The sequence below is a fragment of the Corynebacterium kalinowskii genome (assembly GCF_009734385.1).
Classification (GTDB): domain Bacteria; phylum Actinomycetota; class Actinomycetes; order Mycobacteriales; family Mycobacteriaceae; genus Corynebacterium; species Corynebacterium kalinowskii.
In genome coordinates this window covers 920,607-977,902 of the sequence record NZ_CP046452.1, presented here as the reverse complement: position 1 = coordinate 977,902, position 57,296 = coordinate 920,607, and the positions used below count along the sequence as shown (strand labels likewise).

The following is a 57,296-nucleotide window of genomic DNA, read 5'->3' as shown; positions in this document are numbered from 1 at the left end:
CAGCGACACATCACGCAGCACCCAGTCCTCGTGCTTGAAAGACACATTGGTTAGCTTCATGCCAGCCTCCAGATCACGATGAACAGCACCACACTAAAAACAACAAACCCCCAGCGAACCGGACGCTTGACCTTCGCCACGGCCAGCGACGACGGATCTCCCCGCAACTCCAGTCCTTCTTGCAACGCCCGCGCACGAATGAAGGTCAACACAAATAACGAAGAGGCCTGCATTCCCACGGAACCAATAGTCAGCCGTCCCAGGCGAGCCGCCTGTGCTTCTCGCATCGCCAGCGCAGTGTGTAACAAGGTACCGACGAAGCGGTACATCAGGGAAATCACTTCGGACAGTGCAGCGGGTAGGCGCAGGAATCCGAGGAGTTCGGGAAGGGGCGTCGTTAAGGCCAGCAACATCGTGGCCGTCATGGCGACGATGGAACGCGCTACCACATACGCGGCGTTTGACCAGCCCAAATACACCATTCCACTGGGGCTGAAGTTGAACACGAGCGGGCCCACCCCGACCGCGATAAACGCAGCCGGGGCAGCAACGAGCACCGCGAGCAGACGCAGCGGAACCCGAATCCACACTGCGCTCGCCACCAGCACCACAAAAATGGGTGCGAGTGCGGCGGGCGGCAGCGTGATGGTGAGGAGCAGCAGTCCGACAAAGAACAGCAGCTTCTCCCCTACGTTGACCTGGGCCCAGCGGCTAGCTGCCGCTGCTTGCTCGATCGGATTCACGGTTCCTTCCGCGATAGAACCCCAAGGCGTAGCCAAGCACACCGCCACCGAGCGCAGCTTGAAGTGCAAACAGGCCGGACTCGACTTCGCCAGGCAGCTCGCCGACTAGTGGCGCGGCCCAAGGTTCATAGTCTGGGGCTTGCTCGGAGACGACGGCTTCGGCGCCAGCATCAGAGCCTTCGAAATCGGAGTCCAGAAACCACAGTGGCAACGCAGCAATGGCCAGCGCGGCCACAATCAACATCCAGTTTTTCATGCCCGTACCCCCAGCAGTCGCAGTTCAGGAATGGCGATCTTAGACAGGGAACGGAAGACCACCACGGTGACCAGTGCTTCCACCACAGCAAGGGGCAGCTGCGTCGGCGCGTACAGCAGCAGGAACGTGCCTGCGGAAGAGAGCAACCCACCGGAGTGGTGCGCGAACGCCAGTTGCAGCGCCGTCACTACGTAGGTAGACAGGCAACCGAAGAACGCTGCGCAAAATATGCCCACATCAGTACTAATGCGACGGGTGAGCAGCCACATTCCATAGGCCACCCACGGCCCCACGACGCCCATGGCAAACACATTGGCACCCAACGTAGTGATGCCACCGTGCGCGAGCAGCAGCGCTTGGAAGAGCAACACCACCGTGGAAATGAACGCCATCACCGGGGGTTTGAACATCACCGCACCTAGCCCCGTGCCGGTGGGATGTGAGGAAGAACCGGTCACTGATGGGATTTTCAGCGCGGACAGCACGAAAGTGAAGGCTCCAGCTGCGCCGAGCAGCATCTTGGTTTCCGGGTTTTCTTTGACTTGTTTAGACACGGCAATAGCTCCGTGTACCACGAAGGGCGCAGCAACAACTGCCCACCCTACCGCGTGTGTGACGGGCAAAAAGCCCTCTGCGATATGCATGAGATCAACTTTCGACACGGGGTCCGCCATCTCACAGACCCATGATGTACAGGAAGCTGCAATCGGTCTCCTGGCTGATGTTCATCGCACGAATGCCGTAGCCTTCCCAGTTTCCCAGTGACTACGGCGGGCTCAAGCGAACACGTACAGTGGCGAGGGCCGCTATAAAATTCCCGTAAGCATTGCAGCACATCCAGCCTACAACCCGGCGGTGCGCGCTTGGGAGACAACCTCGGGCAGGATCGCAAGCAGCTTATCGACGTCCTCGGCTGTTGTCGTGGCACCTAAAGTAAACCTCAAGGTGCATTTAGCCAGATCCTCGGAAACGCCCATAGCTAGCAGTGTGGTGGAAGCCCGGTTGACACCATTGGAGCAGGCAGAACCCGTAGAAGCGGCAATGCCATGCATGTCCAGCAGCATGATGAGGCTATCGCCCAGCGCACCAGGAAAACTCATCGAAAGATGTCCGGGCAATGCTGGTTCATGCGTATTGCAGATACCAGCTACCCCCGCTTGGATCCTGTCGCGTAGCGCAGCCAGGCGGATGGTCTCTGCTTTCATCTCCGCGCAGGCTTCTTTCAAGGCCGCTGCCGTTGCTACAGCGCCCGCCACATCGACAGTTCCCGGACGGATCCCACGTTCCTGACCACCACCCACCAAGTAAGGAGTCAACGCCGGCGAGCGGCGGGCCAACAACAATCCCACTCGTGGCCCGCCAAACTTGTGTGCGGCCACCGTCAAAGTGGTCGCCCCGAGCTGTCGGAAAGACACCGGGATGTGCCCGATGGCTTGCACGGCATCAACGTGCAACGGCACCCCATAGGAAGCCAGCTCCGCTACCGGCTGAATTGCGCCGGTCTCGTTGTTGGCCAGCATGCAGGTGATCATGGATTCGCCGTCGTAGCTCGGCTGTACATGCCCAGACGCGGACACCGGCAGGTATCTCACTGGCAGCATCTTGAGCACTTCCGCCACCGATGGATGCTCGATGGGGCTGGCGAGCACGGTGCCTTCGCGGTACAGCCCGCGCAGCGCGATGTTGTTGGACTCGGTTCCAGAGGCGGTGAAGATGACCTCGATGGGCTCGCAATCCAGCAGCTCGGCGATGTCTTCCCGTGCCTGGGAGACGGCGGCGCGCGCCTTACGCCCGAGCGCATACTGCCCGCCCGGGTTGTAGGTCGATGCTTCTACCCACGCCTGACGCGCGACGGCGCGCAGCGGCGAGGTGGCGGCGTGGTCGAAGTAGCTCATCGCAGCTTGTTCAGCAGCTCCGGTACAACCTCAGTGGCGTCGCCGACGATGCCAAGGTCAGCGATCTTGAAGATCGGCGCATCCTCGTCATTGTTGATTGCGATGATCTTCTTGGAGGTCTGCATGCCCGAGGTGTGCTGGATGGCACCGGAGATGCCGATGGCGATGTACAGGTCTGGAGACACAGTCACGCCGGTCTGCCCCACCTGGTATTGACCCGGGTAGGCGCCGTCATCCACTGCGTCGCGAGTTGCGCCGACTGCGCCGCCGAGTGCGTCGGCAAGCGGCTCGACGAGCTCCTCAAAACCGGAAGGCCCAACGCCGCGGCCGCCGGAAACGACGACCTTGGCGGTGGACAGGTCTGGGCGACCACCGGCAACGGCTGGGGTGAAACCGACAACCTGGGCATCCATGACGCCAGCAGCTGGCAGCTCCATCGTGGTCACGCTGGCAGAACCAGGCGCGATTGGTGCCACGGAACCTGGACGCACGGTGTAGATCGGGCTGTTGCCACCGACTGCAGCGGTGACCTCGTAAGAATCACCAAAGATGGACAAAGCGGCGGTGCGATCGGCGTTGATACCCACCACATTGGTCAGCACGCCGGAAGCCAGACGCGCGGCAAGGCGGCCTGCGATCTCATTGCCGAGGGAATCGGCCAGCAGGACGATCGGCTGTGGGCTCTGCGCGGCCAGGATGGAAAGGGCATCCACGGCCGGCATCACGACGCGGCCCTCGCCCGAGCAGCGGATAACCGGGACTGGGTAGGTGGCGTCATCGAACGCGACGACGGTGACATCGCCGAGTGTTTGAGCTGCAGCAATCAGCTCAAGAGTGTGGTCGCCGGAAGCAAGTACGTAGGTCATGATCCAAAAACTCCTAGATAAGCTTCTCGTCGGTCAAGAACTGGTAGATGCGCTCGGCGCCATCGGTGTACACCATTTCGCCGCCATCGCGGGATGGGCGCTCGGAGGCAGCGGTGACCGCAGTGGCAGCGTGGGCCAGGCCAACGTTTTCCGCAGCGACACCAATGGCGGCCACATCGAGCACGGTAATCTCGGCCTTCTTGGCGGCCATGATGCCCTTGAAGTTCGGGAAGCGTGGCTTATCCGTCTTTTCCGTCACGGAAATCAGTGCAGGCAAGTTCGCCCGCAGCTCGTACGTGCCTTCTGGGGCATCTTTCACGCCGGAAACCACACCGTCAGCCACAGAAACGGACAACAAATTGGTCAGGGAAGGAATCTGGCGGTACTCGGCCAGAATGCCTGGCAGCGCACCCATCGCACCATCCGAGGAAGCATTACCGGTCACGATAAGCTGCACATCGCCCACGGCGTTGATGGCGTTGGTCAGGGCCCAGGCGGTGCCGAGGACGTCGGAACCTGCGAGGGCATCGTCGGAAAGCAAAATTGCCCGGTCTGCGCCCATGGCCAGCGCCTTGCGCAGCGCTTCCTGAGCGCGGGAAGGACCGGCGGTGAGGGCTACCACCTCAAAGCCAGGGTTGGCTTCCTTGATCCGCAATGCTTGTTCGACCGCGTACTCGTTAATTTCGTCGATAACCTCATCCACACCTTCGCGGTGGAGCGTGTAATCGGGGTTCAGGGTCTTGGTCGACCACGTGTCTGGCACATTCTTCACCAGCACCACAATTGCGGGCATTATTCCTCCAATACGTTTTTAGACGATCCTACTCGGCGCGCCTCGCAGATGAGTGCCACCCCCTGCGTACCAATCCGAGTTACCACGACCGCCATCGGACGACTCCCGCGCGGCCGCAACTTCTTGCGCAAGGCATCTGGATCCACGTCTACTCCCCGCACCAGAATTTCGAGAGACCCCGGATCGTGCGCTGCCAGCGCCGATTTGAGCTTCTTCAGCGGCACCTGCTCGAGAATCGGGAAACCACTGTACCCTTCCGGAATCCGGTCGCCGGTCAGATAGGCGATGCGTTCATCCAGCATCCACAGCCCCTCCCGCACCGCGAACTGACGCACCAGCCCGGCGCGTACCACGGCCCCGTCCGGGTCGATGAGGTACTTACCGTGAGGTGCCGCCATTTCATCCTCGGAAGGCATGAGGTCACTGAGCTTATCGACGCCCCCGCCCCGAATCACCACGGCCTCGCGGCGCGCTCCTTCAGCGAGTCCTGCTGTGTAGAGGCAGGCTTCCTTCACACCACCGTCAACACTGACCAGCGAGACGAGTCCGCCCCAGTCGGAAAAGTCCAGCCCTGGCGCGCATTTGACAGCCAAGTGCTGCTCGTATGCACCAAGGAGGGATGACAAAGGCGGGAGCAGCTGCTCCGGGTCCTTAATGCGCCTACCTCCCGCCCGGCGCGCCGGGTCAGCAACGATGACGTCGGCCGTCGTGCACGGGGCAAGAGCATCGGCTTGGAAGAATGGGGCGTTGACATTGGCCCTGGCCATTACCAAGCGTGGCAGCGAAAGGTCGGAACCAACGTAGCGCAGCCCCTCAGCCAGGCACGCAGCGCCTTCCGTGCCGATGGAACAGGTGACGTCGTGGACCAGCGGGTCGCCCAAAATGCGGCGGATCCGCTCGAAGCGAATGCGCGCTACCTCCAGTGGGGTGGCCTGTTGGGCGCTGTCGCTATCCATGAACCACTCGGCCGGGAGTTTGCCTTTGGACCGGGCGTCGAGAAGCTCGGCAACCGCGCGACCATAGGAGCCATGCTGCTCTTTGAGGAGGGCGGCGCGCCGGAGCGGGTCAGTTTCTGGGCAGAGGTCGATGGTTCGCGAGATGAGGTATCGGGCCTCGTCGAGATTGATCAAAATCGCTCCGGGATATCTCCGTGAAGGAAGAAGTCTGCGAACCAGGGGTCGGTGGGGTCTCCGATGATCGGAGTCATATCGACATTGGACAGCGTGTCTTCAAGTTCTGCGACAGTGCGGAACTGGGACAGCGCATTGAGCTGAGACCAGGTCGGAATCACCAGGCGGAGCAATCCGGTCTTCCACCCGCCGAGAATCACAGAGGGCAGGAACCAGCCCGTAGACGATGCTTCACGGGTATCCCCCTTGGGCATCTGGCCCAGGGGAACTTCAGCCACAAAGGAAAAAGTGTCGAACTTCGGATTGGTTGCGCCCGGCCCCACCCAACGTGCGAAGGGATACAACAGGTCGGTGGCTACCTTAAGGTCGTTGTCACGCAGGAAATCGGTGAAAGACAGCTCATGGCTTTCCAGTGGAACCCGCGCCGGGTGATACGGCACTGCATCGGAAATAAGGTTGCCCGCTGCATCGCGCGCCATCAAAATACCGGTCTCTTCAAACACTTCGCGCACGGCGGCCATGACCAAGCCATGCGCCAGATCGGGTTCAACGCCGAGTAGATTCCCCCAGCGGGCGCACTCGATACCATCGCCGTATCCGAGGTCGCGTTCATCCAGGCCACCACCGGGAAAGACCGTCGTGTTGGGAAACGTCGGCATCTCTGCCACACGCTCCTGCACATAGACTTCCATGCCCACTGCAGAATCTCGGACGAGCAGCACAGTTGCTGCAAGCTTGGCTCCTCGGATTCCTTTCATAAGCGTTAAGTCTAACCTTTTCGGTGCGTCCCTTGGCCCCGAATTCGACGGGCAAAGTAGCGATCATCGATGCGGTCAAGCTGAATCTGCTGGTGAAAGGTCTGGGTGAGATTCTCACTCGTGAGGACGTCGTCGATAAGCCCCTGCGCCACGACCTCGCCTTCGTCCAGCAACATCGCGTGCGTGAACCCGAACGGAATCTCCTCCACATGGTGGGTGATCATCACGATCGCCGGCGCGTCCGCATCCAGGGCAAGTTCGCCGAGGTAGCCGACGAGGTCCTCGCGGCCGCCGAGGTCGAGACCTGCGCCGGGTTCGTCGAGAAGCAAAAGCTCGGGGTTGGTCATGAGCGCGCGGGCGATGAGGACGCGCTTGCGCTCGCCTTCGGAGAGGGTGCCCCAGGTGCGTTTGACTAGGTGGAGCGCGCCGACGCGCTCGAGGATCTCCATCGCTTGGTCGAAGTCCATCTGGTCGTATTCTTCGCGCCACCGACCCAGAATTGCATAGGCAGCGGAGACCACCAGGTCCTCCACCGTTTCCTCTTTCGGGATGCGGGCGCCGAGTGCGGACGAGGAGACTCCGATCATCGTGCGCAGGTCCCGCATATCGGTCTTTCCGATGCGTTCACCCATGAGATACGCGGTACCCCCAGACGGGTATTCCTCAGCGCCTGCTAGTCGCATCAAGGTGGTCTTGCCTGCGCCGTTCGGGCCGATGATCACCCACCGCTCATCAAGTTCTACCTGCCAGGACACCGGCCCCAACAACGTGCAGTTATCCCGCACGAAGGTGACATCCTCGAAGTCAATGATCAGATCTGGGTTGTATTCGCTCACCCCACCATCATGGATCACAATCCGGTTGCCGTGTGCGATCGACACCGCTCACCTACTCTGGATTGAGTAATGCACGCGCGCGAAAGGATGAATGATGACCGGACGACTCGGCATCGATGACGTACGCCCTAATTTGTTGGGGGGAGCTTCCAAGGCCGTTGTGGGTGAAGTAGTGCCAGTGTTCGCCTTGGCCTGGCGCGAGGGGCATGACGCACTCTCCGCTACCCTCAATGTCAAGGGCCCAGAGGATTCGGCGGTAGCTGCCAAAACCATGCGCACGATCATGTCTCGCGGCGAAGACCCAGACCAGGTGCACGGCATCTTCGTCCCCGATGTCCCGGGAATTTGGACCGTTCGTGTCGACGTCTGGAGCGACCCGATTGCCACTTGGAAGCACGCTGTGACGGCCAAGATCGAAGCCGGCCAGTCCCCCGAGGAATTGGCCAACGATATCGAGATCGGTGCCCAGTTGTTTGAGCGTGCTGCCTCCGGCGCACCAAAGGTGCACCGCGATACCCTGACCGCGGTATCCGAATCGCTGCGTTCGACCAGTGACCTGCGCGCACGCATTGTCCCGGCCTTCACCAAGGAAGTCTCCGGCATCCTCAACACTCACCCGCTGCGTGATCTGCTCACCCGTGGCCAGACCAGCACTATCCTGGTCGAGCGTCGCAAGGCTCTCGTGAGCTCTTGGTACGAGTTCTTCCCACGCTCCACCGGTGGTTGGGACGACCAAGGAAACCCGGTCCACGGCACTTTCGCCACCGCCGCCAAGGAACTAGATCGCGTGAAGGCCATGGGCTTTGACACCGTCTACTTCCCACCGATTCACCCGATCGGCGAGATCAACCGCAAGGGACGCAACAACACCCTCACTCCTTCGGCGACAGATGTCGGTTCTCCTTGGGCAATCGGTTCCAAGGATGGCGGGCACGATGCCGTGCACCCGAAGCTCGGCACCCTTGAGGACTTCGATGCCCTCATTGCCCGGGCGGAGGAACTCGACATCGAGATCGCCCTGGACCTGGCGCTGCAGTGCGCCCCGGATCACCCATGGGCTGCCGCTCACCCAGAGTGGTTCACCGTGCTGCCCGACGGCACCATCGCCTACGCCGAGAACCCACCGAAGAAGTACCAGGACATCTACCCGCTGAACTTTGATAATGATCAGAAGGGTATTTACAAGGAGATCCTGCGTGTGGTGCTGTTCTGGGTGGAGCGTGGCGTGAAGACGTTCCGCGTGGACAACCCGCACACCAAGCCAGCGAACTTCTGGGAATGGCTGATCGCGACCGTGCACGAGGATCATCCTGAGGTCATCTTCCTGGCCGAAGCTTTCACCCGTCGCCCACGCCTGTACGGCCTGGCCAAAATCGGTTTCTCCCAGTCCTACACCTACTTCACGTGGCAGACCACGAAGAAGGAACTGACGGAATTCGGTGAGGAAATCGCCAACATGGCTGACATTTCCCGCCCGAACCTCTTCGTCAACACCCCGGACATCCTGCACGCTTCCCTACAGACCGGCGGACCTGCGATGTTCGCGATCCGCGCCGCCCTGGCCGCCACCTTGTCCCCACTGTGGGGCGTGTACTCCGGTTTCGAACTCTTCGAGTGGGAGGCCGTCAAGCCAGGTTCCGAAGAGTACTTGGACTCCGAGAAGTACGAGCTGCGCCCACGCAACTACAACGCCACAGGCACACTACAGCCGTTCCTTACCAAGCTGAACAAGATTCGCCGCGAGCAGCCTGCGCTGCAGCAGCTGCGCTCGATCCACTTCCACGAGGTAGATAACGACCAGATCATGGCGTACTCCAAGGTCGATGCCCTCACAGGTAACTGCGTCCTCGTGGTGATCAACCTCGATTCCTACAACGCCCAGTCCGGCCGAGTCCGCCTGGATCTGGACAAGCTCGGTATGACCGGAAGCTTCCCAGTCCGCGACCAGGTCACCGGAAACGTGTACGAATGGGGTGCAGAGAATTACGTCGAACTGCGTCCGTGGGACGATGTTGCTCACATTTTCGTACTGCCAGAGATCCCTGAAGAGCGTCGAGAAGCACTCGCTTGGCGCGAAGTTAACGAATACAGGAGCTGATATGACTGACCTTTCTCGACTGCTGAACTGCCAGCACCACGACCCGCACTCTTTGTACGGTCGTCACGATGGCAAGGTTCGCACCCGTCAGATCGGCGCCGTCAAGGTAGCAGCGCTTATCGACGGCCAGTCCTACGACCTCGAGCCCGTGGGCAATGACATGTTCGAAGGCGAAGTCCCTGAGGGTACTTACGAGCTTCAGATCACGTGGCCAGGCTCGAGCATCGTCACCCGGGACCCATACACCTTCTTGCCGACTCTGGGCGAGACCGACATCTACCTCATCGGCGAGGGCCGCCACGAGCGCCTGTGGGAAGCACTCGGCTCCCACGTTCGCACCGTCGATGGCGTTGCAGGCACCTCCTTTGCGGTCTGGGCTCCGAACGCTTCTGGTGTTGCGGTCGTTGGCGACTTCAACGGTTGGAATGCAGCCCAGCACCCGATGCGTGTACTGGGCAGCTCCGGTGTCTGGGAACTGTTCCTGCCGGGTATCGGCGAGGGCGCGGTATACAAGTACGCTGTGCAGACCCCGGAGGGCCACCGCCGCGACAAGGCTGACCCGATGGCTCGCAAGGCCGAGGTGCCGCCTGCGACCGGCTCCGTCGTCACTTCCTCGGAGTACGAGTGGAACGATGACGAATGGCTCCAGTCCCGCACTGAGGTTTCCGAGAAGCCAATGAGCGTCTACGAGGTTCACCTCGGTTCCTGGAAGGAAGGCCTCTCCTACGCGAACATGGCCACCGAGCTCGTCGATTACGTCGCTGAGCAGGGCTTTACTCACGTTGAGTTCATGCCGGTGTCCGAGCACCCATTCGGCGGTTCTTGGGGCTACCAGGTCTCCGGTTACTACGCTCCGACCTCCCGCTGGGGCACCCCGGATGAGCTGAAGTCACTTATCGACGCCTTCCACGCTCGCGGAATCGGTGTCCTCGTCGACTGGGTCCCAGCCCACTTCCCGAAGGATGACTGGGCCTTGGCCCGCTTCGACGGCCGCGCGCTCTACGAGCACCCGGACTGGCGTCGCGGCGAGCAGAAGGACTGGGGCACCCTCGTCTTCGACTTCGGTCGCGCCGAGGTCCGCAACTTCCTGGTGGCCAACGCCCTGTACTGGCTGGAGGAGTTCCACTTCGACGGCCTGCGCGTGGATGCCGTCGCTTCCATGCTGTACCTCGACTACTCCCGCAACGAAGGCGAGTGGGCACCTAACCAGTACGGCGGCCGCGAAAATCTGGAAGCTGTCCAGTTCCTGCAGGAAATGAACGCCACCGTGCACAAGCTCTACCCTGGTGTGCTCACCATCGCCGAGGAATCCACCTCTTGGCCGGGCGTGACCGCACCGACCGAACACGGCGGCCTCGGATTCTCCCTCAAGTGGAACATGGGCTGGATGAACGACACCCTGGAATTCTTCTCCAAGGATCCCATCCACCGTAGCCACCACCACGGCGATATCACGTTCTCCATGATCTACCAGTACAGCGAGAACTTCTGCCTGCCGATCTCCCACGACGAAGTCGTCCACGGCAAGGGTTCCCTGTGGACCCGTATGCCAGGCGATGCGTGGAACAAGGCCGCTGGCGTACGCACGTTGTTCGCCTACATGTGGTCTCACCCAGGCAAGCAGCTGCTGTTCCAAGGCCAGGAGTTCGCCCAGGTTCAGGAATGGACCGAAGCGCACTCCCTCGACTGGCACAACCTCGAAGGCTGGGAGTCCGAGTACCACCGCGGCATCCAGCGTCTGGTTCGCGACCTCAACTTGGTCTACCAGGAGTCTCCTGCCCTGTTTACGCAGGACAATATCCCGGAGGGCTTCGGCTGGGCCAAGTCTGACGATGCCATGAACAACATCCTCGCCTACCTGCGCTACGGCAAAGATGGCCAGACGTACCTGTGCGTCCTCAACCTAGGTGGCAACTCTCAGCCGCACTACACCTTCGGTGTGCCTCACGGCGGTACCTGGACCCGCGTCATTAACACCGATGATGCAGTCTACGGCGGTGCCGGTAATGATCTGCCGTTCTCGGTGTGGGCTCACGACGGCCAGTGGGACGGTTACCCACATTGCATGACACTGCATGTACCCGCAATGTCCGCGCAGTGGTACCGCTGGGATGGCTAGAACAGCTTCATAGCCATCTTCGTCCGGGCGGCCTTCACACGAGGGTCGCCCGGCTCGAAAACGGAGTACAACTCGAGCAGTCGCTTTTTGACCGTCTCGTTCGGCAACAGCTGAATGAGGCGGTCAAACGCTTCTTGAACCTTCCCTACGGCGATCTCGGCATCGGCTGCCGATAGCTGCTTTTCTACATCGGTCGGGTCCGCAGCTGCTTCCGAGATTGGGTCGCCAGCAGCCGTCGCCAGGCGCATCACCAGCTTGGCATTGTCACGAGCAGTCTTGGCATCTTTATTGGCCGGTTCCTTCGCGAGAATCGCATCATAGGCCTGAATCGCCGCCTCAAACTCGCCAGCATCGACCAGCGCCGCTGCCTCGGTGAGCCGTGGATCCTCCGGCTTCTCCTCGCCCAGTCCCGGTAGTTTTCCGGCCACCGCATTGACGACTGCGACTGTCCACTGTTGCAGTGCCTCGAGTGGCTGGCCGCCTTCAAAGTTGGCGAGGGGACGGCCGTCGGCAAGCGCGATGACGGTGGGCAGGCCCGTGATGCCGAAGGCCTGGGCGATCTGCGGGGTGGTATCGGCATCGACATACGCGAAAAGCCAGGTGCGGTTGGCCTGCGCCGCCAACGTACTCAGATTGTGCTTGAGGGCCTCAGACTCCTCACTGCGGGCCGTACCGATGAGCACGATGACCGGCACCTTCATCGACAGGCCGAGCGTGGCCTCAAAGTTGTCCTGGGTCACGGTCGTGGTTGTCGCGACCTCGGTGTTCGTGGCCGCAGCCTTCGCCTCCGCGCGCGCCTTAACCTCTGCCAGATCCACAAAATTAGCCATTGAGCCTCTCCTCCACTGCTGCAACCTTGCGCGTTAACTGCCCCTCATGCCCCGGGCGGATGTCGGCCTTGAGAACCAGGGAGGTGCGCGGGCTCACCTTGGACACCGCCTCCGTCGCACGCTTGACGACGTCCATCACCTCATCCCACTCCCCTTCGACCAGCGTGAACATCGCATTCGTCTCATTGGGTAGGCCCGATTCGCGCACGACGCGCACTGCCTCAGCGACGGCATCGGCCATCTCAGCGTTCTCGTTGGTTACCGCGGGGGCAACAGAAAAAGCAATAATCATGAACCCAAGCATAGTGTCCAAGCGGACACTAAACTTGGGAGCATGTCTGATATTGCATCTATCGAAATTCCGCACGAGTACGTTGTTTGCCTGGACCACGTCGGCATCGCCGTCCCTGACTTCGACGCTGCCGTCGAGTTCTACCGTTCTGCTTTCGGCTGGGTCAACCACCACGAAGAGGTCAACGAGGAGCAGGGCGTCCGCGAGGCCATGATCGGTCCTAAGGATATGACCGAGCGCGACGGCATGATCCAGCTGCTGGCTCCGCTGAACGAAGAGTCAACCATTGCTAAGTTCATCGAGAAGAAGGGCCCAGGCCTGCAGCAGATGTGCCTGCGCACCAACAACATGGACGCACTCTCCGAGCACCTGCGTAGCAACGGCGTTCGCCTGCTCTACCCAGAACCAAAGATCGGCACCGGCGGCGCACGCATCAACTTCGTTCACCCGAAGGATGCCGGCGGCGTGCTGCTCGAGATCACCGAGCCTAAGTAATCCACCGCTGCCAGCACGGCTTATGCCAGTGCCGGCGGTCGTCTTCCCGTCCGGGTTCCCACGCCACCACGTGGGCGATCCCGGGCGGGATATTTTGATTGCAGCCCGGGCAAATATAGAACTTTGTTGCCCGGCTGGCCCCCATCTGACGGACTAAGTACTCGACGCCGAATCTGTCGGTCTGCGTGCGCGTACCCCAAAACGCTGCCCCGTCCTTGGGCAATTCCCGTGGCGGTGGCCGGTGGTACTTGTTGCTGCGCTTAGCCATTTAAAACAGGCGCAACTCGTCGGACTCGATGCCCCGCAGGTTCTGGTAGTCCAGTACCACGCAGCGAATGCCACGGTCTTCAGCGAGAGTGCGAGCCTGGGGCTTGATCTCCTGAGCGGCGAAGACGCCCTGGACGGGTTTTAAGAGCTCGTCGCGGTTGAGCAGCTCGAGGTAGCGAGTGAGCTGTTCGACGCCGTCGATACCGCCCCGACGCTTGATCTCGACGGCAACCGTCGTGCCTTGGGAATCCCGGCACAAAATATCAACCGGACCGATGGCGGTCGGATACTCGCGACGAATGAGGCTGTAGCCATCGCCAAGGGTGCTGATGTGCTCCGCAAGCAGCTCCTGCAGGTGTGCCTCCACACCGTCCTTCTCCAAGCCTGGGTCGTCTCCCAGCTCGTGCTCAACATCCGCGAAAATCTCGCGGATCGTGATGCGCAGCTGCTCCCCCTTCTTGTTCTCCACAATCCACAGCTGCTCGCCGGTATCAGTGCCCTCTAGATCAAGCACAGGCTGCTCCGTGAGGTAACACGGCGGAGTCATCCAGTTCAGAGGCTTGTAGGCGCGGTCGTCGGCATGCACGCTCACCGAACCATCGGCCTTCACGAGCAGTAGACGCTTGGCCTCAGGCAGATGAGACTCCAAGCGCCCGACATAGTCAACTACACATCGGGCGATCACAAGACGCAATTTATTTGTCCTTAAAGTACTTTTGTGCGGTCTTCACATCCATCCGCTGCAATGGCTGCGTTGGGGCGGATTCTACCCAGGCTAGCAAGGCCATCTCAGTGTGGGAGTCAACTGCCCACTCGAACTCCCCACGTTTGGTCTCAACGACCAAGATCCTGCGGTTTGATTCCATGAACCTCTGCTCAAAAGTCGTCTGCTCACGACGACCCTTCAGCGCAAATCCACTACGCTCAAACGTCACATCCGGCTTGGGAGACACCGAACGAAGCTGGTAAAAATCGAGAAGATCACCCCGATAACGGATTACACCGTGTCGCCACCCACGAGTATCCCGGGAAGGCATTCGGCGAATCAATACCTGGGTTCCCTGGGCACGCAGGCCGAGGAAGCGCCACAAAGCGAGAAGACTGATCAGCACAAACAGGGCTATGAATAGCCAACCGACAATCTCCATGGCACTCCTCCTTTTGTAAGCATTGTAGTGCACGTGGCAGCAAAAATGCGAAAGCACTTCGGTGGCGTCGAAAAGCCCTGCAATGCAAAGAAGCCCACCAAAAGGCGGGCTTCTTGTTAAGAAAGACTAGGCTTCCTGTGCGCGGCGAACCGCGCGGAGTTCTGCTTCGGCGCGTGCCTTCGAAGATTCATCCACAGCAGCAGTCAGTGCCGACTCGGCTTCAGAGGAGTTGACCTCGTCAGCCCAGATGGCATAGTCAGCCAAAATGGTGACCTTGTCGGTTCCAACCGAAAGGAAACCACCCTGGACGGCAGCGGTAAGCTTGCCGCCGTCCACCGGGCGAATGGTAACGACGCCATTCTCGACCAGCTGGCCAAGCATTGGTTCGTGACCAGGCAGCACGCCGATCTCACCTTCGGTCGTCTGCGCAGTGACGATCTTGGCCTGGCCAGACCACAGCTTGCGCTCGACGGAAACCAATTCAACGGTGATATCAGACATGGCGTGCGCCCCTTACTTCTCGGTGAGCTTCTTGTAGGCAGCTTCGACGTCGTCGAGACCGCCGAGGCCGTTGAATGCCTGCTCTGGGTAGGAGTCGAACTCACCGTTGCAGATACGCTCGAAAGCGTCAATGGTGTGCTCGAGTGGCACGTAAGAACCAGGGATACCGGTGAACTTCTCTGCGACGAAGAAGTTCTGGCCCAGGAAGCGCTCGAGACGACGAGCGCGAGCCACGGTGATCTTGTCCTCTTCAGACAGCTCGTCCATACCAAGGATGGCGATGATGTCCTGGAGTTCCTTGTTCTTCTGCAGAATACGGATCACGCGCTGCGCGATCTCGTAGTGACGCTCACCGACAATACCTGGCTCGAGGATACGAGAGGTAGAGGTCAGTGGGTTCACTGCAGGGTAGATACCCTTGGAAGCGATACCACGGTCAAGTTCCGTGGTGGCGTCCAGGTGGGCGAAGGTGGTTGCAGGAGCTGGGTCGGTGTAGTCGTCGGCAGGGACGTAAACGGCCTGCAGGGACGTAATCGACTTGCCCTTGGTGGAGGTAATGCGCTCCTGGAGAACACCCATCTCGTCAGCCAGGGTTGGCTGGTAACCCACTGCGGAAGGCATACGGCCGAGCAGCGTGGAAACCTCAGAACCAGCCTGGGTGAAGCGGAAGATGTTGTCGATGAAGAGCAGCACGTCCTGGTGCTGAACATCGCGGAAGTACTCCGCCATGGTCAGACCGGACAGAGCCACGCGCATACGGACTCCAGGAGGCTCGTCCATCTGGCCGAACACAAGTGCGGTGTCCTGGAGAACGCCCATCTCTTCCATTTCGAGGAAGAGGTCGGTGCCCTCACGGGTACGCTCGCCAACACCTGCGAAGACGGAGGTACCGGAGAACTCACGTGCAATACGGGTAATCATTTCCTGAATCAGGACGGTCTTACCCACACCTGCACCACCGAACAGGCCGATCTTGCCGCCCTTAACGTAAGGGGTCAGCAGGTCGATGACCTTAATGCCGGTCTCGAGGATCTCGGTCTTACCTTCGAGCTGGTCGAATGGAGGTGGGTCGCGGTGGATACCCCAACGCTCTGCACCTTCGGTCAGCTGTGGATCGTCGAGGCAGTCGCCGAGTGCGTTGAACACGTGGCCCTTAACGATGTCGCCAACTGGGACGGAAATCGGACGACCGGTGTTCTTCACCTCTACGCCGCGAACGAGGCCGTCGGTAGGTGCCATGGAAACGGCACGAACCAGGTTGTCGCCGAGGTGCTGAGCAACCTCGAGGGTAATGGTCTTTGCGACTGCTTCGAGGGTGACCTCAACAGTCAGTGCGTTGAACAGGGCCGGCAGCTCGCCACGCGGGAATTCCACGTCGACGACCGGACCGATGACACGCACGACACGGCCAGAGGCGTATGCGCCTGGCTGTGCGTTCTGCTCTGCAAGAGCTGTAGTCATAATCTAGTCACTTTCTCCGCTTTCGGCGAGCGCACCGGCGCCACCGACGATCTCTGTGATTTCCTGGGTAATTTGAGCCTGACGTGCCTGGTTTGCCACGCGGGAGAGGTCGTTAACCAACGCCGTTGCGTTGTCGGTTGCGGACTTCATTGCGTTTCGACGCGATGCAGATTCAGATGCAGCAGATTCCAGCATCAATGCGTACAGGCTGCGAGACACATACTTTGGCAGAAGTTCTGCCAACAGGGTGTCTGGGTCTGGCTCGAACTCGACATCGGAGTGAATCTCGCCAGGATCAGCGAGAATACCTTCCTTGAAGTCAAGCTCCTCATCTTCGATGACAGGCTCGATTGGCAGCAGCTGGTGAGCCGTTGCAGTCTGGGTCAGCATTGACTCAAACTTGGTGTACACCACGTGAACCTGGTCGAAGCCCTGAATCTCTTCGCCTTCAGCGACATTGAGACCCTCACGGTACTTTGCAGTGCCGTTAGATCCTGCGATGAAGCCGTCGATCAGGTGGCGACGCACGTCGTGCGTGTCCTTGTAGCCCGGGTCCTGAGAGAAGCCGGTCCAAGCACCAGCAACCTCAACACCACGGAACTTGTAGTAACCAACACCCTTGTTGCCGGTCACGTAGGTTACGATCTCGTAACCCTTTTCCTCAAGCAGAGCGCGTAGTTCACGGGTCTTCTTGAAGACGTTGTAGTTGTAACCGCCGGCCATGCCGCGGTCACTGGATACCACCAAGATGGCAGCACGCTTGCCGTTTTCACGTTCACGCAGCATCGGGTGGTCGAGGGTACTCGCCGCAAGCAGAGTCTCCGTAACTTTACGGATTTCATCTGCATACGGCTTGGATGCCTCAACTCGTCCTTGAGCCTTGGTGATTCGCGAAGTTGCGATCAGCTCCTGAGCCTTGGTGATCTTCTTCGTTGACTTGACCGACTTAATGCGGTCGCGAAGTTCGCGAAGATTAGCCATGGTATTTACGCCTCCCTTCTATTGCTCATAAAGTGAATTGTTTGCGAAGTAATTGCTTACTTCTTCACCTTGCGGGAGACGGTCAGCTTCTCCTTGCCGAGGTCGCCCTCGGCAAGAGCGGCTTCCTCAGGCTCGCCGACGACGGGGGTGCCATCGGTGGTCACGAAGATTCGCTTGAAATCCTCGGTACCGGAGATCAGAGCCTGCTTGGACTCGTCGGACAGTGCAGCACCGCCGGCGATCTGCTCGTAGACACCTGCAGCGTGCTGCTTCAGGTAGTCCTGGAGCTCTACTTCGAAGCGACGGACATCTTCGACGGGAACGTTATCGAAGTGGCCTTCGCCAGCCAAGAAGATGGAAACAATCTGGTATTCCACTGGCTGAGGAGAGTTCTCGGACTGCTTGAGCAGCTCGACCAGGCGCTGACCACGCTGCAGCTGAGCCTTGGATGCAGCATCCAGGTCAGAAGCGAACGCAGCGAATGCTTCGAGGTCACGGTAAGAAGCGAGGTCAAGACGCAGGGAACCTGCAACCTTCTTCATACCCTTGGTCTGAGCAGCGCCACCAACACGGGAAACAGACACACCGACGTTAATTGCTGGGCGAACACCCTGGTTGAACAGGTCGGACTCGAGGAAGACCTGGCCGTCGGTAATGGAAATCACGTTGGTAGGAATGAAGGCAGAAACGTCGTTTGCCTTCGTCTCGATGATCGGCAGTGCCGTCATGGAGCCCTTGCCCATGTCGTCGGAAAGCTTTGCAGCACGCTCCAACAGACGGGAGTGCAGGTAGAACACGTCGCCTGGGTATGCTTCGCGGCCTGGTGGGCGGCGCAGCAGCAGGGAAATCGCACGGTAGGCTTCTGCCTGCTTGGTCAGATCATCGTAAATGACCAGGACATGCTTGCCCTGGTACATCCAGTGCTGACCCAGTGCTGCACCTGCGAATGGTGCGAGCCACTTGAAGCCGGCGGAGTCAGAGGCTGGAGCTGCCACGATGGTGGTGTACTCCAGAGCGCCGTGCTCTTCGAGGGTCTTGCGAACTGCGGCAATGGTCGAGCCCTTCTGACCAATAGCGACATAGATGCAGCGAACCTGCTTGTCAACGTCGCCGGACTCCCAGTTTGCCTTCTGGTTCAGGATGGTATCGATGCAGACTGCAGTCTTACCAGTCTTACGGTCACCAATGATCAGCTGGCGCTGACCACGACCGATTGGGGTCATCGCATCGATGGCTTTGATACCGGTTGCCAGTGGTTCTTCGACCGGCTGGCGCTGCAGCACGGAAGGTGCCTGCAGTTCCAGTACGCGATCTTCTTCCTTCTCGATGGCGCCAAGGCCATCGATTGGCATACCCAGTGGGTTCATTACGCGGCCGAGGAATGCATCTCCGACCGGAATGGAAAGGACCTCGCCGGTCCGCTTTACTTCGTCGCCCTCGGTAAGAGTCTCGTAGTTACCCAAAATTACAACGCCGATACGGTCAGTATCGAGGTTCTGTGCGACGCCGATGACGCCGTTCGGGAACTCGAGCAGCTCATTCGCCATAACAGACGGCAGACCAGAAACCTGGGCAATACCGTCAGCTGCCGAAATGACCACGCCGACCTCCTCACGGGAGGCCTCCGGGGAGTAGCTCGAGGTGTAGTTCGCAATCGCGCTACGGATCTCATCGGAGGAGATCGTCAGCTCCGCCATGTTCTTCCTGCTCTCGGTTGTTTCTTCCAGCAATTTATGTCTTCTATTAGTCGTGTTTAGACGAGGCTCGTGCGGAGCTTCTCGAGCTTGCCCGAGGTGCTTCCGTCGATTACTTCGTCGCCAACGCGGATGACCAGTCCACCGAGGAGGCTGGGATCAACCTCAGTGTGGATGCTCATCTCACGACCGTAAATTCGGCTCAGTTTGGCTGCCAGTTGATCAGCCTGAATCGCGTCCAGTGGCTCCGCCGAGGCGACTACTGCAACTTCCTTGCCACGCAGCGCAGCTGCGGTACCGGCAAGGGCTACCAGGTCGTCGATTGGGTTTGCCTCTGCGCGTCCGACTGCCTGCTTAGCCAGCGTCTCCGTAACGGCAGTTACCTTGCCGTAGAGAACATTGGCCAAAAGCTCGCGCTTGCGGTCAGCCTTCGTGTTGCGGTCTCCCAATAGCTGTGCCAACTGTGGCTCATCCTTGAGGATGCGGCCAAGGCTGAAGAGTTCATCTTCAACCTGGTTCAGCTGGCCCTGCTTTTCAGCAGAGCGAAGCAGGGCGCGGCGGCCCAGCTCTACGAGTCCCGTACGGAACTCGCGGGGAGTAGACCAGATGAGTTTGGCTGCTTCGACGGCCAGGTCCAGAGTCATCTGGGAAACCTTTCCATCGAAGACAGCACGCATCAGGCCCGAACGCTGCTCAGCGGTGACAGACGAATCTGCCACAGCGACACGCAAGCCACGGTCGCCGTCAAGAACCTCAACGATGCTAAACAATTCAGCACCGGTTTGGGATGCAGCTGCGATCGCCTGGTCAGAGTTCTGGATCCACTGATCCAGAGTCTGTCCGGTCTTCGTCAGTGCTTCGCGGCTAGCTGCGTGCATGTCGCCTACTTTCCGGCCGGAGCCACAGTGTCGAGCTCGGACAGGAACTTATCGATCGTTCCGGAACGCTTAACGTTGTCGGACAGCTGCTCGCCGATGAGGCGCTCAGCCAGATTGATGGAGTTCTGGCCCATTTCTTGACGCAGTTCACTGACAACCTGCTGGCGCTGTGCTTCGAGCTGCTTTTCGCCTGCTGCAATGATGCGGTTGCTGTTTTCAACAGCCTCTGCCTGCATTTCAGCGATGATCTGCTTGCCCTTTTCACGGGCTTCTTCACGGATCTGAGCAGCCTCGGCGCGAGCCTCAGCGAGCTGTGCATTGTACTTTTCAAGGGCAGCCTTTGCCTCGGCCTGTGCAGCCTCTGCGCGCTGGATGCCCCCCTTGATCCGGTCCTCACGCTCAGCCAGGACCTCCTGGAACTTCGGCAGTACGAGCTTGCCGAAGATGAACAGGACGACGAAGAGCGGAATGAGGGACCAGACGATGTCGTATGGAGCCGGAAGAAGTGCGGAGTTGCCCTTTTCGAGAGGCAGTCCACCTCCCTCGGCCGCGAGATAAGTGATGACGTTCGTCATAATCCTTGTGCTTTCTATAGCTATCGAAGTCTGTTGCTATTAAACAAGGATGAAGCCGGCGACAAGGCCGATCAGGGCGAGAGCTTCAACGAAAGCGATGCCCAGGAACATGGTGGTACGGAGCTGGCCGGCCATCTCTGGCTGGCGTGCCATGCCCTCGAGAGCCTTACCAACGAGGATGCCGATGCCGAGGCCTGGGCCGATGGTAGCGATGCCGTAGCCGATGGTGGCGATGTTACCGGTCATGCCAGCAGCGTCCTGAGCGAGGATCAGTTCGTTCATTGTTGTCGTTCCCTTTCTGGGTGCTTCCGAGATTTTCTCGAGAAGCGAATGGTATGTGTTGATTTTCAGAAGGTGTGGAGCTCTTGCGAGCCCCGCGGGGTTAGTGTTCGTCTGCGTGCAGCGACAGCTCGATGTAGACGGCAACCAGCAGGGCAAAAATGTATGCCTGCAGGAAGACGACCAGAATCTCGAACAGCGTGAACGCAATCGCGGCCAGGATGGTCACGGCGGACATTGCGGTCCAGCCATTGAACTGCCAGAAGAAGAAGTTCGTGGCAGAAAACAGCAGTACCAGAATGACGTGACCAGCCAGCATGTTCGCCATGAGACGCAAGGTCAGCGTGGCAGGTCGCATGATGAACGTTGAGAAGAACTCAAGAGGAACCACCAGGATGTGAAGCAGTGGTGGCAGGTTTGGAATGACCACGGAGGACTTCATGTACTTGAAGAAGCCGTAGCGCTTGGCGCCGGCGTAGATGAAGACAACGTAGCCGAACAGTGCCAGTACGAGAGGCATACCAATACGTACGTTTGGCGAGATGTTCAAACCAGGAATGACGGTCGGCGCATTCATGAAGAGGACCAGGAAGAAGATGGTCGCGATAACCGGAAGGAACCGACGACCCTCCTTCTTTCCAAGGATGTCCTCGGCGATGTGGATACGCACGAAGTCAAGGCAGAGTTCTGCAAAGTTCTGCATGCCAGAAGGGATGAGCTTCGGGCTTCGCATTGCGATAACGAAAAAGACCGCGAGGATGAGAGTCATCAGAAGACGAATCAGCATCAGACGATCAAGTACGAACCAGTTGTTGGCGATATCGGTGAGCCACAGGCCCACGACATTTCCGTCACTAGTCACATGCCCCGGGAAAAGTTCATGGTCCAGATTAGGTGCGTGAAACTCACCCTTCATGGACAAAGTTGTAACGCTCAGCGTTCTCTCCCGTGTTCGGGCCGCTTTTTCGGAAAAGCGGTGCGATGGAGGTCTAAAAATCTGTCCCGATTCACTTTGGACTCCGTCGCACATCATCAAAGTGAACCTGCGGAGAAACCACCAGTCGCTTCCCCGCATTCGAAATGCCATGCGGATCATGATGGAGGTTGCCCGTTAAGCACACTAGCAGGACTGATCGAGTTTTACCCAAGTTAAGTGGGGGGTAGTTATATCCTTTTCCCACCCAAATAAAGAAAGAGTCAGTGACCGGGGATTTCGCCAGTTGTAAGGTGAATCACAACTATGGAAGTTCGACATATTCGGGGGTACAAAAACAACGGTTTATTGAACGTAGGTGACCTTGGTGGTGATGACGCCCCACACCTCACTGGCGAGCACGACAACCAGCGCGAGAACCACGGTCACGACAAAAGCGAGACGATCATAAAAATCCTGACCGCGCAGAATGAACAGCACAAACAGCAGAATGATGATTTTGAACAGCCAACTGCCAAGCACGACAGCACCAGTCGTCGCTGCAGTGGTATTGGAGGTTGCCAGAACACTCAGCACTGTCAGGAGCATGAAGCCGCCGCCTATCGACGCGCCGAGCGCTACCCCCCATATGCCGGGAAGGTCTCGCATTGCACCCCACACCGCGAGGGAAATGATGGTGGCCACGATCAGGCTGATCCAGCCGTACTTCAGTGCGCGCAGCAATGGGCGCTTATGGTCGTCATACTCACTTTTCACGGGTGCTACCCTACCGCACTCGTGATCGACGCAGCGGGATGACGGTCCACACAATCGCCAGCGCAATACCGATGCCGATGCCAATCAACGCGACCCGAGCCGGGAATACGGTGAAGCCCACAGCCCCGAAAGCAACAACGGTAACCCAACCATACAAAACCAGCACGACATGTCGATGCGAATGCCCCAGAGCTAGCAACCGGTGATGCAGGTGCATCTTGTCAGCTGTGAACGGCGACTGCCCCTTGGACAATCGGCGGACGATCGCCATGACCAGATCCAAGGTCGGCACAAAAACCGCCGCGACAACGACGATGATCGGCGACATGACGGCCACGATGTCCGCAGCGCCATAAAGACTCATGTTGATCTTGCCGGAAGCCGAGGTCGCCGCAGCAGCAAGCATCAGGCCGATGAGCATCGAGCCGGAATCCCCCATGAAGATGCGGGCGGGCTCAAAGTTGTGCGGCAGGAAACCAAAGCACATCCCGACGAGTGCCGCGGCAATGATGGCCGGCGGATAGGCGGAGACAGTGCCCCCTTGGTCGTAGAGGACGGTCAGCGAAAATGCCAGGATCGCCAGGGCCGCGATCATCCCAAGCCCAGCGGCCAGACCGTCCAGGCCGTCGACAAAGTTAATCGCATTGATCAGCATGACCGTGAACACCGTTGTCAAGACAGTAGACTGGACTTGGTCGAGCACGAGCGTCGTGCCGCCGTCGACAGGCAAGTACAACAGGGTCCAGGACAGGCCCAACAGACTCATCACAACCGCACCGGCGAGCTGCCCGAACAGCTTGGTGACGGCATCGAGTTCGAAGATGTCATCGAGCACGCCCACTAACACGATGATGAACCCGGCCCACACCACCGCATCCATTTCTGGGGTAACTGGTTTGAATCCTCGAGTGAGCGCAGGCAGCTGCCCAGCAAGATAGACCGCTGACAAGAATCCGGAAAACATCGCTACCCCGCCCAGGCGTGGCTTGGGCACGGTATGGACATCACGTTCGCGGATTTCGGAAAGCTTCCCAAAGCGCACCATGATGTACCGAATAATTCCGGTGGTCAGGAAAGTTACCGCTGCTGCGACGACGATGACCAGTGCAATCTCTCGCAGCGGTACGCCCACTGCCCCGGTTCCCATTGCTAGCGCAGGCTCTCTGGTTCCACTCCCAAAACTTCGGCAATCTCTGCCGCGGTGATGGCGCCTTCGCGGAGTAGCTTTGGATGCTCGCCGGAGAGATCCACGATGGACGATGGCTTGCCCACCGCGCACTCGCCACCATCGAGGTAGACGTTAACCGCGTTCCCCAACTGCTGCTTCGCGGCGATCGCTGTGGTCGGTGGAGTGCTGCCGGAGATATTTGCCGAGGACACTGCCATCGGGCCCGTCTCACGCAGCAGCTCGATGGCTACTGGGTGCAGTGGCATGCGGAGCATGACGGTGCCGCGGGTATCGCCAAGATTCCACGTCAGCGAAGGCGCCTGCGGGACGACGATAGACAGTCCACCAGGCCAGAATGCCTCCACCAGAGTGCGAGCTTGGTCGGAATAGGTGTGGACCAGCCCTTGGATGGTGTCCCAGGAGCCAACTAGTACCGGCACGGGCATATCTGGACCACGATGCTTAGTCTGGAGCAGCGAAGCTACCGCGTGGTTATCGAAGGCGTCACAGCCGAGTCCGTACAAGGTGTCCGTCGGGAGTACGACGAGCCGACCCGAGCGCACAGCATCTGTGGCGGCCCTCAGGCCAAGTGCGCGGGTTGCTGGATCCTGACAGTCGTAAATTCGGCTCACTAGTGTCTCCTTTGGTCTAGTTAATCAAACGAATAGCTTACTCGGAAGTCTTCACAGCGGTGACGTAGCGATCTCGTCCCGCAAAATCCTGATGCGAGGTGATCTCTCCAAAGCAATGTTGCTGAGCCAACACGGCGCAAACAAGATCGGCGGTCGAATCATCGTGTTCGATGGATAGTACTCCCCCTACGCGCAGCATACGCGCCGCGATAGGAACCATTTTCTCGATAACATCCATGCCCGTGCCACCACTAAAGACAGCGTGGTGCGGGTCGGCCTGGACCTCAGGCTCAATGGGAGTGCCTTCGGGAACATACGGTGGGTTCGAGACCACAGCGTCGGCTGTGCCCTGCAAGTCTGGCAGGAGCTGCGGGTCGGTAGCATCACCGGCGACCACGGTCACGCCCAGGCCCAAATCGGCCACGTTCTTCAGAGCCCACTGTCTAGCGGCCTCATCCAACTCCACCGCGGTCACTTGGGCTTCGGGAATCAACGACGCAATGTAGCAGGCCAGCGTGCCACTGCCGGTACAAAGATCGACCACGCGAGGCTTTTCGACGCCCATCCCCCGCAGCCTCTCGACCGTCCACGCCCCCACCAGTTCAGTTTCCGGCCGGGGCACAAAAACCCCGGGGCCAACTTGGAGGTCAAGGTGTCCCATAGGAGCGGTACCGAGAATGTGTTGAAGTGGTTCGCGTTGGGCCCTGCGCTGCACGAGTTCCTCGAAGAGAAGTGGCAATGCCTCTTGATCGTGCAGGATGAGCTCCATGGGTTCGCACCCGAGAACGTGTGCGGCGAGGATCCGGGCGTCGTTAAGCGGCGAAGCCACCCCCGCGGTTGCGAGAGTGGCTGCTGCTTGTCTGATGGATGTCATTACTCAGCTTCGAGGCGGGCGGCGCGGTCTGCAGCTTGGAGCGCGGAGAACAGGTCGTCCATGTCACCGTTCAGTACGGAGTCCAAGTTGTTGGACTTGTAGTTGATGCGGTGGTCGGAGATGCGGTTTTCCGGCCAGTTGTACGTGCGGATGCGCTCGGAGCGGTCCATGGTGCGCACCTGGGCGGCGCGACCTTCGGCGGCTTCTGCATCGGCAGCTTCTTCTTGCAAAGCTTGCAGACGCGCTGCCAGAACCTGCATCGCGCGAGCCTTGTTCTGAATCTGAGAGCGTTCCTTCTGACAGGTCACAACCAAACCCGTTGGCAGGTGCGTCAGGCGCACTGCGGAGTCCGTGGTGTTCACGCCCTGGCCGCCCTTACCGGAGGAACGGTAGACGTCAACACGAAGATCCTTCTCATCGATCTCGACGTCTTCCACTTCATCCGGTTCCGGATATACCAATACACCTGCGGCCGAGGTCTGGATGCGTCCTTGCGATTCGGTCACAGGGATGCGCTGCACGCGGTGCACGCCACCTTCGAACTTGAAGACGCTCCAGGCACCATCGCGAGACGGAGTCTTGGACTTGATAGACAAGGTGATGTCCTTGACTCCACCGAGATCGGATTCTGCCAAGCCGAGAATTTCAGTGGAAAAACCGTGCTTCTCGCAGTACTTCTGGTACATCTTCAGCAGGTCGCCAGCGAAGAGTGCTGCTTCTTCGCCACCAGCACCGGCCTTGATCTCCATCACGATGTCTTCCGAATCGTGTGGGTCACGTGGCGCGAGCAGGTCGGTGAGCTGCTCTTCCAGCTCGAGCACGCGTGGCTCCAGCCGGTCAACCTCTGGCTGGAAGTCGTGGTCTTCATAGGCCAGTTCTTTCGCCTCAGCGAGGTCTTCCTTGGCTTGCTTCAGCTCACGATAAACATTGATGACTGGCTGGAGCTCCGAGTAGCGCTTTCCGGCTTTGCGCACCCGCGCAGGATCGTTGGCAAACTCCGGATCCTGCATCTGGGCCTCTAGGCCTTGGTACTCAGAGAGGATGTCATCAACAACTGAAACTTCAGATGCCATTAGGAGTATTCCTCCTCATCGCTAGCATCTGCTGCCATCGGAGCCGAGGACGCAACCTGCATGAGGAATTCGCCGTTGGACTTCGTCTTCTTCAGCTGCTTGATCAGCAAGTCGATCGCCTGCTGGTTATCCAGCGCAGAGAGGATGCGACGCAGCTTGTGCATAATGCGGGCTTCTTCTGGAACCAGGAGCAGCTCGTCCTTACGGGTGCCAGATGGATTAACATCCACGGCTGGGAAGACGCGACGCTCGGAGATCTTACGGTCCAGCTTGAGCTCGGCATTGCCGGTGCCCTTGAACTCTTCGAAGATCACGGTATCGCCGGCGGAGCCAGTCTCGACCATAGCGGTGGCAATGATCGTCAGGGAGCCACCGTTTTCGATGTTGCGGGCAGCACCGAGGAAGCGCTTTGGTGGGTAGAGCGCGTTGGAGTCCACACCGCCGGACAGGATACGACCGGATGCTGGGGAGCTGTTGTTGTAGGCACGGCCCAGACGGGTGATGGAGTCAAGCAACACGACAACATCCTGCCCCTGCTCTACCAGGCGCTTTGCACGCTCGATGGCGAGTTCCGCCACCGCGGTGTGCTCTCCTGGTGGGCGGTCGAAGGTAGAAGCAATGACTTCACCCTTCACGCTGCGCTGCATGTCCGTGACTTCTTCCGGACGCTCATCTACCAGGACGACCATGAGGTAGCACTCAGGGTTGTTGGTAGCGATCGCGTTGGCAATGTTCTGCAGGATCGTGGTCTTACCGGCCTTAGGCGGGGAGACGATCAGGGCGCGCTGGCCCTTACCAATCGGCATGATCAGGTCGATCACACGGGTGGTCAGGATCTTTGGATCCGTTTCTAGGCGCAGGCGCTGGTTCGGGTACAGCGGAGTCAGCTTGGCAAAATCGGGACGATTGCGAGCTTCTTCCACAGGCTTTCCGTTGACGGAATCCACGCGCACGAGGGCGTTGTACTTCTGGCGGCCACGGTTGCCTCCCTGGTGGCCCTGGCCATCACGAGGCATTTTCACCTGGCCAGTGATAGCGTCGCCGCGACGCAGGCCGAACTTGCGGATCATCTGCTGGGTGACAAAAACGTCGGCAGGGCCAGCCTGGTAGCCGGTCGTGCGAACGAAGGAGACGTTGTTGTCCACAATGTCGAGGATGCCGCCTACCGGCTGCAAAACGTCGTCTTCGCGGATTTCATCGTTGTTGTCGCGAGAATCGCGAGAATCGCGTGGTTCGCGGTTGTCGCGGTCACGGCGGCCACGGCCACGCTCACGACGGTTGCGACGGCCACGACGGTCGCCACGATCTCCCCGATCGCCGCGGTCGGAGTTACCTTCGCCGTGGTTCCCCTCGCTCTGGGAGTCAGAACGATCCTGGTCGTCAGACCTATTGTCGCGCCTTGGCTCAGACTTCGACTCGTGAGAGCGCTGGGACTCATTGGCCTCGTGGCGCTCGTTGTCTGACGCCTGATCGCCCTGAGACTCCTCGCGTGGCGTGTCCTCGCGCTGGTGGTCCTCACGATGGTTGTCATCACGCTGAGCTGAACGGGCGCGGTTGCGACGTGCGCGACGTGCAGCAGAGCGAGACTCATACTTGTTCTCGTTCTGGTTGCCGGATTCCTCGGAGTTTTCCTGTGCAGAATCTTCCGTTGCTACTGCGGCCTGCTGTGGCTCAGACGCTGCGGCCTCAGAGGTCTTGACAGCTGCGCGACGACGACGCGGAGCGCGGGTCTCAGAGACCTCGGCGGTTTCGGCTACTTCTGGTGCCGGTGCAGGTGCTGGCTCCTGCTTCGCTGGAGCTGAGTTAGCTGGTGCGGACTTGCCACCTGATTGAATGGCGGCGATCAGTTCCGACTTTCGCAATCCGGAGATCCCTCGAATGCCTCGTTCTTCTGCGATCTTACGAAGTTCTGGCATACGGAGTGCGACGAGATTGATGGGAGCGCCGTCGTTTTGTGCGGCGCTGTCTGCTTGAGTCACAGAGGTCCTTTCGCGCTTCACCAGTAGTTCTTACCGTTCTGTTTTAGGTAAGCCTGGCAGCATCTGTGGATTTCATTGTTGGGTGCATGGCACCTAAAGATGACGCAGGTGACGAAGAATGTGATTCTCGCCGAATCCGGCGTCGCAGTAGATCAAGGGAAGCCGACCCGCTGCCGTTACTGCACGCGAGATTTTTCAAAAACAATCGGTGCGCGCTAGCGGGATCAATGTCGGTTCACAGGCAAGTGTAGCGCATACTTTCGCAAATGCTCACATTGACCGGGGCTTAAGTCGCCGCGTTTCATAGTACGAGGCGCATTTCTCACAGCTAGAGTAGTACTCATGCTGAGCACGATGCAGGACATCCCGCTGTTGGTTTCTAGAATTCTCACTTTCGCAGAATCCGTACACAGTGAAACAACGGTGACCACCTGGACTGACGAGGGGCCGACCCAGCAGACTTTCGCCGCCATCGGCGCACGGACAGCCGGGGTCGCACACGCACTCGATGATGTGCTCGGAATTTCGGGCGACCAGCGCGTGGGAACACTGCTGAATAACCGCAGCGAGCATCTTGAAGTGATGTTCGCCGTGATGTGCAAGGGCGCCGTGTTTACTCCGCTGAATAAGCAACTCATGGGCGACCAAATTCAGCACATTATCAATCACTCCGAGATGGAAGTGATCTTTGTTGAACCTCGGCTTGCCCCGATTCTCTGGCCGCTCCTCGAACACTGCCCGAAGGTCCGCGCGGTGGTGGGTACGGGTTTGACCGCACTTGATCGTGGCTCGTTGCCGGAGCACATCGAGTTGTATTCGCTGGAGGCGCTTCTCGACGGCCGTCCCACCGCCTACCCTTGGCCGGAGCTCGACGAACGCACCGCCGCCGCTATCTGTTATTCCACGGGCACGACGGGCGCTCCGAAGGGCGTTGCCTATTCTCATCGCTCGTTGTACTTGCAGACGCTGAGCCTGCGCACCACAGATTCCATGGGCATTTCGCATGGCGATCCTTTCCTGTGCTGCATTCCGATTTATCACGTCTTGTCCTGGGGCGTGCCCATGGCCGCGTTCATGTCGGGCACTCCCCTCGTCTTCCCTGGTGCGGAAACCTCGTCGGCTGGCTTGGCGGAGATCATCGCCAAGACCCACCCACGCGTGGCCCACGGCGTACCAACCATTTGGATTTCGCTGATGGTCCACTATCTGTCCAATCCTCCCGAGCGGATGAGTTTGCAGGAGATCTTTGTCGGCGGTTCTCCGGTGCCGCCGGTGTTGATCAAGCTGTGGGAGGAACGCTACGGCGTGGACATTGTCCACGTGTGGGGTATGACGGAAACCTCCACGGTCGCAACGGTGGCCCGTCCGCCTCGTGGCGTTTCGGGTGCTCAGCGTTGGCAGTACCGCATTAGTCAGGGTCGCTTTCCAGCGTCTGTGCAGTATCGGGTAGTCAATGATGGCCAGGTTATGGCCTCGTCCGACACGAACCAGGGCGAAATCCAGGTGCGTGGCCCCTGGGTCACGGGCCGGTACTATCACTCGTCGGCGGAAGAAGGCCAAGGGCCGGCTTCGGTGTTCCGTAACCAGCAGGTGGAGGATGCGGCAGAGCTGTTCACCGAGGACGGTTGGTTGCGCACCGGCGATGTTGGCTCGGTTACCGCAGATGGTTTCTTGACTGTCGAAGACCGCGCACGCGATGTCATTCGCTCTGGCGGCGAGTGGATTTACTCAGTTCAGCTCGAGAACTTGGTTATGGAGCACCCCGATGTGGTCGAGTCCGCCGTGATCGGCTTCCCCGATGACAAGTGGGGTGAACGACCGCTGGCCGTCACCGTTCTTCATGAGGGAATTGAGCGCAACAAGGCAACCGCCGAGCGACTCCGTGATTCGCTGCGTGAAAAGCTACCCCGTTGGATGCTGCCTGAATACTGGGCGTTCGTTGATTCGATCGACAAGACCTCAGTGAACAAGTTCGATAAAAAGGACCTTCGCAGCCACCTTGCCGACGGCCACTTCCACGTCATCAAGCTGGTGGGACCAGGCGAAGGCAAGAAGGCTTAGGAGTACTCGACGCCAGCCACGATCGGCAGATCGAGCACCCGCAGTCCGGCGGCCACAGCGTCCGCGCGAAGCGATGCCGGGAATTCATCCGTGTGCAGCGCAAGCGCCGTTGGCCCCGCGCCGGAGACGAAGGCAGCCAGCCCAGCTTCCCTCATGCGTTCGACCCATTCAGTGGTCACCGGTAGCGCCGTCGCACGGTACGTCTGATGAAGACGGTCCTTGGTCGCTTCCATGAGCAGGCTCGGATCGTGCTGTACGGCATACGTAAACAGCGCGGCACGGGAAACATTGAACCGGGCGTCGATATGCGGTACCGATGCGGGCAGCAGTTTGCGCACCTCATTGGTGGAGGCATGGACCGACGGCACCAACGCAGTCGCCCGCAAGCTTGGGTGTGGGGCCAGCGACACGGCTTTGAACTCAGTCTCACCGTCGGTGCTTTCCGTCCAGGACACCACCACGCCACCGAGTACGGAGGCGGAAGAATTGTCCGGGTGGCCTTCGAACGTCGCTGACAGGTGTACCATTTGTTCGTCGCTGAGCACGCGACCGGCCAAGGCGTTGGCGAGTGCGACACCGCCGACGGCAGCCGAGGCAGAGGAACCGAGACCACGCGATTGCGGGATTCGGTTCACACAGTGCACTCGAAGCCCGGGAGCAGAGACGCCAGCTTCGGCCAGGCCGAGGTGGATTGCTCGAATGACCAGGTGCTTTTCCGTGCGGGGAAGTACCTCGGCGCCCTCGCCTTCGATCGTCAGCTCAAGGCCAGAGTCGATGACTTCGGCGGTGAGGTCGTCGTAGAGCCCCAAGGCAAGGCCGAGGGTGTCAAAGCCTGGGCCAAGGTTCGCCGACGATGCAGGCACCCGGATACTTGCCGAGGTGCCAATCGGAAGCTCGCGCATTACTTCAGTCCCAGTGCCTCAACAACTGCAGCTGGATCGACCTCGATCGGGTGCGGCTCAGACATGGAGAGCAGCGCGGTGTCTGGGTCCTTCAGGCCATTGCCGGTGACGGTGCAGACAACGGTCTGACCAGGCTCAAGCCAGCCATCCTCGTGAGCAGCCAGTACGCCCGCGACGGAGGCTGCGGAAGCAGGCTCCACGAATACGCCTTCCTTCGCAGCGATCAGGCGGTATGCCTCGAGAATCTTCTCATCGGTGGCAGCGTGGAAGCGACCGTTAGACTCTTCCTTCGCGTTCATTGCGCCGTTCCAGGAAGCTGGGTTACCAATGCGGATCGCGGTAGCGATGGTCTCTGGTTCCAGTACTGGCGCACCATTGACCAGCGGCGCAGCACCTGCAGCCTGGGTGCCCAGCATGCGTGGCAGCTTGGTGGACTTACCGGCAGCCTGGAATTCCTTGTAACCCTTCCAGTACGCCGTGATGTTGCCGGCGTTGCCAACAGGAAGTGCGTGGATGTCTGGCGCATCGCCCAGGACATCGATGATTTCGAAGGACGCGGTCTTCTGGCCCTCGATACGCATTGGGTTGACGGAGTTGACCAGGGCAATCTCCGGGTACTCGGCGCACGTCTTTTGAACCAGTTCGAGGCAATCGTCGAAGTTGCCCTTGACCTGGATGATGTCAGCGCCGTACATCACGGCCTGGGCGAGCTTGCCCATGGCAATCTTGCCTTCTGGGATGAGCACACAGCACTTGATGCCGGCACGAGCAGCAAAGGCAGCGGCAGAAGCAGAAGTGTTGCCGGTGGAGGCACACATCAAGACCTTCTTGCCCTGGTGCACGGCATCGGTGACAGCAACGGTCATGCCGCGGTCCTTGAAGGAACCGGTTGGGTTTGCGCCCTCGACCTTGAGGTAGACCTCGCACCCGGTGAGCTCGGAGAGGTAGTTGGCCTTGATCAGCGGGGTGGCACCTTCGAGCAGAGTGACGGACTTGACGTCGTCGCCAAATGGCATGTACTCACGGTATTCGTCGATCAGGCCCTGCCAGCCACGGTGAATTGCGTTCATTCTTACTCACTCTCCAGTCGGATTACGCTGTTTACAGACTTTACTTCGTCCATGGCCTTCAACTTTTCTACTACCCCCGCAAGGTCGCGCTCAGGGGCGTGGTGCGTGACCACGATCAGGCGTGCATTGTCGCCCTTTTCCTCCTGGCGCACCGTGCGCAGGGAAATACCAGCGCCTGAGAACTGGTCTGCGATGCGCGCCAGCACACCGAGCTGATCATCGACATCCATGTCCACGTGGTAACGGGTTTCGACCTCGCCGAAGTCTGCGATCTCCAAGTTTGCGTAGGTGGAAGCGCCTGGGGCGCGGCCACCGTGCACCTTGTTGCGGGCGGCGCCCACCAGGTCACCGAGGACAGCGGAAGCGGTCGGAGCGCCACCAGCGCCATTGCCGTAGAACATCAGGCGACCAGCAGCTTCAGCTTCGACGAAGATGGCGTTGAACGACTGAGATACCGAAGCCAGCGGATGTTCACGCGGGATCAAGGTTGGGTGCACGCGGGCGCTGACCTTGTCTCCATTGCGCTCACAAATGGCCAGCAACTTAATCGTCTGGCCAGCCTTCTTGGCAGCGTTGATGTCATCGGCAGTGATCTTGGAAATGCCCTCACAGTAGACATCATCCGCGGTCACCCGGGTGTGGAAGGCCAACGATGCGAGGATGGCTGCCTTGGAAGCAGCATCGTGGCCTTCGACGTCAGCGGTTGGGTCGGCCTCGGCGTAGCCCAGGCGAGTTGCCTCGGCCAGCATGTCATCGTAAGAAGCACCAGTGGAGTCCATGGCATCCAAGATGAAGTTCGTGGTGCCGTTCACGATGCCCTTGACCGCGACCACGCGGTCGCCGGCGAGCGAACGGCGCAGCGGGCCGATGACCGGGATGGCCGCAGCAACTGCTGCCTCGTAGTAGAGGTCCACGCCGGCGCGGTCTGCGGCGTCGTCAAGCTCTGCGGAGTGGGCGGCGACCAGCGCTTTGTTCGCGGTGATCACAGACTTGCCGGCGTTAAGAGCGGCGAGCACGAGCTGGCGCGGGTAGTCGATGCCACCGATGACCTCGACAACGATATCCACGTCATCGCGCTCGATGAGGGACATGGCGTCGGTGGTCATCAGGTGCGCAGCTGGGGAATCTTTGTGCTTTTCAAGATCGGAAACGGCAACGCCCTTGATGTCAAGGGTGCCTCCGATGCGGTGAGTCAGATCCTCAGAGTATTCGCCGATGAGTCGGAGCACTTCGCTGCCGACGGTGCCGTGGCCCAAAACGGCCACACCGACCGAACGATGGTCCTGCTGTGACTTGTCACTCATTGGATCTCCTCTAGCAATTAAGAAGTGTGAATAATTTCCATATTATTGCAGATTATTCGCAACTCCACCAAGGCTACCCCTCTAGAGCGAGGATGTCCGCCAAGGTTTCGCGGCGCAACATCAGCTTCGAGCGTCCGCCTCGGACCGAAACCACCGCGGGGCGTCCGAACTGGTTGTACCGAGAGGACATGGCGTAGCAGTATGCGCCGGTAGCCGCGAGAGCAAACAAGTCTCCGGTGGCGATGTCGGATGGATAAAGTTCATCGTCAATGAGGATGTCGCCAGATTCACAGTGGCTGCCGACCACGCGGGTGGCGGTCGGATCGCCGTCAACGAAGCGATTGACCACGCGGCCGTCGTACTTCGCCCCGTACAGCGCCGGGCGGATATTATCACTCATGCCACCATCGACAGAAACGTAACGGCGGGTCTGTTCGTCGGTGACGTGTACATCCTTGAGCATGCCCACTTCGTACACGGTCACGGCAGACGGCCCGGCGATTGCTCGGCCTGGCTCAACCATGACGTTCGGCGTTGGCAGGCCCAGGTTGGCAGCGAATTTGCCGACCTTGGTGATCAGATCATGCGCAACTTCCGCCACGTTGAGGGGCTGCTCATCAGCGGTGTAGGCGATGCCGTACCCACCGCCGAGGTCGAGGACGGTGAAGGAATCGAAGAGTTCGCGACCGAACTTTTCATGCAACTGACCAACCAGGCCAAGCACGCGCTCTGCGGCCAGGGCGAAGCCGTCCGCATCAAAGACCTGGGAGCCGACGTGGCAGTGCAGGCCCAGCAGCTCGAGGTTTTCTGCGTTGATGGCAGCGGAGGCAGCGTCAAATGCGGAGCCGGAGGCCAAGGAGAAACCGAACTTCTGGTCCTCATGGGCGGTGGCAATCATTTCGTGGGTGTGTGCTTCTACTCCGGGTTTGACGCGAACGAGCACCTTTTGCACCATATTGTTCTTGGCAGCAATGAGGTCGAGCATTTCCAGCTCAGCGGCGTTATCGAGCACAACGGCGCCCACGCCTGCGGTGACGCACTGGGTCAGGAAAGCGCCAGATTTGTTGTTGCCATGCACGGTAATGCGCGCTGCGGGGAAACCCGCGGCAAGTGCGATTCCCAGCTCATTGACGGAGGCAACGTCCAAACTTAGGCCTTCTTCGTCCACCCACCGGGCAATGGTCTTATTCAAGAATGCCTTGGAAGCGTAATGCACGTGGTCGGCGCCGAAAGCGGCGGCCATGTCGCGACAACGCGAGCGGAAATCGTCTTCGTCCACGACGAACAGCGGAGTGCCATATTCTTCAACCAGGTCCGGCAGAGCTACGCCACCAATGGTGACGATGCCGTCTTCCTCGCGACGCGCAGTACGAGGCCATACGTGAGCTGGGAGTTCGTTGAAGGTCATTACATCTTCTCCGGTGCGTCAATGCCGACGAGGGTCAGCGCGTTGGCCAGGGTCTGTCGAGTCGCCGCTGCAAGTGCGAGGCGGGCGCCGTGAATTGCTTCCTGCTCCTCCCCCGCCTTTGGCAGGATCTGGCAAGAATCGTAGAAACGGTGGAAGCTTCCCGCAAGTTCTTCGGCAAAGCGTGCGACGCGGTGTGGTTCGCGGAGTTCAGCGGCCGTCTTCACGATCGCCGGGAACTCACCCAAGGTGCGGATGAGGTCGCCTTCACGCTCGTGCTCGAGCAGCGAAAGGTCGGCTCCTTCGTAGGTGACGCCGAGTTCGGCAGCCTTGCGCGCGATGGAGCACAGGCGGGCGTAGCCGTACTGGACGTAGTACACCGGGTTATCGCTGCTTTGCGACGCCCACAGGTCCATATCGATGTCCAAGGAAGAATCCACAGACGAGCGAATCATGGAGTAACGAGCGGCATCCACGCCGACCATTTCCACGAGGTCATCCAGCGTGATGACGGTACCGGCACGCTTGGACATCTTGACGGTCTTGCCGTCACGCACCAAGTTCACCATTTGACCGATCAAAACCTCAACGGCAGCCGGGTTGTACCCCAGTGCTGCTGCCGATGCCTTCAACCGAGCAATGTAGCCGTGGTGATCGGCTCCCAGCATATAAATGCACAGGTCGTGGCCCCGCTCGATTTTGTCCGCTACGTAAGCGATATCACCGGCGATGTAGGCGGCGTTGCCGTCAGACTTGATGACGACGCGGTCCTTCTCATCACCGAATTCGGACGCGCGCAGCCACCACGCTCCTTCGTTTTCGTAAAGGTTGCCATTGGACTTGAGGGCCTCAATGGCTTTGTCTACGGCGCCGGACTCGAAGAGCGAGTTTTCGTGGAAGTACACATCGAAATCGGTGCCGAACTCGTGCAGGGAATTCTTAATGTGGGTGAACATCATTTCCACGCCCTGGGCGCGGAAAGTTTCCTGCATCTGTGCATCGTCCTGATCGAGTACGCCAGGGTTGTCTTTCACCACGGCGGCAGCGATGTCGTTGATGTATTCGCCGGCGTAGCCATCCTGCGGGGTCGGCTCGCCCTTTGCTGCAGCCATCAGCGAGAGCGCAAAGCGGTTGATCTGCTCGCCATGGTCGTTGAAGTAGTACTCACGGGTGACTTTCGCGCCGCTTGCGGTCAGGACGCGACCAAGGGAGTCGCCAACAGCTGCCCAACGGGTGCCGCCAAGGTGAATCGGGCCAGTCGGGTTAGCCGAGACAAACTCGAGATTCACGCGCAGGCCCTGGTAGGCGTCATTGCTGCCGTACTTCTCGCCAGCGTCCAAGATTGCCTGGACAATCCCACCCTGTGCGGCCGCCGCGAGGCGGATATTCAGGAAGCCTGGGCCTGCGATATCAGCGACGTCGATGGCGTCGTTGTTCGCCAGTGCCTGTGCCAACCAAGTGGCAAGTTCTCGTGGGTTAGTGCCCACCTTCTTAGCAATCTGCAGCGCCAGATTCGTGGCGTAATCACCGTGCTCCGGGTTACGAGGTCGCTCAACCACAACCTCGTCGGGCAACACAGAAGTGTCCAAGCCTTTTTCGGCGAGAACTTCTGTGGCGGTGGTCTTGATAAGAGTACTTAGGTCTGCAGGAGTCACGGTGGATAATCCTAGTGCACTCGCCTGAGGCTCTCAGAATTCCCTAGGGATTAGGCATGGTTATCGCAGAATTTAAGCAAGAATAAAGACCACTACGCACATGAATGCCAGAAGCCCCAGAGAGAAACCAATGATAGCGCGCATAATTTCCGCTTCGCCGTGATCCATTTTCGCTGCTGCGGCTGCGATTGCGACGGTCTGTGGCGAGAGCATCTTGCCGGTCACAGCTCCAGCGGCGTTGGCAGAGACCAACAACGTTGGGTCTGCGCCGATGTGTTCGGCGGTGCTGGCCTGCATGGTGGCGAACAGCGCATTGGACGAGGTCGCCGAGCCCGTCACCGCGGTTCCGATCCACCCCAACATTGGGGAAAGCAGTGGGAAGATCGCTCCGGTTGTCGCAAGGACGGCGCCGATGGCGGTGGTTTGGCCGGAGTAATTCATCACGTACGCCAGGCCCATGACCAAGGCGATGGTGAGGAAACTGAATTTCATGCGACCGAGGCCGTCGATAAGCTCGCGGATTCCGGCAGCGAAGGTGAAGGCGCGGTCGGCGCGCGCATACACCAGCGTCGTGATCAACCCGCAGATCAGCAGCAGCGTGCCCGGGCCGGACAACCAGTTAAAAGTAAACAGGGTGCCGTTGGAATGAATGTGGCCATGCAGCCCCGGCCAAGGGATTTTAATGTCGGTGCTGGCGAGCAGGGCCGGTACGTTCACTCCGACGCGCCAGAGCTTTGCGACTCCAAAGACCACGACAACCAGTAGATAAGGAAACAGCGCCAGAACCGACTGCTGCGGGGTGAGCGGGCCGCCAGCGACTTCGGATCGCTGCTCCTCAGGGGTGGTTGGCGCCCAGAACTTCAGGAATGCGATACCAACTACGAGCGAGGCGAGGCTCGCGACAACGTTGGTGAGCTCGTAGGTGAGATAGTTGGATGCGATGAACTGGCCGCCGCCGAAGGTGAGTCCCAAGATGAGGGCGATCGGCCAGATGTGTTTGAATCCGCGCACGCCGTCGAGCACAAAGCACAGAACAAAGGGCACCACTGTGGCAAGGATGCCCATGAGGAGGCCTGTGGTGGCGGCGACGTCGTGCAGGGGGCGTTCGGAGAGGATGCTGGCGGTGGTGACTGGGATGGCCATGGCACCGAAGGCGACGGGCGCAGTGTTGGCGATCAACGTGGTCAGCACTGCTTTGATGGGTTTGAGGCCGATGGCCAGCAGCATCGCGGTGACGATCGCAATCGGCGCCCCAAATCCTGCCAATGCTTCGAGCAGACCGCCGAAGGAAAAGGCGACGAGCATCGCTTGGACGCGCTGATCGCCACGGCCGAGCGTGGCAAAGATCTGGCGCAGATCGTCGAATCGATGAGCTCGCACGGTGAGGTCATAGGTCCACACCGCCATCCAGATGATGAAAACGATCGGGAAGAGGCCAAAGACGATGCCTTCGGTCATGGAAAGCAACGCGAGATCCACGGGCATCCGGAATCCCGCTATGGCAACTAGTAGAGCTATCAGCAGCGACAACGCCGCCGAAGTATGGGCCTTTAGCTTGAAAACCATGAGGCACACGAAAAACGCTAGCAATGGTGAAAGTCCCGCAAGCGCGGAGAGGGGCAAGCTTCCCGCAACGGCGTTGAGGGCGGGCTCAAACATTTCAATCTGTGACATTTCCCAAATCCAAACAATTGTATGTGGTGTTTGACATCCGAAAAGCAACATCTCTAACCCACACAATAGCGACGACAGGATGTCAAAATCAGGTTTCCTCCACTATGCATTGCCCACCCTGGACCAATGCAAATCAAATCTATGTGATCTTTCTTTCTCGATTCAGACAAGGAAAACCGAGTTATATTCGCGTAGCCTGGGTGACAGTGCGAAGTGAGATGTGATCCCCATCGCCCCTTGCTTCGGATTTTTGATTAAGTCCGATTTCACCTAAGGAAACTCATGCGAATAGCACTCTTTTCCACATGCATCGGTGATGTCATGTTTCCGGACGCAGTGAAGGCAACAGCCGTCATCCTCTCCCGCTTGGGATACGACGTCGTGTTTCCACCCGAGCAGACCTGCTGCGGCCAGATGCACGTCAACACCGGATACCAGCGGGAAGCGATCCCGCAGATCAAGAACTATGTTGATGCCTTTGCAGATCCGTCGATCGACTACGTAGTCTGCCCTTCCGGTTCCTGCACCGGGGCTGTCCGCGAACAGCATGAGCACGTCGCATCTCGTTACGGCGATGCCGCCCTGGTAGATGGCGCCCGCACTGCAGCAGCTAAGACCTACGATCTTTCCGAATTCCTCATCGATGTCGCGCAGGTTGACCAGCTGGGAGCCTACTTCCCACACAAAGTCACCTACCATGCTTCGTGCCACTCACTGCGTTTCATCGAAGTAGGCGATCGTCCGCTGCAGCTCCTGCGTGGAGTTGAAGGCCTCGAGCTCATTCCATTGCCGAATGCCGAAGAATGCTGCGGCTTCGGTGGCACCTTCTCTCTCAAGAACGCCGAAGTCTCCGCCGCCATGATGCAGGACAAGGTGCGCCACGTCCTCGAAACCCCCGCCGAGTATGTCACCGCAGGTGATGCCTCATGCTTGATGAATATCGGAGGCGGACTCGCCCGACAAAAGACGGGCGTGCGCGTACTGCATCTCGCAGAAATCCTGGCATCTACCAAGGAAAACCCTTGGTCCCCCACTGCCGCGGTCTATGGCAAGGAGGCCATGCTGTGAAAGTCAGCCTCGGAACTCCAGTATTGCCCCCACACGCTTCGGACATCAGCCTCCTTCACGGTGAGCAAGCGTTTACCGCCGCTGCGCATGACGGCCTACGAAACGAAACCCAACGTAAGAACCTCCATCACGCGACAACGACGATTCGTGGGAAGCGACAGCATGTCGTCGATGAGCTGGACGATTGGCAAGCCCTGCGCGAAGCAGGCTCCAACATTAAACGTGATGTCCTCGCTCGCCTACCCGAACTACTGGAACAGTTTGAAGCGGCCGTCACCGCGCGGGGCGGACACGTGCACTGGGCACGTGATGCCAAGGAAGCTGGCGAGATCGTCACTGAACTGGTGAAAGCCACAGGCGAGAAAAACGTGGTCAAGATCAAGTCGATGGCCACCCAGGAAATTGCGCTCAATGAGCAGCTTCACGAAGCGGGCATCGAAGCCCGCGAGACGGACCTAGCTGAACTCATTGTGCAGCTGGGTGGCGATCGCCCCTCCCACATCCTGGTTCCGGCGATCCACCGTAACCGCTCAGAGGTGCGGGAAATCTTTGTCCGCGAGATGCCGGGCACCGACGAGTCACTCACCAACAACCCGGCCGATCTCGCCGAAGCTTCCCGTTCCTTTCTGCGCGAACAGTTCATGCAGGCCAAGGTCGCCATCTCAGGCGCGAACTTCGGCATCGCCGAGACGGGCACCATCACCATCATGGAATCTGAAGGCAACGGCCGCATGTGCCTCACCCTTCCCGAGACCCTGATTTCCGTCATGGGCATCGAGAAGCTGTTGCCCACCTACCAGGACCTGGAGGTCTTTCTCCAGCTACTGCCCCGTTCCTCCACGGGCGAGCGCCAAGCGCCATATGTGTCCACGTGGTCGGGCATCACTCCTGGCGACGGCCCGCAGAACTTCCACGTGGTGCTGGTGGACAACGGTCGCACCGCCGTGCTTTCCGACGCCATTGGCCGCGAAGCCCTCAAGTGCATCCGCTGCTCTGCCTGCCTCAACGTCTGCCCGGTCTATGAACGAGCCGGCGGCCATGCCTACGGCTCCACTTACCCGGGCCCCATTGGCGCAATCCTGACGCCACAGCTCACCGGCTTCGCTGACCATCATGATCCGAACGCGTCCCTGGCTTACGCGTCTACGTTGTGTGGTCGATGCAACGAGGTCTGCCCGGTCAAAATTCCGATCACCGATGTACTGCTCGAGCTTCGCCACAAAAAAATTGAAACGTCCAAGCCACCTGCGGAAGGCGCTATCTTCGCAGGCGTTGGCGCAGCGTTTGGTCACGCGCAGCTGTGGCAAGTTATTGCGCGACTGATCTTCATGGGGCGCGTGCTCGGTGGCACAAAGGGTGCGATCACCTGGCTGCCCGGCTTTCTCGGCGGATGGACGTCGGTTCGCGACACCCCGATCCCGCCGAAGCAGAGTTTCCGTACGTGGTTTAATAGCGAAGCCGGCCAGCAGCTCTTGGCGGGCGAGCGAGAAAAGGGGCTACAGCAATGAGTGAGCGAAATGAAGCCGCCAAGCGAGAGATCCTGGAGCGCATCCACCGGGCCCATGAGCTAGCGGGGACGCCTGCTGGCCCGCATCCGGTGCCACGCAACTACCATACGGATTTCACTGTGCCTTCCGATGAGCTGCTGGATATTCTCGAAGATCGACTGCTGGACTACAAAGCCGAGGTTCGTCGCTGCCCAGCTTCCGAGATCGGCCAGACCCTCGCTGAGATTCTGTCCTCCCGAGGCGCACGAACCGTGGTGCATGCCCCAGGTCTTCAAGCTGAGCTTTTCGACGCCTTTGACGGCACTACTTCTGCAGACGACGTCGCCAGCGATCCCCGCTCGCTGGGAGACATAGATGCCGTAGTGACGGACTCCCACGTGACCTCCGCCCAAACTGGCACCATCTGTCTGCAGGCTGGAGAGGCATGCGGACGTCGCGCGCTCACGCTCGTGCCAGATGTACACGTGTGCATCGTGCGCAGGGATTCCGTGGTCTACTCAGTCCCCGAAATGGTGGCACGCCTGGACCCATCCGTACCCACCACCATGATCTCCGGGCCTTCCGCCACCTCAGACATCGAATTGTCTCGTGTGGAGGGAGTTCACGGGCCACGGACGCTGATCGTCGTGCTAGCCGAGTAGCCCCGCTTCTTTAGCGGAGGGCGATTTCATCGCGGTGGGCGATGGTGTTAAAGTTCTATCCATCGCTACGTGCGAGTTGCCCTCGTAGCTCAGGGGATAGAGCGCTGGTTTCCGGTACCAAAGGTCGGAGGTTCGAATCCTCTCGAGGGCACCACTTACCCGTCTTGGATATTTATCCAGGACGGGTTTTCTGTTGTTTGAGGCAAACTCGCGTGGACCACACCGCGACACGCTCATCTATCCTGGCCCAGCTTCTTAGCCTGCACTTATGTAAGGTCTCGACGCTCAGTGCCGAACTATTGAACAAATGGATTCATTTTCACAGCGTATGCGCAGTTTAGTAGAGCACCCCCAAACTGTGCCTATCCATAACAAAACCATCTCAAAACCATGATTAGCGTAATAAACCTTAAGTTTTCCTTGATACGGTAAGCGACAGCTGAGATGTTTATTGGGTTAATTTATTGAATTGCCCAACGAACACAAAGATGCGTCTTAGACCTACCACGCCGTACTTCTCCGGGTACTGGCACAAACGAATCGATAAGGAATAACTGAATGTCCGCCATTAGGAGTTATTTTTCTGACACGGCGAGGCGCGCTATCGCGCTGCTTGCAGTGTGTGCCCTCGTCGTTCTTGGTTTTGCGAGTTTTAACCCATCCGCACAAGCCGCCGTCGGCGATATCGAACTCGGCAACCCCGAGTTGATCACCACTGACGGAACGCTGGAACAATGGGATACAGCTAGGATCAACATCGATTGGTCTGCCCCAGAAGGCATCGTCGGTGGCGAATCTTTCCAGGTAGATTTTCCTGAAGAGATCGCTCCACCAAACGATTTCACTTTCCCGCTGGTTAACTCAGAAAACACTGTCGGCGGAAGCTGCACTGTTTCTACCGCCTCCCGCAACATGGTATGCACGCTAAACGATGCCTTTGCGAACATGGACAACGTCCAAGGCACTGTCTCGGTGCAGGTCCAGGCCCGTAAAGTGACCGAACCTGGAGACACCACTGTCGAGATCGTCCTCGACGGCGAGGTTGTCATTATTGAACTCCCGGAAGACGGCATCATCGGCCCCGAGACCCCAGCTATCGAGGATTCTCAGAAGTGGGGCTGGTCCGAGAACAATTACTCCACTTTCGTATGGCCAGTACTCATCGCGGGATCAGACATCGCTGAGCTCGGCGAAGCTCCGCTGGAGATTTACGATGAGCTTGGTGCAGGTCACGTCTACGTAGACGATCCGAACAACTTCACCTTCTACCAAATGACCACCGAGGAGTTCCAAGCTGACCCGTGGCACCCAGCTGGAGAGAACATCCTTCCGATCGGGAGTCTTTACGTCAATGACTCCCGCACAGCGGCCAACATCACCGTTGCTGCACCAGCCGGTGGTTGGGACGAAAACAAGACTTACGTGCTGTTCTACCGCACCGAAACCACGGACGGAAAGCCAGCTCCAAACCAAGCACAGTTCACCAACACTGCCACGGTCAATGGCCAGGAACTCACTAGCACGGTCATTCGCAAGGGCGAAGGTACAGGCACCATTGACGGTGTGCCACGTGCTTCCTTCGACATTCAGAAGGTCATGTCCGACTCCTCTGCTAGCTTGCCGGTAGGCACCACCTTCACCGTCCAAGCCACTATCGACTCCCCTAACGACGCCTTCGACGAGGTCAAAACCTACGAAGTCATCCCAGGCGAAGTCACCAATGGCGGTATCGAGCTGCCGGTAAATACCAAGGTCACCCTGACGGAAATCAATCTTCCCGAGATCGACGGATTCACCTTCTCCACTCCAAAATTCTCCACGATTGACGAAGGCGACGGCAACATCGTGATCTCGGACGATGGAAAGACCGCGACGCTCACGATCGCTGCACAGACCAATGCCGTCGTAAAGCTAACCAACGAAATCACGCCCATCCCGGTGGTCACTCCGACCAAGACCCCGACGCCGACCCCAACGACATCTGCCACGCCGACGCCGACGCCGACCGTGACGCCGACCCCAACGTCAACTGCCACCCCGACGCCAACGACGTCTGCCACCCCGACCCCGACTAAGACGCCGACGTCCACGCCAACCCCAACGACGACTGCCACGCCGACACCGACTAAGACGCCTACGTCCACGCCGACCGTCACACCGACCCCAACGACGTCTGCCACGCCGACACCGACGTCTTCCGTGACCCCGACGCCGACATCCACGCCGACCGTCACACCGTCCAAGACGCCGACGGCCACACCGACCCCAACGACGTCCGTGACACCATCCCCAACACCGTCGGAGACTCCTTCCCCTACTCCGACGAAAACTCCCGATCGCGGAATTCCTATCATTCCGATCCCGATCCCGATTCCAGGTAGCTCTGGCTCCAGCGATGGTGGTAACCCAACCCCACCTAATCCAGTGGTTCCTGGACCACAAACCGGCGGCGATTCCCAGACTCCACCTGTTGCTGATCGTGGCGACGCTGTGCTGGGTGTGAGTAACCCTCCTGCGTCGCAGCAGCCACAGAAGCAAAGCCCGCAGTCTCGCGTTAACCGCGTACTTGCCAATACTGGCGCTAACCCCGAGATTGCGCTCGGACTTGGCACTATCTTGGCAGCGATTGGCGTTGGCCTCTTGATCCGCTCCCGTCGCTTCGAATAAGCGCAAATAAGCAAAGTGCCCCTCAACCAGAAACGGTTGAGGGGCTCTTGTCGTATTGGGGAACTAGGTGTTCCACATCAGCACTGCCGCTGCAGCGTACAACAGCGCCATTGCTGGGAAGAAGAAAACGGAGAGAACGAAGACCAAGCGGAGCAGGGTTGCATCGATGCCATAGGTCTCTGCGATGCCGCCTAGCACGCCAAAGAGCATCGAATTAGTCTTGCTGCGGTTCAGCTTGCGGCTGAGGAATGGGATCGTGCCGTCGAGCTTGGAGAAGTCGTTCTGGTTGGAAGGATCGAAGTTACCTTGTGGAGTGGTCATGATTGCCGCCCTTTCTGTCTCGTATCTGCTGCTTTCAAACTCCATTGTTCCGGAATTCGAGCGGGGCGGCATCGGGCTTTACCCTGACTTTGACCCTGAACTTTTAGCCCTGCGGGTCGGTATCGATCAGTTTGGCGAAAAACACGCGTAGCAGTTCGGATTCTTCTGGCGTCAGGTGATCAAATACCATTCGACGAACAGACTCGACGTGGCCTGGAGCAGCGCCTTCTAGACGCGCCAGACCATCATTGGTAAGAGTGACAAAAACGCCGCGAGCGTCTTCGGGGCACTTTTCCTTTACAACGAGACCACGGCGCTCCATGCGGGTGATCTGGTGAGAGGCACGGCTGCGATCCCACTCCAGAACCTGACACAAATCGCGAAGGCGTAGCGAGCGGTTCTCCGCCTCGGAGAGCACTACCAGCACGGAGAACTCGCTGGCACCGATGCCGGATTCAGATTGGAGGACGTCCTCCATTCCGCGCTCCAGGTGGCGGATACCACCAAGAATAAGACGCCACAACGCCTGCTCTTCATCATTTAGCCACCGTGGGCTCGATGCCATAACTCTTAAACCTGCCTTGTGGGTTGTCAGCCAAAACTTCTCTTAGCCGCCGTGCACTCCTATTAAGAGTGTTTTCCTGAATTACTCGAAAGCATAAGTGAAATACGAGCGATAACCAAACCATTGTGACATTTCATCACTCTTTTTTCAAGGACATTCACGCAGGCCAGGATACCTAGCTAAAAAAGTTTGCCCCATTTGTTGACACGTCACAGAACTGTGCGTACAGTGGGTACCACGGACAAAGCGTCCACCAAAAAACTATTAGGAGATATCCCATGTCTGACTTCAATGGCACCTACACCCTCGACCCTTCCCACTCTCGTATCGGCTTCTGGCTGCGTCACGCAATGGTCACCAAGGTTCGTGGTGAGTTCACCGACTTCGAGGCTGCTCTCACCTACGGCGAGAACAACTCCGCAACTGCCACCATCAAGACGGCCTCCATCAACACCAACAGCGCTGATCGTGATGCACACGTTCGTGGCGAGGACTTCTTCAATGTTGAGCAGTTCCCAGAGATGACCTTCACCGCTACCGACTTCAACATCGATGGCACCGAAGGCACCGTGACCGGCGACCTGACCATCAAGGGCATCACCAAGCCAGTCACCCTGAAGGTCGAGATCGCAGGCATCGCTGTAGATCCTTACAACCAGACCCGCCTGGGCTTCGAAGCAACCACGAAGATCAACCGCAAGGACTTCAACATTGACTTCAACGCCCCACTGAACACCGGTGGCGTTATGCTCTCCGAGGACATCAACATCGAGATCGAGGGTTCTGCCATCCGTCAGGGCTAAACCTTCAGAATTCTCCATTACCCGGTGTGGGAGACAGTTCGTACTGTCTCCCACACCGGGTTTTGCGTTGCAACTTGCGCTGACAGAATCTACTAGTCTGCCGGATCGATCCCGCGTAGTCGCTTGAGTTCATCCATCGTCAACGCCGTTTTGCCTACAACGCGTTCGAATCGCTCCGGCATGGACGTCAGCACAAACACTTGGCGCTGCTTGCCAAGGTTGGTGAGCACTCGGTTCATCATCACCAAGCGTTGCTTGTCAGTGTTGCCCAGAGCGTCGTCAATGAACAGCGGCACACCATGGCCTTCATCGACCAATTCCGCGACGGCGCAGCGGGCCAGCAAAGCCAATTGTTCTTGCGCTCCTCCAGACAAAGCCTTGAGGTCAATGGGGGTGTCTGCAATAACCCTTTGGGAAATGCTCAGCTGGTCATCGAGGATGAAGTCAAGGTCAGCGCCGAACAGGGACCGCGATAGCGCACTGAGTTTGGCGACAAAGGGTGCGGAGTAGCGTCGCCGGGCGGCATCGAGATGTTGTCGCAGGGTGATCAGCAACAGCGCAGCTGCGTCTGCGCGGCGCTGCACCCGAATAAGCTGCTGCTCCGCCGCTTCATGTTGCGCTTCTGCTTGAAGGAGCTCTTCAGCCACGCCTTCCGCCCGCCCGATGTTTCCTTTTCGCTCTGCCATGCGTAACTCAGTATCGGCAACAGATTTCTTGAGACCTTCAAGCAGGCTCTCGGCCCCTTCCAACAGATCACGAGCCTCTTCAACATCGATTCCCGCAGCAGATTCGAGCAATTGTGTAGTGGACTTCTCCAACTTCTGAACGGTCTCACGCCGGGACGAAACGTCTTCTTCGAGCTCAGTTGTCGACGCTTCTTCTTCACCTCTGGTCAGCTCGGTTTCTAGATTTGCTAACTGTGTGGTCGCGATTTCAATGCGGGTGTCCGCCATGGAAAGTTCGACCTGCTTGTCGGCTGCTTCCAGCGACTTGACTTCGACGCGGCAAGAGCGGACCGAATCTTCCCGAGCAGACAACCCCTCTTTTAGCTCGGATTCTCGGGAACGAAGCTGAGCCACGTCAGATTCCGGAACAATTAAGCCTTCCAACGCACGCTCGAGGTCTTCCAACTCGCGACGCAGCTCCCGAAGATCTTTCTTCCCCACGAGGGCGGCCCGTTCAGTTTCTAGCTTGGCGATTTCCGCTTCCTGCCGGGCATGGTCTGCGGACAGGCGACGGAGTTCTTCAACTTCACGTACCTCCCAATCTCCAAGCAGCTGGGTGAGTTTGGATTGACAAGCTTCCAGCTCGCCTACGGCCTCTTCATTCGATCCGTCCGGAAGAAACTCGGCAGTCACTTCTCCGATGACGATGGTGGTCGCGCTGTGCAAGACGCGCACTTGAGCGTCGGTACCTACGGCAACTGTCTCGCCATTGATCTTGACCGCAGTCGAATCAGGTGCGCTGAGTCGCAACTTCGCCGAGAGCGCTTCGACCTTCGCCTGCGCCACCGCGACCGCGGAACTCAAATCATCAGCTTGCTTGACCGTGGCAGCTGAGATGACTCGCGCCGGAAGATCGTGGCGCAATGCAGAAATGGCATTGTCTTTAGCTTCGATGCTGTCTAACAGCTCTCGCAACTCCACAATGCGAGCGTGCCGTTGATGGATGTCGATGTCACGGCGGGCATCGTTGAGCAAACCGCGAGTGGACCGCTCGCGTTCTTCGGCATCGGCAAGCTGCTCCTTCGCCTTGGCCAAACTAGCCTTGTGCTCCTCCACCTCCGCAGCTAGTGGATCCCGGGACTGGATGAGATCAGCAAGTTGAGCCTTTGCACTCGCCACCGCCGACCGTTGTTCATTGCGTTGCTCGAGTGCTTTCTCGGCAGCAACAGCCAGAGTTCGGGCGTGTTCAAGGTCGTTCTTCGCCGCAGAAACCTTAGCTGCTAGTTCGATTGCCGCTGCGAGCGCTGCCTTGCGATCGGCAACCTCCACCCGCGCCGCAGGAATCTTAGCGGTGTGTTCGCTCAAAAGCGCTTCGTCTCGAGAAAAGGCCAAGACATCAGTCTCGAGCTCGGACTTCCTAGATTGAACAGCCACCAAGGCAGTCTCAGAGGAATCAAAAGTAGACAGCGCTTGCTTCAGTTCACCCTTCGGTTTGCCACTAGGCGTGTAGTAGCGGTCGTATTCCTTGGCTGCGGCGTCGATAAGCCCCGTATCCTCTGGGCCCTTCGGTGTGTCACTGGCATCGGAGCCATCCAAGGCATGAGCCAGCGATGGAATACCCGCGGCTGCGAAGGCTGCGTTGACATTGCCCTGACGTACGAAAAGTGTTTCCAGTAGGTCACGGTCGAGGTGTTCACCAAGGATACGGTCCAATTGTGTCTCTGCATCGCCACCGGTGTAGGTAGCGCGGTGAGGTGCAAGGACCGTGAGCTCAGCCTTTTTCGATTTGAGGTATTGCTTGACCAAGCGGAAACGTACTGGCCCAACGGTCGCAGTCAGGCAGATACGCATGGGGACATCGCGGCCCGCAGGCTGCATCGCGCGGACGTCCTTGTGGTTAGTGGAGTACTTCTGGAATAGCACCGTCCACAGGGCTTCCATCATCGTTGACTTGCCGGCCTCGTTCTCGCCGGAGATGACTACTACGCCGCGTTCTGGGAGGTCAGCGAGGTGAAAGTTCGTCACACCGCGAACATTGCTGAACGAAAGCTCGTGTATCTGCATGGTTACTTCCCTTCCCCACTCAGCCGAAACATGAGTCGGAGCGCGTCGCTCGCAGCTTGCTGCTCTGGGCCGGCCTGAGCCTTCGCTATCAATTCGGTCAGCGCATCAGCCTGGTAGCCAGTCACGTTCATCGCCTCTAGATCCTCTTCCCCTGGATCCAAATGCAAGTCCATGAGTCGTTCGCGCGCATAAAGAGCGGCGAAGATCGGCTCCAACCGGTCAAGTTCGGTTTCGAGGAACCGCATGGTCGTTAAGTCCATGCTGCCCCGCAGGGCATACTTGATGGCTACTTCGGACTTATTCTCATAGGCTTCCAGCTCTCGGATGAAGGCAAGAGCATCCTCCCAAGAGTTGATGTCACGAGTGATCGCCTCGAAGCGCCAGGTTCCAACCTGCACTTCGGTGACGTCTACCTCGTGCGAGTCGGAAACGCGCACCACCAGCGCATGGCCAGAGTTATTCTCACCGCCACCGGTGCTGAGCTCCAGGTAGTCGGTTACTTCTGGCGCACCAGAAAACCAGACTTTGCCACTGGCGCCGACAGGTCCAGCGGAGTGGGTATCGCCAAGCGCAAGGTAGGAAATCTCCCCGTCAGCCAGGCAAGATTCAACGAATTCTAGATCAATGGCATCGGCAGCAGGCTCGGAGGAACGCGATTGCACCTGACCGTGCCCTACTGCGATGCGGATCGTACCTGGAGCTACCGGTTCGAGGGTTTCTAACGCCAAGCGGACTGGATCGTCAACGGTGTGCTTCGAGGTCAGCGGGGCCCCGACCAGCTCCACTCCATCAGCTACCGCAATGGGCTTACTATCTGCGATAACGTGCACGCCGTCCGCTACGGCAGAGCTGAAGAAAATGCTGTCTGGTGTCAGCGGGTCGTGGTTGCCGGGCAATAGGTACACCGGCACGGGGAGCGCTGCTAAGGCCTCGCGCACGCGGCCCGTGGTTTGCTTATTTAAGGAGTTGGTTTCGAAGACATCGCCCGCGACCACTATAAATGCGCAATCGTGCTCAACTGCGAGGGCACCTAATCGTGTGATCGCCGCTAAACGGGCGGCGTCGAAACGCGCTTGTGCTTCCGCAGAAAGGAACCATCGGGTCATTCCGATTTGCCAGTCGGAGGTATGAAGAAAGCTAATTTGTTTCATGACTCAACTCTTAACAGACGCTGCGGACACGACAAACGAAATTCGAACACTAGTTCCATTCCGGTCGAACGAGAAAGTCATACAAGTCCTCCAAATCGCTGATAGCGCGCAGCTCATCGGCCGAAGTGTATGACACAGTGCGCATCGCCTTGTGCAGGGCATCGCCATCGGCATCGTCAATGGCCGGCGCGATCTTAGGGTTCGGCAACGCAGGCAGCGAGCCGCCATCCCAAAACGCTGTTGCAGTAGCAGTAGGACTAGCAGCGGCTTCGGATTTCGTCCGAGCCTCTTCTTGCATGGACTGTTCCAGCTGCGCAAAATTCAGTCCACGTAACTCGAAGAGCAAAGCAGGGTTCGCGGCGACCTTGTCCGCGAACGTGTCCAGGACCGCAACTGCATGCTTGCAACACAGCGACCGGTCTGGGCAGTCGCACATCATGCGTACATCGGAAGGGGCGTCGGCAAGCAACGTCGTCACCATGTCCGGAGTAAGTCGCCCGTGCCGCGCCCCTTCGAGGCGACCCGGCGCGCCCAACAAAGCCGAGGTGACAGTGCCGATGTCGGAGCTGTCTCGATGTGGGAAAACCACCTCAACGTGAAACGGTTCCAATTGCGATCCGGCGACTGCTCCGATCACGCGGTCGCGCTGGACGTCGAAGGCGACCACGTTGCCATTGCGTGCGTATGCCTTGCCACGGGAGATGCGGCCTTCGTCGGCGGCGTCGTGGAAGATGTCGCGAATGAAGGCTTGCTGGTGGGATTCGGCTACCTCTCGACGCTTCCGAGCAGGCGGCGGGGTGTCTACGCGCGTTGTGTTGCCGAAGTTGGCGTAGATGACGTTGTCTTTTCTAGCGCGCACGTTCATTTAGGTATCCCTGCCTCGGTAGCTCATGAGCAGCGCCAGATCGTCCGGCGACAGCTCGGTGATCCAACCTTCACCTTCCCCGACGATGGCGCTGGCCAGGTGCATTTTTCCGTCGAGGATGTCTTGGATCGATTCCTCCATGGTGCCACGGGTAATCATTTTGTACACCCGAACTTCGCGAAGCTGCCCGATTCGGAATGCTCGGTCGGTGGCCTGGTTTTCCACGGCTGGGTTCCACCAGCGATCCATGTGCACCACGACGTTTGCCGCGGTGAGGTTCAGCCCGGTGCCGCCTGCTTTGAGCGAGAGCACCATGGCGGGCGGGCCGTCCGGGGATTGGAATTCGGCCACCATTTTGTCGCGACCGGTCTTGCTCACCCCGCCGTGTAGGAACGGAATGTCGCGGCTGAGACGCCCGCTGAGGTACGGCACGAGCAGGTCACCGAAGGCTTTGTATTGGGTGAAGATGAGCATCTTCTCGTCGTTTTCGGTGCAGGTCTTCACCAGCTCCATGAGGGCCTTGACCTTGCCCGAACGGTGCTTGCCGCGTCTGGTGATCAGCGAGCCGTCCTGCAAATAGTGCGCGGGGTGGTTGCAGATCTGTTTGATGCGGGTGATGGTGGACAGCACCAGCCCGCGCTTGGCCATCCCTTCCGCGCTCGCCAGCTTCTGCTGAATGTCCTCCACCAGCGCCGTATAGAGCCCGGCCTGCTCCGTCGTCATGTCGACGGTCAAAATCTCCTCGCTCTTTTCCGGCAGATCGTCGATCACGGCGGGGTCGGTCTTGAGCCTGCGCAAAATGAAAGGAGCAGTAAGATCACGCAGCCGCTGCGTCATCGCTTCATCATTTTCACGTTCGATGGCTTTGGCAAAGTGGTTGCGGAAGAAGGATGCCGAACCCAGCACACCCGGGTTGCAAAAGTCCAGGATAGAGCGCATCTCAGACAAGCGATTCTCCACCGGGGTGCCGGTGAGTGCGACGCGATGCCGGGAGGGCAGGGACCGCACGCTTTGCGACGCCCTCGTCCCCGAATTCTTAATCGCCTGCGCCTCATCTAGTACTACGCGATCCCATTCGAGCTTTCCGAGGAGTTTGAAGTCGCGGGTGACCACGCCATAACTAGTCACCACGAGGTCCATCGCGCGGGCCTTCGCTAGGAATTCTTCGCCGGCGTAGCGGTCGGAGCCGTGGTGGGTCATGGTTTTCAGGCTCGGCACGAATTTGGTGGCTTCGGCGATCCAGTTGCCGACGACGGATGTCGGGCACACCACAAGGGTGGGTCCGCGGTCGGGGTGCTTTTCTTTTTCAATGGCCAGCAGGGTGAGGAGCTGGATGGTTTTTCCGAGGCCCATGTCGTCGGCAAGCACGGCGCCCAGGTTGTTTTCGCTCATCCAGGCCAGCCAATCCACGCCGCGTCGCTGGTATTCGCGCAGGTGAGCGCGCACGGTGTCGGGAACTGGGAGGCGCTCGGGGGCGGGGGTGTTGGTGCCACCTAGCAGTGAATTCTGCCAGCCGGTGCCGGTGAATTCCACGGGGTAATCGTCGGATAGTTTCAGGGCGAGCTCGCGCAGCTGGGCAAGGGTGACTTGGGCGGTGTTTTCCAGTCCCTTATTGAACTGCTCTAGTAGTTCCTGGGCTTTCTCCTCCAGCTGATCGGCCCGAGGATCGTTGTTTGCGCGGGCGAGTTGGGCCTCCATCATGGCCGTTTCCATGCGCTTTTTCACGTTCTTGCGGGAGCTCTTGGACAGCTCTTCCACATACGAAGCGATCTTGTTCAGCGCATCGGTGTCAGCCATGACCCACCGGCCGCGCAGATTGATCAGGCCCGCCTTGGCTGAAACGATCTCTGCCATTTCAGCGTCGGTGAGCTCGACGTCGCCGATGCTGATTTTCCAGTCGTACTGCACCAACTGGTCCAGGCCGATGGTGGACTTGGTGGGGGCGATCGCGCGGTCGCAGGGTTCCGACAGGTCCAGGCGCATCTTTGGCTCATAGGTCGACCAGGCCTTGGGCAGCATCACCACAAAGCCCGTGGCGCGAATGCGCGCAACATCCTTGGTAATGAAAGACACCATCTGGTCAGTGGTCAGGGAAACATCCAAGTCGCCCGAGTTCTCACCTGGCTGGTGGAATGCTGCGGCGCGGGCGTGGGAAAGGCCGGCGTCGTCGGCAAGCACGGGGGCGATGTCTGTGATCCGCTGATACCCACGCTCCACCAGCTTCTTCGTCGCACCATCAAGCTGGGTGAAGCGCACCGGGCTCGGCGAATCGGCATCCAGGCGTACTTGGAGGCGGACGAACCAACCGCGATCGTCGGCAGGGGTTTCTTCCGAGACAGGCTCCTCGACGATCACCACCAGCGAGACATCCGAGCTGGTGAGGGACTCTTTCCACGCCTTGAGCTGCGTCACCAGTTGCGGGCCGCCACGGCGGATTGGAGTCGAGCTGAGCAGGGACTCGGTGAAGTCATGCCAAGGGTACGGCCGTGGCAGCTCGTAGAGCGCCTTGAGGTAGGCGTTGGCGATCCAGTGTGGCAGCTCGTCGGCCATGTCTTCCATAACGCCCGAACCGCCATTGGCGATGAGCACACCCGGCGCGGCTGCCGTCATCTCGGCGATCCACCCGAGCTCCCCCAGCCCGGTCACCAGCTGCCACTGCGGCCACCACTTCGAATCCTCCCACCGGGTGCGCAACACCAGGCGTCCGGCCCGGACGAACCGATCGAGGCCAAGGTAGGCGTGAATGAGCCACAACAAATCCGGGGCCAGGTAGTCGCGCTCAGCGGTTGGGGTCGCTGGAGTTTCTAGATCGAAGATCGCCAATTGTGCCAAGAGCTGCACTGCTTGTTGTGGGGTGTAGGCAGCGGTGGGGATATCGAGGGTGACTTCCCTCCCCTTGGGGGTGCGCAACGTTGTTCGATGGAGGTGCCGGAAGCTTTTGCCGTCGAGAAGCCCGCGGAGCAGCGGCGGGAGTGCATCCTCGGGAAGATTCTCCGGCAGCATGATGCGGTGGCCTTCTACCTGCTCAATCCATAGATGAAGCCCGGACGATTTAGTCCAGAATCCATGAAGCAGGTACGAAGGCATACTTAAGTTTGTACCAGCTCTGCTTCAATTATCGGATTCCAGGGCACATCTACCTGGACCAAGTGGGCCACGGGAGCCTGGCACCACGATACGATTATTAAAAGTTGCGCGGGCCACAGGCGCCCGGTTATCTAGAGGGGAACTCATTAAGTGAGCGAACACAGCTGGTTCATCATCGCGATCGTGATCTACATGGCCGTGATGCTGGGCATTGGGTATTGGAGCTACACACAAACCAAGAAGTACGACGAGTACATGCTCGGCGGCCGTGGCCTCGGCCCGGTGGTTGCTGCTCTCTCGGCGGGCGCGTCGGACATGTCCGGTTGGCTGCTGATGGGTCTGCCGGGCGCGCTGTTCGTGGCTGGTTTCTCAGAGCTGTGGATCGCGATCGGCCTGCTCATTGGCTGCTGGGCTAACTGGAAGTGGATTGCGCCGCGCCTGCGTTCCTATACGGAGGTGGCGCGGAACTCGATCACTGTTCCTAGCTTCATCGAAAACCGCCTGCACGATACCTCCCACGTCCTGCGCATCACGTCCGCAGTGGTCATCCTGGTGTTCTTCACCTTCTACGTCTCCTCCGGCATGGTCTCTGGTGGCAAGTACTTTGAATCGACATTCGGCGGGGACTACCTGACGGGAATGCTGATCGTGGCTGCCATCACCGTGGCGTACACCTTCGTCGGCGGCTTCCTCGCGGTGTCCTACACCGACGCCGTGCAGGGCCTGATCATGTTCGCCTCGCTCATCATCGTGCCCGTCATGGCGGTGATCGCCCTGGACAACCCGATGGATATTTTCGGCTGGCAGACGACGAATGACTACGGCCCGTACACCGGTGGCGAAGGCAACCCGAATTACTTCAACATGATTTCTGGTGTGTCCATCGCCGCGATCATCGGCAACATGGCCTGGGGCCTCGGCTACTTTGGTCAGCCCCACATCATCGTGCGTTTTATGGCCATGCGTAAGCCTGCCGATGCTGTCGCGGGCCGTCGCATCGGCATCTTCTGGATGCTCCTGTGCATTGTCGGCGCCCTGTTCACCGCGATGATCGGCACCGTGTTCTTTGCCCAGAATCCCAACATCGACGTCACCGACACCAAGGCGTATGAGACCGTATTCCTGGACATGGGCCGGATCCTCTTCCACCCACTCATCGCCGGCCTGGTACTGACCGCAGTGCTCGCGGCCATCATGTCCACCATCTCTTCCCAGCTGCTGGTGACCTCCTCCGCCCTCATCGAGGATCTCTACATGATCACCGTCAAGCGCCAGCCACGCCAGAAGAACCTGATGTGGCTGTCTCGCCTTTCGGTCTTGCTGGTCGCTGTGGTGGCGGGCGTGCTTGCTGTGAATCCTTCGGATTCGATCCTGGGCCTGGTTGGTTTCGCCTGGGCAGGCTTCGGTTCCGCCTTTGGCCCGATCGTGATCGCGGCGCTGTTCTGGAAGCGTCTAAACACCCCGGGCGCGATCGCGGGCATGATCGCCGGCGCCGTGGTGTCCTTCGCCTGGGGCCAGAGCGCGCTGTCGAGCACTATGTACGAAATTGTGCCGGGCTTCCTCGCCAACGTCGTGTTCATGGTTGCCGTCTCGCTGATGACCAAGGCTCCTGCGCCTCACATCACCGAGCAGTTCGACAAGGCTTCTAGGCTCTCCCGCGAGAAGGGCATGCTCACCCCGGAGATGCTCGCATAGACTTCAAGGGAACCTTTTGGAGCGGGTAGCCAGTCTAACTAAGTGTGACTGCTACCCGCTTTTTCTTGCTTCTCCTGACCCTGACCACGGCTTTTCTCCTCTTCCTCGATCGCCCCGTCTTCCCCACGCCCGCCGCTTCGCTCAACAACACGCTCCATTTGATCCCCGCCGTCCCCCAGCGCCAATCGGTCCACGGCTACGACCGCGCCGCCTTCGGTGATTGGGCCCCCACGCTTATCGACGGCCATTCTTGCACCACCCGGGACCTCATCCTTTCCCACACGTATCAAACCCCAGTCGATCGCTCGTGTGAGGTATCCCCGACCCCGGTAACCGACCCCTACACAGGCTCTCCTTTAACCGAGGAGGTGCAGATCGACCACATTTTCCCGCTTCGCGCTGCCTGGGATTTGGGGGCGCACTCCTGGAGTGCTGAACAACGTCATCGCTTTGCCAACGATCCCCTCAACCTGGTGGCCGTCTCAGCTGCCGCTAATCAGGAAAAATCCGATGCGCTACCTAGTCAGTGGCAGCCTGCATTGCGCACCAGATGTTGGTACGCGCGTCGTTTGGCGCATGTGGCTGCAATATATGGGTTGCCACTCCCCCGGGATGACATCGCTGCCATGCGCCTGGCCTGCTATGGTGAACACTTGTTTCGACCGCTAACTTTGGAGCGATAAATGCTTATTCTGCACATCCTGACCGCCATCCTTTTCCTCGGCCCCGTAACCGTGGCGACCTCGACTTTCCACGTCAAGGCACTCGCCGCCCACAATAGGGACACCGATGCCCGTGGCGCCGCTGCACTGCTACATAAGATCAGCTCTACCTACGGCATGCTGTCCCTGCTGGTTCCGCTGCTGGGCATTGCCGAGTTCATCGCAGAGGGCCTGTTCTCCGAGGGCCAGTTCCACGCTGCCATCGGCTTGTCCGTCGTAGCCTGGGCGGTGCTCTTCTTCCTGATCCTGCCTCGCCAGCGCAAGATGATCGCTGCTCTCGGCCTGGATGCTGAAGCCGGAGCCACCGAAATCGCCGACTGGAAGAAGGCCAAGGGCCAGCTCTCTATGTTCGCCGGCATCTTCAACCTGCTGTGGCTCGTCACCGCAGGCCTGATGTTCATCTAGTAGCCAAGATTTGAGGGCCCTTCCCTGGGGCTCTCCCTCTCGCTTAGCGCAATTCCAGCTATCTGCAATTCCATCTGGGCGCAATTCCAGCTTTGTGAAACCGGCTATTGGGAGTATGGAGTCTGCTTTCTAGGGAAATATTGCCAAATAGCAGTTGTCCTACTCCCAATAGCTGGTTTTACGTAGCTGGTTTCACCAAAGCACGAGGCTCCCACAAACAACAAAGCCCGCCAAGAGAATCAACTCTTGACGGGCTTTAGCAGTGCTAGGTACTAGCGGTCGCGGAATCCACCGCGGAAACCGCCACGTTCTCCACCACGGTCATCACGATCGCGTCCACCACGGTAGCCGCCACGGCCACCACGGTCGCCACCGCGATCTCCACCACGGCCGCCACGGTCGCCACCGCGGTCGTCGCGATCGCCACGGTATCCGCGTCGATCATCACGGCTGCGTCGACCATCGGAGTCACGCTCGCGGAAACCGCCACGTGGACCCATGTCAGCGCCTGGGGCTGCTTCGATGTGAATCAGCTGGCCAGAGATGCGGGTGTCTGCGAGACGCTCCAGGACGGAGGCTGGCATGTTCTTTGGCAGCTCGACCAGGGTGTGATCGACAGAGATGGTGATGCGTCCGAAGTCCTTGGAGGACAGGCCACCTTCGTTGGCGAGAGCGCCCACGATGGCA

General features: G+C 59.2%; 54 protein-coding genes, 1 tRNA gene and 1 riboswitch (2 of these 56 cut by a window edge). Of the genes, 13 read left to right on the top strand and 42 right to left on the bottom strand.

All coding sequences use genetic code 11. The features are described from left to right. The 10 genes from CKALI_RS04560 to CKALI_RS04515 all read right to left on the bottom strand — a co-directional run. A protein-coding gene (locus CKALI_RS04560) for an energy-coupling factor ABC transporter ATP-binding protein (protein WP_156192173.1) crosses the window boundary here: on the bottom strand, positions 1-60 show its 5' portion. It extends 672 nt beyond the left edge of the window; only the first 60 of its 732 coding nucleotides appear in the window; its start codon is at positions 58-60; its stop codon lies beyond the left edge, outside the window. Continuing rightward, complete coding sequence (locus CKALI_RS04555) at positions 57-743, bottom strand: energy-coupling factor transporter transmembrane component T family protein (RefSeq protein ID WP_197079768.1); 687 nt, start codon at positions 741-743, stop codon at positions 57-59. The genes CKALI_RS04560 and CKALI_RS04555 overlap by 4 nt, the downstream gene beginning before the upstream one ends. Then, complete coding sequence (locus CKALI_RS04550) at positions 712-999, bottom strand: energy-coupling factor ABC transporter substrate-binding protein (protein ID WP_156192171.1); 288 nt, start codon at positions 997-999, stop codon at positions 712-714. Before CKALI_RS04550 ends, CKALI_RS04555 begins: the two co-directional genes overlap by 32 nt. Continuing rightward, a complete protein-coding gene (locus tag CKALI_RS04545; RefSeq protein ID WP_156192170.1) occupies positions 996-1,643 on the bottom strand; it encodes an energy-coupling factor ABC transporter permease in 648 nt (215 codons plus the stop codon). The genes CKALI_RS04550 and CKALI_RS04545 overlap by 4 nt, the downstream gene beginning before the upstream one ends. 43 nt (positions 1,644-1,686) lie before the next feature. Beyond that, positions 1,687-1,845, bottom strand: a riboswitch (cobalamin riboswitch). Continuing rightward, positions 1,842-2,894, bottom strand: coding sequence for a cysteine desulfurase family protein (locus tag CKALI_RS04540; RefSeq protein WP_156192169.1), 1,053 nt, complete (start codon positions 2,892-2,894; stop codon positions 1,842-1,844). (Overlaps the previous riboswitch by 4 nt.) Continuing rightward, positions 2,891-3,760, bottom strand: coding sequence for an electron transfer flavoprotein subunit alpha/FixB family protein (locus CKALI_RS04535; RefSeq protein ID WP_156192168.1), 870 nt, complete (start codon positions 3,758-3,760; stop codon positions 2,891-2,893). Before CKALI_RS04535 ends, CKALI_RS04540 begins: the two co-directional genes overlap by 4 nt. 13 nt (positions 3,761-3,773) lie before the next feature. Further along, on the bottom strand, positions 3,774-4,553 hold the full coding sequence (locus CKALI_RS04530; protein ID WP_156192167.1) for an electron transfer flavoprotein subunit beta/FixA family protein: 780 nt from the start codon (positions 4,551-4,553) through the stop codon (positions 3,774-3,776). Further along, on the bottom strand, positions 4,553-5,686 hold the full coding sequence (locus CKALI_RS04525) for a THUMP-like domain-containing protein (RefSeq protein ID WP_156192166.1): 1,134 nt from the start codon (positions 5,684-5,686) through the stop codon (positions 4,553-4,555). Before CKALI_RS04525 ends, CKALI_RS04530 begins: the two co-directional genes overlap by 1 nt. Then, positions 5,680-6,441, bottom strand: a complete 762-nt coding sequence (locus CKALI_RS04520; RefSeq protein WP_156192165.1) for an NUDIX hydrolase — start codon at positions 6,439-6,441, stop codon at positions 5,680-5,682. The genes CKALI_RS04525 and CKALI_RS04520 overlap by 7 nt, the downstream gene beginning before the upstream one ends. A gap of 11 nt (positions 6,442-6,452) precedes the next feature. Continuing rightward, positions 6,453-7,322, bottom strand: a complete 870-nt coding sequence (locus CKALI_RS04515) for an ABC transporter ATP-binding protein (RefSeq protein ID WP_156192164.1) — start codon at positions 7,320-7,322, stop codon at positions 6,453-6,455. A 49-nt stretch (positions 7,323-7,371) separates the two neighbouring features. Between CKALI_RS04515 and CKALI_RS04510 the strand changes: the two genes are divergently transcribed. Beyond that, on the top strand, positions 7,372-9,375 hold the full coding sequence (locus CKALI_RS04510) for an alpha-1,4-glucan--maltose-1-phosphate maltosyltransferase (protein ID WP_156193654.1): 2,004 nt from the start codon (positions 7,372-7,374) through the stop codon (positions 9,373-9,375). A 1-nt stretch (position 9,376) separates the two neighbouring features. Next, positions 9,377-11,494 carry a 1,4-alpha-glucan branching protein GlgB gene (gene glgB / locus CKALI_RS04505; RefSeq protein WP_156192163.1) on the top strand — a complete coding sequence of 706 codons (2,118 nt, stop codon included), beginning with the start codon at positions 9,377-9,379 and terminating at the stop codon, positions 11,492-11,494. Here the strand turns inward: glgB and CKALI_RS04500 are convergent. Both CKALI_RS04500 and CKALI_RS04495 read right to left on the bottom strand, forming a co-directional pair. Continuing rightward, positions 11,491-12,324 carry a tetratricopeptide repeat protein gene (locus CKALI_RS04500; RefSeq protein WP_156192162.1) on the bottom strand — a complete coding sequence of 278 codons (834 nt, stop codon included), beginning with the start codon at positions 12,322-12,324 and terminating at the stop codon, positions 11,491-11,493. The two genes, glgB and CKALI_RS04500, sit on opposite strands and share 4 nt — an antisense overlap. Next, positions 12,317-12,616: a thiamine-binding protein gene (locus tag CKALI_RS04495; RefSeq protein ID WP_156192161.1), complete on the bottom strand. Its 300-nt coding sequence runs from the start codon at positions 12,614-12,616 to the stop codon at positions 12,317-12,319. Before CKALI_RS04495 ends, CKALI_RS04500 begins: the two co-directional genes overlap by 8 nt. A 42-nt stretch (positions 12,617-12,658) precedes the next feature. Here CKALI_RS04495 and mce point away from each other — a divergent pair, with 42 nt between their 5' ends. Next, entirely contained in the window at positions 12,659-13,111 is a 453-nt protein-coding gene (gene mce, locus CKALI_RS04490; protein ID WP_156192160.1) for a methylmalonyl-CoA epimerase, read from the top strand. On the opposite strand, the gene CKALI_RS12265 is transcribed toward mce, so the two are convergent. From CKALI_RS12265 to rho, 17 genes are all read right to left on the bottom strand, one after another. Beyond that, positions 13,104-13,379 carry a hypothetical protein gene (locus CKALI_RS12265; RefSeq protein ID WP_231580530.1) on the bottom strand — a complete coding sequence of 92 codons (276 nt, stop codon included), beginning with the start codon at positions 13,377-13,379 and terminating at the stop codon, positions 13,104-13,106. The two genes, mce and CKALI_RS12265, sit on opposite strands and share 8 nt — an antisense overlap. Beyond that, positions 13,380-14,072 carry an endonuclease NucS gene (gene nucS, locus CKALI_RS04485; RefSeq protein ID WP_156192159.1) on the bottom strand — a complete coding sequence of 231 codons (693 nt, stop codon included), beginning with the start codon at positions 14,070-14,072 and terminating at the stop codon, positions 13,380-13,382. 1 nt (position 14,073) lies between these two features. Next, positions 14,074-14,526 carry a DUF2550 domain-containing protein gene (locus CKALI_RS04480; protein ID WP_156192158.1) on the bottom strand — a complete coding sequence of 151 codons (453 nt, stop codon included), beginning with the start codon at positions 14,524-14,526 and terminating at the stop codon, positions 14,074-14,076. A gap of 126 nt (positions 14,527-14,652) precedes the next feature. Next, positions 14,653-15,027, bottom strand: a complete 375-nt coding sequence (locus CKALI_RS04475; RefSeq protein ID WP_156192157.1) for a F0F1 ATP synthase subunit epsilon — start codon at positions 15,025-15,027, stop codon at positions 14,653-14,655. A 12-nt stretch (positions 15,028-15,039) separates the two neighbouring features. Continuing rightward, on the bottom strand, positions 15,040-16,488 hold the full coding sequence (atpD, locus tag CKALI_RS04470; RefSeq protein ID WP_156192156.1) for a F0F1 ATP synthase subunit beta: 1,449 nt from the start codon (positions 16,486-16,488) through the stop codon (positions 15,040-15,042). A gap of 3 nt (positions 16,489-16,491) precedes the next feature. Next, a complete protein-coding gene (locus tag CKALI_RS04465) occupies positions 16,492-17,469 on the bottom strand; it encodes a F0F1 ATP synthase subunit gamma (protein ID WP_156192155.1) in 978 nt (325 codons plus the stop codon). 56 nt (positions 17,470-17,525) lie between these two features. Beyond that, positions 17,526-19,166 carry a F0F1 ATP synthase subunit alpha gene (atpA, locus tag CKALI_RS04460; protein ID WP_156192154.1) on the bottom strand — a complete coding sequence of 547 codons (1,641 nt, stop codon included), beginning with the start codon at positions 19,164-19,166 and terminating at the stop codon, positions 17,526-17,528. Positions 19,167-19,222: 56 nt separating this feature from the next. Continuing rightward, the gene (locus tag CKALI_RS04455) at positions 19,223-20,041 is read right to left on the bottom strand and encodes a F0F1 ATP synthase subunit delta (protein WP_156192153.1); all 819 of its coding nucleotides are present in this window, start codon (positions 20,039-20,041) and stop codon (positions 19,223-19,225) included. 5 nt (positions 20,042-20,046) lie between these two features. Continuing rightward, positions 20,047-20,616, bottom strand: a complete 570-nt coding sequence (locus tag CKALI_RS04450) for a F0F1 ATP synthase subunit B (RefSeq protein WP_156192152.1) — start codon at positions 20,614-20,616, stop codon at positions 20,047-20,049. Positions 20,617-20,655: 39 nt separating this feature from the next. Next, entirely contained in the window at positions 20,656-20,898 is a 243-nt protein-coding gene (locus CKALI_RS04445) for an ATP synthase F0 subunit C (protein ID WP_156192151.1), read from the bottom strand. 100 nt (positions 20,899-20,998) lie between these two features. After that, complete coding sequence (gene atpB, locus CKALI_RS04440) at positions 20,999-21,811, bottom strand: F0F1 ATP synthase subunit A (protein WP_156192150.1); 813 nt, start codon at positions 21,809-21,811, stop codon at positions 20,999-21,001. A gap of 363 nt (positions 21,812-22,174) precedes the next feature. Further along, positions 22,175-22,585 (bottom strand): hypothetical protein, encoded by a 411-nt coding sequence (locus tag CKALI_RS04435; protein WP_156192149.1) that lies wholly within the window; start codon positions 22,583-22,585, stop codon positions 22,175-22,177. A gap of 10 nt (positions 22,586-22,595) precedes the next feature. Next, complete coding sequence (locus CKALI_RS04430) at positions 22,596-23,732, bottom strand: MraY family glycosyltransferase (protein ID WP_156192148.1); 1,137 nt, start codon at positions 23,730-23,732, stop codon at positions 22,596-22,598. Positions 23,733-23,734: 2 nt separating this feature from the next. Beyond that, entirely contained in the window at positions 23,735-24,385 is a 651-nt protein-coding gene (locus tag CKALI_RS04425) for an L-threonylcarbamoyladenylate synthase (protein WP_156192147.1), read from the bottom strand. 37 nt (positions 24,386-24,422) lie between these two features. Beyond that, positions 24,423-25,259 carry a peptide chain release factor N(5)-glutamine methyltransferase gene (gene prmC, locus CKALI_RS04420; protein ID WP_156192146.1) on the bottom strand — a complete coding sequence of 279 codons (837 nt, stop codon included), beginning with the start codon at positions 25,257-25,259 and terminating at the stop codon, positions 24,423-24,425. Continuing rightward, positions 25,259-26,332 carry a peptide chain release factor 1 gene (prfA, locus tag CKALI_RS04415; RefSeq protein WP_156192145.1) on the bottom strand — a complete coding sequence of 358 codons (1,074 nt, stop codon included), beginning with the start codon at positions 26,330-26,332 and terminating at the stop codon, positions 25,259-25,261. The genes prmC and prfA overlap by 1 nt, the downstream gene beginning before the upstream one ends. Then, complete coding sequence (gene rho, locus CKALI_RS04410) at positions 26,332-28,311, bottom strand: transcription termination factor Rho (protein ID WP_197079767.1); 1,980 nt, start codon at positions 28,309-28,311, stop codon at positions 26,332-26,334. Before rho ends, prfA begins: the two co-directional genes overlap by 1 nt. A 342-nt stretch (positions 28,312-28,653) precedes the next feature. On the opposite strand from rho, the gene CKALI_RS04405 reads away from it, so the two are divergent. Next, positions 28,654-30,372, top strand: a complete 1,719-nt coding sequence (locus CKALI_RS04405; protein ID WP_156192143.1) for a long-chain fatty-acid--CoA ligase — start codon at positions 28,654-28,656, stop codon at positions 30,370-30,372. Here the strand turns inward: CKALI_RS04405 and thrB are convergent. The 6 genes from thrB to CKALI_RS04375 all read right to left on the bottom strand — a co-directional run bounded on the left by thrB (position 30,369) and on the right by CKALI_RS04375 (position 38,367). After that, the gene (gene thrB / locus CKALI_RS04400) at positions 30,369-31,274 is read right to left on the bottom strand and encodes a homoserine kinase (protein ID WP_156192142.1); all 906 of its coding nucleotides are present in this window, start codon (positions 31,272-31,274) and stop codon (positions 30,369-30,371) included. The two genes, CKALI_RS04405 and thrB, sit on opposite strands and share 4 nt — an antisense overlap. After that, positions 31,274-32,344 (bottom strand): threonine synthase, encoded by a 1,071-nt coding sequence (gene thrC / locus CKALI_RS04395; RefSeq protein WP_156192141.1) that lies wholly within the window; start codon positions 32,342-32,344, stop codon positions 31,274-31,276. The genes thrB and thrC overlap by 1 nt, the downstream gene beginning before the upstream one ends. Before the next feature lie 2 nt (positions 32,345-32,346). Next, positions 32,347-33,648, bottom strand: coding sequence for a homoserine dehydrogenase (locus CKALI_RS04390; RefSeq protein WP_156192140.1), 1,302 nt, complete (start codon positions 33,646-33,648; stop codon positions 32,347-32,349). A 73-nt stretch (positions 33,649-33,721) separates the two neighbouring features. After that, the gene (gene lysA, locus CKALI_RS04385) at positions 33,722-35,056 is read right to left on the bottom strand and encodes a diaminopimelate decarboxylase (protein ID WP_156192139.1); all 1,335 of its coding nucleotides are present in this window, start codon (positions 35,054-35,056) and stop codon (positions 33,722-33,724) included. Next, positions 35,056-36,708 carry an arginine--tRNA ligase gene (gene argS / locus CKALI_RS04380; protein WP_156192138.1) on the bottom strand — a complete coding sequence of 551 codons (1,653 nt, stop codon included), beginning with the start codon at positions 36,706-36,708 and terminating at the stop codon, positions 35,056-35,058. Before argS ends, lysA begins: the two co-directional genes overlap by 1 nt. Before the next feature lie 72 nt (positions 36,709-36,780). Next, positions 36,781-38,367, bottom strand: a complete 1,587-nt coding sequence (locus tag CKALI_RS04375; RefSeq protein ID WP_156193653.1) for an L-lactate permease — start codon at positions 38,365-38,367, stop codon at positions 36,781-36,783. A gap of 297 nt (positions 38,368-38,664) precedes the next feature. Between CKALI_RS04375 and CKALI_RS04370 the strand changes: the two genes are divergently transcribed. The 5 genes from CKALI_RS04370 to CKALI_RS12205 all read left to right on the top strand — a co-directional run bounded on the left by CKALI_RS04370 (position 38,665) and on the right by CKALI_RS12205 (position 44,266). Then, entirely contained in the window at positions 38,665-39,450 is a 786-nt protein-coding gene (locus CKALI_RS04370; protein ID WP_156192137.1) for a (Fe-S)-binding protein, read from the top strand. Further along, positions 39,447-40,958, top strand: coding sequence for a lactate utilization protein B (locus tag CKALI_RS04365; RefSeq protein ID WP_156192136.1), 1,512 nt, complete (start codon positions 39,447-39,449; stop codon positions 40,956-40,958). Before CKALI_RS04370 ends, CKALI_RS04365 begins: the two co-directional genes overlap by 4 nt. After that, the gene (locus tag CKALI_RS04360) at positions 40,955-41,599 is read left to right on the top strand and encodes a LutC/YkgG family protein (protein WP_156192135.1); all 645 of its coding nucleotides are present in this window, start codon (positions 40,955-40,957) and stop codon (positions 41,597-41,599) included. The genes CKALI_RS04365 and CKALI_RS04360 overlap by 4 nt, the downstream gene beginning before the upstream one ends. 78 nt (positions 41,600-41,677) lie before the next feature. Then, positions 41,678-41,753, top strand: a tRNA-Arg gene (locus CKALI_RS04355). 404 nt (positions 41,754-42,157) lie between these two features. Continuing rightward, a complete protein-coding gene (locus CKALI_RS12205) occupies positions 42,158-44,266 on the top strand; it encodes an Ig-like domain-containing protein (RefSeq protein WP_197079766.1) in 2,109 nt (702 codons plus the stop codon). Between the two features lie 63 nt (positions 44,267-44,329). Here the strand turns inward: CKALI_RS12205 and CKALI_RS04345 are convergent, their stop codons facing one another. Together CKALI_RS04345 and CKALI_RS04340 are read right to left on the bottom strand one after the other, a co-directional pair. After that, a complete protein-coding gene (locus tag CKALI_RS04345) occupies positions 44,330-44,587 on the bottom strand; it encodes a PspC domain-containing protein (protein ID WP_156192134.1) in 258 nt (85 codons plus the stop codon). A gap of 103 nt (positions 44,588-44,690) precedes the next feature. Next, a complete protein-coding gene (locus CKALI_RS04340) occupies positions 44,691-45,152 on the bottom strand; it encodes a MarR family winged helix-turn-helix transcriptional regulator (RefSeq protein WP_156192133.1) in 462 nt (153 codons plus the stop codon). 278 nt (positions 45,153-45,430) lie between these two features. On the opposite strand from CKALI_RS04340, the gene CKALI_RS04335 reads away from it, so the two are divergent. Continuing rightward, a complete protein-coding gene (locus CKALI_RS04335; protein WP_156192132.1) occupies positions 45,431-45,955 on the top strand; it encodes a YceI family protein in 525 nt (174 codons plus the stop codon). Between the two features lie 92 nt (positions 45,956-46,047). On the opposite strand, the gene CKALI_RS04330 is transcribed toward CKALI_RS04335, so the two are convergent. The 4 genes from CKALI_RS04330 to CKALI_RS04315 are packed head-to-tail and all read right to left on the bottom strand — an operon-like array spanning position 46,048 to position 53,787. Further along, on the bottom strand, positions 46,048-48,684 hold the full coding sequence (locus CKALI_RS04330; protein ID WP_156192131.1) for an AAA family ATPase: 2,637 nt from the start codon (positions 48,682-48,684) through the stop codon (positions 46,048-46,050). A gap of 2 nt (positions 48,685-48,686) precedes the next feature. Continuing rightward, on the bottom strand, positions 48,687-49,835 hold the full coding sequence (locus CKALI_RS04325; RefSeq protein WP_156192130.1) for a metallophosphoesterase family protein: 1,149 nt from the start codon (positions 49,833-49,835) through the stop codon (positions 48,687-48,689). 49 nt (positions 49,836-49,884) lie between these two features. After that, a complete protein-coding gene (locus tag CKALI_RS04320; RefSeq protein WP_156192129.1) occupies positions 49,885-50,700 on the bottom strand; it encodes an SWIM zinc finger family protein in 816 nt (271 codons plus the stop codon). Then, the gene (locus tag CKALI_RS04315) at positions 50,701-53,787 is read right to left on the bottom strand and encodes a DEAD/DEAH box helicase (RefSeq protein ID WP_156192128.1); all 3,087 of its coding nucleotides are present in this window, start codon (positions 53,785-53,787) and stop codon (positions 50,701-50,703) included. A 150-nt stretch (positions 53,788-53,937) separates the two neighbouring features. On the opposite strand from CKALI_RS04315, the gene putP reads away from it, so the two are divergent. The 3 genes from putP to CKALI_RS04300 are packed head-to-tail and all read left to right on the top strand — an operon-like array spanning position 53,938 to position 56,609. Next, on the top strand, positions 53,938-55,482 hold the full coding sequence (putP, locus tag CKALI_RS04310; protein ID WP_156192127.1) for a sodium/proline symporter PutP: 1,545 nt from the start codon (positions 53,938-53,940) through the stop codon (positions 55,480-55,482). Between the two features lie 44 nt (positions 55,483-55,526). Further along, positions 55,527-56,165, top strand: coding sequence for an HNH endonuclease family protein (locus CKALI_RS04305; RefSeq protein WP_197079764.1), 639 nt, complete (start codon positions 55,527-55,529; stop codon positions 56,163-56,165). Next, positions 56,166-56,609, top strand: a complete 444-nt coding sequence (locus CKALI_RS04300; protein WP_197079763.1) for a DUF2269 domain-containing protein — start codon at positions 56,166-56,168, stop codon at positions 56,607-56,609. A 272-nt stretch (positions 56,610-56,881) separates the two neighbouring features. Here CKALI_RS04300 and CKALI_RS04295 read toward each other — a convergent pair whose 3' ends face one another. Beyond that, positions 56,882-57,296 carry the end of a DEAD/DEAH box helicase gene (locus tag CKALI_RS04295; protein WP_156192126.1) on the bottom strand. Its footprint extends 1,628 nt past the window's final position, so 415 of the gene's 2,043 nt are visible here — the last part of the coding sequence; the start codon falls outside the window, past its right edge — the gene reads right to left on this strand; its stop codon occupies positions 56,882-56,884.

What these genes read in the sequence shown, in the direction of transcription:
- CKALI_RS04550 (WP_156192171.1), bottom strand. Translation starts at nt 999, where the DNA reads ATGAAAAACTGGATGTTGATTGTGGCCGCGCTGGCCATTGCTGCGTTG.
- CKALI_RS04545 (WP_156192170.1), bottom strand. Translation starts at nt 1,643, where the DNA reads ATGCATATCGCAGAGGGCTTTTTGCCCGTCACACACGCGGTAGGGTGG.
- CKALI_RS04540 (WP_156192169.1), bottom strand. Translation starts at nt 2,894, where the DNA reads ATGAGCTACTTCGACCACGCCGCCACCTCGCCGCTGCGCGCCGTCGCG.
- CKALI_RS04535 (WP_156192168.1), bottom strand. Translation starts at nt 3,760, where the DNA reads ATGACCTACGTACTTGCTTCCGGCGACCACACTCTTGAGCTGATTGCT.
- CKALI_RS04530 (WP_156192167.1), bottom strand. Translation starts at nt 4,553, where the DNA reads ATGCCCGCAATTGTGGTGCTGGTGAAGAATGTGCCAGACACGTGGTCG.
- CKALI_RS04520 (WP_156192165.1), bottom strand. Translation starts at nt 6,441, where the DNA reads ATGAAAGGAATCCGAGGAGCCAAGCTTGCAGCAACTGTGCTGCTCGTC.
- CKALI_RS04510 (WP_156193654.1), top strand. Translation starts at nt 7,372, where the DNA reads ATGACCGGACGACTCGGCATCGATGACGTACGCCCTAATTTGTTGGGG.
- glgB (WP_156192163.1), top strand. Translation starts at nt 9,377, where the DNA reads ATGACTGACCTTTCTCGACTGCTGAACTGCCAGCACCACGACCCGCAC.
- CKALI_RS04500 (WP_156192162.1), bottom strand. Translation starts at nt 12,324, where the DNA reads ATGGCTAATTTTGTGGATCTGGCAGAGGTTAAGGCGCGCGCGGAGGCG.
- CKALI_RS04495 (WP_156192161.1), bottom strand. Translation starts at nt 12,616, where the DNA reads ATGATTATTGCTTTTTCTGTTGCCCCCGCGGTAACCAACGAGAACGCT.
- mce (WP_156192160.1), top strand. Translation starts at nt 12,659, where the DNA reads ATGTCTGATATTGCATCTATCGAAATTCCGCACGAGTACGTTGTTTGC.
- CKALI_RS12265 (WP_231580530.1), bottom strand. Translation starts at nt 13,379, where the DNA reads ATGGCTAAGCGCAGCAACAAGTACCACCGGCCACCGCCACGGGAATTG.
- CKALI_RS04480 (WP_156192158.1), bottom strand. Translation starts at nt 14,526, where the DNA reads ATGGAGATTGTCGGTTGGCTATTCATAGCCCTGTTTGTGCTGATCAGT.
- CKALI_RS04475 (WP_156192157.1), bottom strand. Translation starts at nt 15,027, where the DNA reads ATGTCTGATATCACCGTTGAATTGGTTTCCGTCGAGCGCAAGCTGTGG.
- atpD (WP_156192156.1), bottom strand. Translation starts at nt 16,488, where the DNA reads ATGACTACAGCTCTTGCAGAGCAGAACGCACAGCCAGGCGCATACGCC.
- CKALI_RS04465 (WP_156192155.1), bottom strand. Translation starts at nt 17,469, where the DNA reads ATGGCTAATCTTCGCGAACTTCGCGACCGCATTAAGTCGGTCAAGTCA.
- atpA (WP_156192154.1), bottom strand. Translation starts at nt 19,166, where the DNA reads ATGGCGGAGCTGACGATCTCCTCCGATGAGATCCGTAGCGCGATTGCG.
- CKALI_RS04455 (WP_156192153.1), bottom strand. Translation starts at nt 20,041, where the DNA reads ATGCACGCAGCTAGCCGCGAAGCACTGACGAAGACCGGACAGACTCTG.
- CKALI_RS04450 (WP_156192152.1), bottom strand. Translation starts at nt 20,616, where the DNA reads ATGACGAACGTCATCACTTATCTCGCGGCCGAGGGAGGTGGACTGCCT.
- CKALI_RS04445 (WP_156192151.1), bottom strand. Translation starts at nt 20,898, where the DNA reads ATGAACGAACTGATCCTCGCTCAGGACGCTGCTGGCATGACCGGTAAC.
- atpB (WP_156192150.1), bottom strand. Translation starts at nt 21,811, where the DNA reads ATGAAGGGTGAGTTTCACGCACCTAATCTGGACCATGAACTTTTCCCG.
- CKALI_RS04430 (WP_156192148.1), bottom strand. Translation starts at nt 23,732, where the DNA reads ATGGGAACCGGGGCAGTGGGCGTACCGCTGCGAGAGATTGCACTGGTC.
- prmC (WP_156192146.1), bottom strand. Translation starts at nt 25,259, where the DNA reads ATGACATCCATCAGACAAGCAGCAGCCACTCTCGCAACCGCGGGGGTG.
- prfA (WP_156192145.1), bottom strand. Translation starts at nt 26,332, where the DNA reads ATGGCATCTGAAGTTTCAGTTGTTGATGACATCCTCTCTGAGTACCAA.
- CKALI_RS04405 (WP_156192143.1), top strand. Translation starts at nt 28,654, where the DNA reads ATGCTGAGCACGATGCAGGACATCCCGCTGTTGGTTTCTAGAATTCTC.
- thrB (WP_156192142.1), bottom strand. Translation starts at nt 31,274, where the DNA reads ATGCGCGAGCTTCCGATTGGCACCTCGGCAAGTATCCGGGTGCCTGCA.
- thrC (WP_156192141.1), bottom strand. Translation starts at nt 32,344, where the DNA reads ATGAACGCAATTCACCGTGGCTGGCAGGGCCTGATCGACGAATACCGT.
- CKALI_RS04390 (WP_156192140.1), bottom strand. Translation starts at nt 33,648, where the DNA reads ATGAGTGACAAGTCACAGCAGGACCATCGTTCGGTCGGTGTGGCCGTT.
- lysA (WP_156192139.1), bottom strand. Translation starts at nt 35,056, where the DNA reads ATGACCTTCAACGAACTCCCAGCTCACGTATGGCCTCGTACTGCGCGT.
- CKALI_RS04375 (WP_156193653.1), bottom strand. Translation starts at nt 38,367, where the DNA reads ATGTTTGAGCCCGCCCTCAACGCCGTTGCGGGAAGCTTGCCCCTCTCC.
- CKALI_RS04370 (WP_156192137.1), top strand. Translation starts at nt 38,665, where the DNA reads ATGCGAATAGCACTCTTTTCCACATGCATCGGTGATGTCATGTTTCCG.
- CKALI_RS04360 (WP_156192135.1), top strand. Translation starts at nt 40,955, where the DNA reads ATGAGTGAGCGAAATGAAGCCGCCAAGCGAGAGATCCTGGAGCGCATC.
- CKALI_RS12205 (WP_197079766.1), top strand. Translation starts at nt 42,158, where the DNA reads ATGTCCGCCATTAGGAGTTATTTTTCTGACACGGCGAGGCGCGCTATC.
- CKALI_RS04345 (WP_156192134.1), bottom strand. Translation starts at nt 44,587, where the DNA reads ATGACCACTCCACAAGGTAACTTCGATCCTTCCAACCAGAACGACTTC.
- CKALI_RS04340 (WP_156192133.1), bottom strand. Translation starts at nt 45,152, where the DNA reads ATGGCATCGAGCCCACGGTGGCTAAATGATGAAGAGCAGGCGTTGTGG.
- CKALI_RS04335 (WP_156192132.1), top strand. Translation starts at nt 45,431, where the DNA reads ATGTCTGACTTCAATGGCACCTACACCCTCGACCCTTCCCACTCTCGT.
- CKALI_RS04330 (WP_156192131.1), bottom strand. Translation starts at nt 48,684, where the DNA reads ATGCAGATACACGAGCTTTCGTTCAGCAATGTTCGCGGTGTGACGAAC.
- CKALI_RS04325 (WP_156192130.1), bottom strand. Translation starts at nt 49,835, where the DNA reads ATGAAACAAATTAGCTTTCTTCATACCTCCGACTGGCAAATCGGAATG.
- CKALI_RS04320 (WP_156192129.1), bottom strand. Translation starts at nt 50,700, where the DNA reads ATGAACGTGCGCGCTAGAAAAGACAACGTCATCTACGCCAACTTCGGC.
- CKALI_RS04315 (WP_156192128.1), bottom strand. Translation starts at nt 53,787, where the DNA reads ATGCCTTCGTACCTGCTTCATGGATTCTGGACTAAATCGTCCGGGCTT.
- CKALI_RS04300 (WP_197079763.1), top strand. Translation starts at nt 56,166, where the DNA reads ATGCTTATTCTGCACATCCTGACCGCCATCCTTTTCCTCGGCCCCGTA.